The organism is Halarsenatibacter silvermanii, assembly GCF_900103135.1.
GTDB lineage: Bacteria > Bacillota > Halanaerobiia > Halanaerobiales > Halarsenatibacteraceae > Halarsenatibacter > Halarsenatibacter silvermanii.
Window position 1 is genome coordinate 1 of the sequence record NZ_FNGO01000008.1, and the last position, 57,671, is coordinate 57,671.

Here is a 57,671-nt window from a genome sequence, read left to right on the forward strand (position 1 = left end):
GAAGGTCCTTTAGGTTTCAGCGAGCATACTGTGCGGGGATTAAAGAAGATGAAATTAAAGACAGGATTATCTCTTTTAATAATGCTGGCTATGGCAGTAGGAAGGATTAAAGAAGGGCAGAAAAATAAAATTCGCAGTTTGGTAAAGGCTGCCTGAGAAAGAGCTGCCTGGAATCAGTAATTTAAAAATTAAAACCAACCTGGAGGGGAGAAGTATGTCTGATTTGCCGGCAAAAAGATAAAACTTTTTTCGGGATGGATAAAAAGAGCCTGGTACCGGCTCATTATATAAAACCTCTGTGCTGAAAAGCTGACTTAACAGATTTAAAAGTGAAAATTGGACCTATCGAAAAAAGCTTAATTTTAAAAAAAGTTGTAATTTTCCTGGCTTTCTGTTATTATAAAATCAAATTATCATATTCACTTAATAAATTTTTATAAAGAAAAAAAGGGCAAACCTATCGCAAGGTAGGGGCGCAAAGCTTAAGGTCTAAAGGTTTAATTCTTTAAGATTGCTGAGCTGCTAGAATATGTATTTTTAATGGTTTCCAGCAATTATTGCTGGAAGTTTTAGTTATTTTGATGAAGAGTGAATGGCTCAAAAAAATTTAAGAATAAATAGTAATAAGCATAAACCGCGGGAAGGAGGCAAATCGGAGTTTTATCAGGACGGTGGGGAAATTTGAAAGCACCTAACTCAACTTTCATTGATCATTTAGGGGGATGAAGAAATAACAGGCAGCAGTTCAATATATTTCAGGAGGGGGAGAGCAATGTTATTCAAAAGCGAGAAGGTAGAAACAGAAGGTTTGAGTTTTTCGGTTAAGTTGATAGCCATATTTTTATTGATCAGCCTCATACCACTGGCCGTGGTGGCCTATTTAAGTTTGCGTAATGCTACCGAGGGTCTGGAAGATTCAGCTTTCGATCAGCTGGAAGCAATTCAGGAAATCAAGGTAGTAGAGATTGAGGATTTTTTCAATGAGAGGCTGGCCGATGTTCGGGTGCTGGCAGATTCTATGAATCCCCGTCAGAGCATAGAAGATCTGGGCGCCTGGTTTGATTTGGAAGGGCTGGACGGAGATAATTATCTTGATCATAGAGAAAGATTTGATGATTATTTTGCCAATTATATTCAACAATATGGTTATTATGATTTGTTTTTGATCCAGCCGGATGGAGATATAGTCTACACGGTGGAAGAGGAAAATGACGTCGGAACCAATTTGATCGACGGCAGATATAGTGATTCCAATTTAGCCGAAGCTTTTGAACAGGGGCAGGATGATGTGGCCATGGTCGATTATGAGATGTACGCTGCTTCTGATGAACCGGCCATGTTTGTGGCAGCTCCCATTGAAGATGATGATGAACTTTTGGGAGTGCTCGCTCTCCAGGTGGATGATGAGGCAATAAATGATATTATGGCAGTAGAAGAAGGCATGGGTGAAACTGGAGAAGTCTATCTGGTGGGTGAGGACAGGCTTATGCGTTCTGATTCTCGCTTTGAAGCAGGCACACTGCTGCAGAGAGAAGTTGATACTACAGCTGTAAGAGAAGCCATGCAGGGTGTGGAGGATCAACAAATCATAGAAGATTACAGAGGTATTAATGTATTGAGCTCTTATGAGCGTTTGGAACTGCCGGGTTTTACCTGGGCTGTTATTGCAGAAATAGATGAAGCTGAAGCTTTTGCCGTGGCGGATAACATGCGGAACACAGTATTCTGGATTGCGGGTATAGCAGCTATACTCATCATAATTGTAGCCTATATATTCGCCCAGAATTTAACCCAGCCTGTTGTCAGATGTGTAAACTTCGCCCAGGAGATTGCCAGAGGTAACTTAGCTTATGATAAACTACAGATCAAAAGAAAAGATGAGTTCGGGGTATTATGCAATTCGCTCAACGGTATGCGGGCGGATTTAAAAGAGACAGTAGGACAGATAGCCAATATAGCAGAAGATCTCTCCTCAAATAGTGAAGAGCTTTCTGCTACCAGTGAGGAGATGTCGGCCTCGGCTCAGGAGGTTACCTCCGCCATAGAGCAGGTAGCATCCGGGGCGGAAGAACAGACCGCTCAGATAAATGAGACTGAGGAGAACGTGAGAGGACTGAGCGAAGAGATACAGACCGTCAATGATCAGGCGGACAATATGGAAGAACAGGCGGATAACGTGCTGGATGAAGTGGATAAGGGCAGCGAAACTGTGGACGCGACCAGCGATAAGATAAATAAGGTAAATACCAATCAGAGAGAGATGGCCCAAAGCGTAAACGAACTGGGTGAGCTCTCCGATGAAATAGGAAATATAGTTGACATGATCAATAACATCTCCGAGCAGACCAATCTTTTGGCCCTCAATGCTGCTATCGAGGCAGCCAGAGCCGGCCAGGCAGGTCAGGGCTTCAGCGTTGTGGCCGATGAGATAAGAGAGCTGGCTGAAGAATCTTCAGAAGCTACTGATGAGATAAATGATCTGATCAAGGAGATTCAGGATAAAGTAGAGACAACCACAGATCGCATGGAAGATACAGAAGAAGTAGTGACAGAAAGCGTGGAAGCCATAGACACCACCGAAGAATATTTTATAGAGATTGAAGGAGCGGTAAATAAACTGGGTGAATTGATTGAGAATGTAGTGGAAAGTGCTGAAGGTATGGCCGCCAACAGCAGCGAGGTCAGCGCTGCCATGGAAGAGATAGCGGCTGTCAGCGAACAGTCTTCCAGCAATGCTCAGGAAGTCTCCGCTTCCAGCGAAGAGCAGGCTGCTTCCACCCAGGAGATAGTAGACGCATCCGAAGAGCTGGCAGAGATGGCTCAGGACCTGGCCGATCAGGCGGATAAATTCGAGCTTTAAAAACGAAACAGTCTCCGCCAGAAACAATACGGTTTAACAAAAAGCTGAATATAATGGGGAATATAATTGCAGGATGGCAGTGGTGTTCTTCACCACTGCCATCCTGTTTTTTGAAAAATTAAATGGAAGTGTAATCATAAAATTAACTAAAGATTCAAAGTGACAGGGCTCCAATAAAATTAATTTCTACTAATCATCCAAAATTCGCAGGTAAATTTAGTTTTATGCAGAAAATAATTATATGATGACTTGATAAGCAATAACGATAACTTATGTCCTTATGTTTTTGGATCTTCTTTTTATCAGTTGATAGATATCGTATATGCATGGCCAAAAAATAGTGTCCCCGGCTCAGGATGTGCCGGGCTGAGCGGGAGCTCAGGGACAAGCTTTTGCGAAGGGAGCGCAATTTTTTAACCTGAAAGCATCCGGAGGCTGGATCCAGTAAGATCTGCCTGATTTATTTTTTGAACCGGTCAGCGTCCATCAGCTACAATAGAAAACTGACAATGCATGATATCGGTAAGGCTTCCATACCCGAGGAGATTCTCTCCCATCACGAGCGCTGGCCTATGGAGTGATAACTGCCGGCAGACTCTATAAAAGTGCAGTGAGCAAAGAGAAGGCCCTAATGGAGATGATGAAAGAAGACTAAATCTTTCAGCAAAGGTGGGAATACAAAATTGGAAGCGAAAGTTAGAAAAGGTCACAGGGAAGCCTGCTTAATACCTGAAGGTTCAATAAACATCAGCAATTCTGAAAGGCTAAAGAGGAAATTCATGGGCGTTGTACATGAAGGTTTTGACAGAATAATTCTGGACTTTAAGAATGTAGATAACATAGACAGCGTCGGTGCAGGCAAGATTCTTTTTTTTAATTCAATTTTGCAGAAAAAAGACGGCAGGCTAATTATTACAAACATAAACTCTGATGAGGTTAAAAAAGCATTTGATTTGATTGAGCTTTCAAATGCCGTCAAAATAAAAGAATAAAAAATACGCTGCGGCAATATCAATGTCGGGAGGATATCATATTATGTCAGAAAAATTTTCTTTCTTTAGAAGATTAACGGTCAAAGCCAAACTTTCCCTGGCTGTTATACTGGTGGTTTTGCTGCTGGCAGCAGGTTTGAGTTTTTATGCCATAAACCAATCCGAGGATATGATATTGGGCCAGGAAGAGGAAGCACTGTACAGTGTGGGGGATTTTGTGGAGGCGAAGATGGAAGATAGGCTGAATGCTGCTCGAACGAGCGTTTTGAGCATAGCTCACAACACCGATATTCAGAGGCTTTTTTCCGAGAGGGATAGAGATGAATTAAGAGATAGGCTTCTGCCCGCCTATGAGCAGATTTCGGATGAAGTGGCCCAGTTTCAACTTCATGAACCTGACTCAACTTCTTTTTTAAGGCTGCATGCACCGGATGAATACGGTGACAGCCTAAGAGATTTTAGAAATACAGTAAATCAGGCCAACGAAAATGAAGAGATAGTCATGGGACTGGAAGAGGGCCGGGGCGGCTTTGGTTTCCGGGTGGTTGTGCCGGTAAGTTACGAAGGCGAGCATCTGGGAACGGTCGAGTATGGCTCCAGCTTCGGTCAGGAGTTTGCCGAGGAGATGCAGGAAGAACTCGGCGGCGATTACTTCATATACATATTTGAAGACGCTGCCGGTGTGGCCTGGGATGCTGTAGAAGAAGGTAGACTTGGGGCCACAGCTGAAGACTTGTGGGAAGTAGAGGATGAACATATTTCCAGGGTGCGGGAAGGAGAAAGAGTTTTTACGCTGGCCGAGGATGAAAATGATCGGATACTGCTTTTGCCTTTCGAGGATTTTCAGGGGCAGGTCAGCGGTTACATCAAAGCCGTCCAGGATAGAGAAGATATTGTGGCTCAGAGTGCTGCCACCACCAGAAAAATGGGTTTGCTGGCGGCTGTAGGCACGCTTTTAGCTGCCGTAATTATATACCTTTTGGTGAGAAAGCAGCTTAAACCCCTGCAGAAGTTTGCCGACCTATTTTCTGATCTAGCGCTCGGTGATCTCACAGCCAGATTCCCTGTCAGGGATATTAACTGTTCGGAAATTATGGAATGCGGTGAAGAAGAATGCCCGGAATTTCAGCAGGAAGGTGTCCTCTGCTGGTTTACTGTGGGCAGTTTTGCCCCTGAATTCGGCGATGAGGTTCACTGTCCTAAAATCAGCTCGGGTGAGTATGAAAGCTGTGAAGAATGCATATGCTACAAAATGGTCAACACCGATGAAATTCAAACCATGGGCTCGTGGTTTAACAAATTGGGTGACACCATGCAGGATATCATAAAAGATGTTAAATCCACCACTGAAAATCTCTCTGCTTCCAGCCAGGAATTGTCCGCCAACAGCGAGGAAATATCCGCCTCGGCCGACGAAGTCAGCACCGCCATTGAGCAGGTAGCTTCCGGTGCGGAGGAGCAGGCAGCCCAGATAGATGAAACCGAGGATCATGTAGATGATCTAAGCCATCGAATCGATACTGTAAATGAAAAAGCCTCTTCTATGGAAATGGAAGCAGATAGAGCCATTAATGAGGTGGACAAAGGCAGTGAAGCTGTGGATGTGACCAGTGATCGCATCGAACAGGTAGAAAAAAATCAGATAGACGCCATGGAGAAAATAGAAGAGCTGGGTGAGCTTTCTGATGAGATCGGCAATATAGTTGCCATGATCAACAATATTGCCGAACAGACCAATCTGCTGGCTTTGAATGCTGCCATTGAAGCAGCCAGAGCAGGTCAGGCCGGCCAGGGATTTAGCGTGGTAGCTGATGAGATACGTGAACTGGCCGAAGAATCCTCAGAAGCCACTGAAGAGATAAATGAGCTGATCAAGGAGATTCAGACAAAGGTTGATAGCACAACAGAGATGATGGATGATTCGGGAGAGGTTGTGAAAGAAAGTGTTTCGGCAGTGGAAACAACCGAGGAAACATATAAGGAAATTGAAGAAGCTGTCTCCAGCGTGGTGAATTTGATAAATGAGGTCGCTGAGAGCGCTGAAAGCATGGCTGATAACAGCAGTAGAGTGAGAGAGGCCATGCGCGAAATAGCAGAAGTGAGCGAAGAATCTTCCAGCAATACCGAAGAAGTAGCCGCTTCCAGCCAGGAACAGAGTGCTTCTACCCAGGAACTCACAAAACTGTCAGAAGATCTGGCTGAGATGGCCCAGGAGCTGTCAAACAGGGTTGATCATTTCAAAGTATGAAATCTTAAGATCTTAAGACAGAAAAAGTCTTCAGGATAGCACAGGAATTAAAAAGACTTATTTAAACGAAGGTATACAGGAGGGGGTCGGTAGGTTGAGAGTTCAACCTACCGACCCCCTCCATTTTTCTCCCTTTTTCCTGCTGTACTGGCTAGAAATATTAGCCTCGAAAAGATGTTAACAGCCGGTCTTGTCCGGATATTCGGATTGTGATAAAATTCTTAGTATCAAATTTATAGGGGGAGCTGAAAAAAGATGACAGAAGAGATGGAGGGATTAGAACCTGAAATGATCAAAGATTCCAGTATATCTTTCAGGGGAAAGCTGGGGGAGTATACCACAAGAATTGACAGGAATGGTCATCAGCTGGTGTATAAGCTCGATGAATCCAGAGATGATCCCGGCCAAAAACAGCTCGATGTTCGTCAGCGCTTTAAGAACTGCAGTGAGAGACTGACTGCTCTGGAGAAAAGCGATATAATAAGCTGGAAAAATAGAGTGGCGGGTAAAGCAAATACCTATCAGGGGCTTTTTGTACAGCTGGCTCAAAGAGCTTATTACCGGGAAAATAGCAGTTTTAATTTGATCAGGGGTGTGAAAGTTTTAGATAAAAAACCTGACAGTGTAAATTTTATTTTTACATTTGACGTGCCGGGAGATTTTATTGTTCTCCACAGAAAAAAGAGGGAAGGCAGCTGGAAAAATGATAATTTTATTCTGTCCGATATAACTGCAGATAAAGGGACTTTCAGCCTGATAAAATTAACACCGGAAACAGAGTATATGGTGCGGATTATTCAGCCCCGTACTCCCATACAAACCCGGGAAGAAAGAAACCTTGGTATTGTGGGTAATCAGCCCGTTCCCACTCATATAATGGGGGAGAGCGGAGATTACTGTTTTCAAACTGCTGTTTGAGATCATACCATGATGAATAAAGAAAATTTAATTTCGTAAAGATGGCTGCCGGGAGAAAACCCCGGAAGGTTGACATATGTTCAATTAGTTATTATAATTATATGTGGATAAAATCTTCACCATTATTATGTTTTGGATAATTTCATTGCTTCTGAGATAAAATGCGTATATATATTTTCACTTCAATTTCCGCTCTTCTGCGAGCGGAATTTTTTACGTCTTCGCTCGGTCTTTTCTCCGGGATGGCCATCCAAATTTTTCATCCATAAAAAGAGAAAATATCTTCATGCTATCGTGCGAATATGAATATAGAGACAAAAAATATCTGAAGGAGGGAATGGTCTATGGAGTTTCAACCTTTTGTAGTTGGTATTTTTCATCTGGGAATATTATCTTTCTTTTTAATACTTGGTAAAATTATCCGGGTTAAACTAGGAGGGTGTTGAAAAACCCCCCCATGATTTCCAGGCAAATATCGTCACAATTCTTATCATAATAACTAGGGTTTACCAGATACTTCAGTATTTGCTTCTGCCTTCTGCGGCCATAGGTGGATTGATAGCTATGGCGGTAAGCCCCCTTCGTTTAGATACTTCAGTATTTGCTTCTGCCTTCTGCGGCCATAGGTGGATTGATAGCTATGGCGGTAAGCCCCTATACGCTGGGGGGGATTATCGACTTTCCTGAGCTGATAGTACAGATATATGATAACTTTCAGGAGATATCAATATTTCTGCTGAATTTCGTTTTCGCAGGTATGTTTATCGGCAGAAAGATACCCAGCTTGAAAAAGTCCTTTAAAGAAGCGGGCCCGCAAATTTTGCTGGGACAGATGCTCTCCTGGGGGCAGATTCTTATGCCTTCACTGCTGGTAGCCTTTTTGCTCTCCCGCTTTTACGACCTGCCGGAAGCCTTTGGCACCCTGGTAGCTGTAGGCTTTGATGGGGGAGCTACTGTTGCCGTAGGATACACTTCAACCTTTCAGGAGCTGGGCTGGTATCCGGAAGGAATTCAGCTGGCCATAGCTGCCGGAGTTGTCGGCGTACTGGGAGGTTGCATGATCGGTGTAAGCCTGATCAACTGGCTGGTCCGCAGAGGATATATTCAGGAGGCAGATGATCCCAATGACCTGCCGGACAATGTTAGAAGGGGGCTTCTCGATGAGGAAAATTTTGAGAGAGCCGGCACTATTACCGTAGTACCTCAATCTGTCGAACCTATAGCTCTGCACCTCTGTCTATTCGGTATGGCTATGCTGGGAGGCTGGGTATTTGTCTCGCTGCTGGAAACTCTGCCGGGCTTTTTGGGCACCTTCTTCAGCTTCGCTCCGCTGTTCCCTTTTGCCATGATAAGCGGTATGATTCTGCAGATTCTGCTGAATAAGTTCAATTACGGTTACCTGGTGGACAGAGGCCTGGCCGAAAGACTCTCCGGCCTGGGGCTGGAGTTCTGCATACTGTCTGTTTTTGGCTCGCTCAACCTGCCTTTGATTCTTCAGTCCTCGATACCGCTGGGAGTTATCATAATTTCCGGTATCGTCTGGAGTCTGGCCACCGCAATTTATGTGGCGCCCCGCATAATGCCCGATCACTGGGCGGAGAGAATGCTGGTTGATTACGGGCAGTCCATGGGCAACGTTCCCGTAGGTATGATGCTTTTGAGAGTTGTAGATCCTCAGTTCAAAACTCCTGCTCTGGAAACATTCTCTTACAAGCACACTTTTCACGCTCCGGTATTTTTCAGCATTCTGGCCTTTTTACCCATACTGGCCAGTATGGTCGGCATCGAGGTGGTGGCTTTGATAAGCTTTGTTGCCATAGTGCTGTGTTATCTGCTGGCCAGATTGCTGGGTTATTGGCAAAGCTCGGAAAAACTTAAAGACGTGCTGGAAAATAAATAGAGCCAGAGGTGAGAATGACTCGCTCCTTGATTTTAACCCGGGGTTGTGATAAGTTAAAAAAAATTGATAATGGTTTACCTTTAGAAGCTATATCGTCTATCATCGGTCATACGTGAGGTGTTTTAAACTGGATATAGAGAAGATCAGGTCCCGGCTGCAGAACAGATCGCCTGAACCTCTGGGAATAAAGGAGAGTTATTCAGTTTTGCTTCCTCTTGTCCATCTAGAAGGGGAATGGCAGATACTTTTTCAGGTCAGGTCAAAGAAAATTTCTACGCAGCCGGGTGAAGTTTCTCTGCCGGGGGGAGGGATTGAGCCCGGGGAAAACGCCCGCGGGGCTGCCCTCAGGGAAACCCGGGAGGAGCTGGGCCTGAAGAGAGATAAAATCGATATGCTGGGAGAGCTGGATTATCTGATCACTCCCTATAATCTGATAATTTATGCTTTTCTGGGCAGAATTAGAGTGAGATCTCTGTCAGAACTCGATTATAATACTGCTGAAGTCGGCGATATCTTTGCTGTGCCGGTGGAATATTTCCGTGATAATCCTCCCGAAGAATATCAGATCAGAGTTGAGAGCGAACCAACAGGAGATTTTCCCTATGAATTGATCCCGGGCGGAAAAGATTATGACTGGCGCCAGGGAAATTATTCCGTATATTTTTACAGTTACGAAGAGTTTGTAATCTGGGGGTTTACCGCCCGCCTTATCAGGGCTTTTCTGAAGCTTAAATACTGGAAGCAGTGATAATATGGTATTATTGACGGCTGAGGGATACAGTAAAATTAAAAATGTGACAATCTGCGGAAAGAATTTGCCGGAATTTTTGCCGGGACGGTCTGCGGCAGGATTGATAGGCTTCTTTACGATTTTTATGCTGGTTGTGATTATGCTTCCGGGAAGTTTGGCTGCGGCAGAAGAGATAACCCTTTTACGCACGGCCGAACGGGAGACAGGCGAGCTGGCCTTGCTCGATTATCGGGAGGAGGTGCATTATCTCTGGCCCGGCGATATGCTCGGCGGCTACGAGCTTGTTGAAGTCAAAGAAGACCATATCACTCTGCAGAGTGCGGACAGACACTACAGACTTTTTGAGGATAAAAGTCTGCCCCGGGCGAAATCAGTGCTGGAAAAAAGATTTTACGGTCAATCGACGTATTTTGCCATCGATTTAATCGCAAGAGAAAATCTCGAACCCGGCGACAGGGGTAGAGAGGTTGTTTTTCTGCAGCACATTCTCTATCAGACCGATTTTTTAGATTCACATCCCGGAGGATATTTTGACGGGGAGACGGAAGCAGCCGTAAAAGAATTTCAGGAAGAATTTGATCTGGAAGGCGAAGGAAAGGTAACCGCTTCCACCTGGGCCCGCCTTAAGCTCAGCGATATACCCGGATTGAGCGGCAGCAGGCCGGGACTTAAACCCGAGGTTAAACCGATAGAGATTTCCAGCGATGAGGAAGTGCCCGAGGGTGAAATTGCTGCCCCTGCCCTAAAGGAGTTTGATACTGTTTCGGAAGAAGAATTTGAGCTTTTTACCAGGATTATTAACGGAGAAGCCCGGGGCGAACCCTTCCAGGGTAAAGTGGCCGTGGGAGCTGTGGTGGTTAATCGGGTTAACAGTTCCCGCTTTCCCCGCACAATAACTCAGGTCATCTACGATCAGGCTCAATTCTCTCCCATTCAGGATGGGTCTTACCGGCTGCCTCCTTCTCAGGAATCCCGGGAGGCCGCCCGGGAAGCTATCAAGGGCAGCGATCCCACCGACGAAGCTCTTTATTTTTATAATCCCAGGATAGCAACTGATTACGACTGGGTTGAAAATAAAGAGAGGGTAACAACTATAGGCGGACACGAGTTTCTGCGCTGAAGCTGACTTTGTCCGCGCTTTTTCTATCGTTTTTTAGTTAGCAGGGAAATTTCCTCTGACGAAATCAGCCTGCCCAGCAGATAGGCGAGGGGGATTGTTATGGCCACGCTGGCGCCCCCCTGCAGCAGATCACCGGGAATGCCGCCTAAAGCCGCTTCAAAACCGACCATAAAACCTCCAGCTACAAAGTAGCCGAAAACCATCCAGAGGGCAGCCAGTGACAATCCCAGAATGACCCGGGGGACAGGCTTTTTATGCCTGTGAAAGATCCGATGGCCTATTCTCCCGGCGATATAGCCTTCCATCCCCTTGACGACGAGCGTCCAGGGGGCCCAAAAAGCGTATCCCAGCAGGATATCGGCCATAGCTGAACCTATAGCTCCGGCTGCGAGCCCTCCCCAGGGCCCTAAAAGCAAAGCGGCGGCAAATATCATTGTATCGCCGATGTTGATATATCCCTGAGTTCCGATCATCGGTATGGTTATAGCCATGGTGGCCATCGCCGTCAGGGCTATAAAAATTCCGTAGAGGGTGATCTTCTGTATTCCCTCGTTCGGCATTTAAATCTCTCCCTCCCGGGCTTCGTATATTTGTGTGCCAGTTTTTCCCTTTAAAGCGGCATCCGCATTTTCCAGAGATGTTATCAGCGATTTTTTATTCGGGCCGCTTTCAGCAAATTCTACAGCTGCTTTGACTTTCGGCAGCATGCTTCCCTCGGCGAAATGGCCTTCATCTGCATATCTTTTGGCTTCCTCCGTGGTCATTTCATCGAGCCATTTTTCTTCTTCGGTGCCAAAATTTAAAGCCACTTTTTCCACTTCGGTCAGTATTATCAGGTAGTCGGCCTCGAGTTCTTCCGCCAGTTTTTCGCTGGCATGATCTTTATCTATTACAGCCGGCACTCCTGCCAGTCCATTTTCTTTTCGAACCACGGGAATTCCACCGCCTCCACAGGCTATCACTATTTTGCCGGAGGCCACAAGCTCTCTGATCATGTCCTTTTCTGCTATGTCGACGGGAAGAGGGCTGGGAACCACCCGACGATAGCCGCGGCCGGAGTCTTCGACCATACTGTAACCTTTTTCCTTTTCGAGCCTGTCGGCTTCTTCCCGGCTGTAAAATGCTCCTATAGGTTTTGTGGGCGAGTCAAAGGCCGGATCGTCTTCGTCCACAATCACCTGGGTTATAAGCGAAGCGACATTGGTATCAATATTTTCCTCGCGCAGCTTTTGCTGTATGGCATTCTGAAGGTGATAGCCAATATAACCCTGACTCATCGCTCCGCATTCCGGAAAGGGCATGGAAGCGACATCTTCTTCCGTGCGGGATGATGATTCAAAGGCGAGATTGATCATACCCACCTGAGGGCCGTTGCCGTGAGCCAGTACGATTTCGTGACCTTTTTTGATCAACTGTACAATTTTTTCAGCTGTGGATTTAACAGCCGCCTGCTGTTCTTCCGGGGTTTCTCCCAGGGCGTTACCTCCCAGTGCAACTACCATTCTTGCCATCTTTAAAAGACCTCCCTGTTTTTAAAAATAATCGATTTTATTTTCGATCTTGAGTTGAGCTGTCGAAATCAGCATTCAGGACTCGAATTTTAGATAGAATGAATTGATAGTGTGCATCATAAGTATTATAACTACAAAGGTAGTTAGGTAAAATTATATAATTGACAGTCTGCAGCTGTCAAGTGGTCAATCATGATGAAAATATCGTTTCAGGCGAAGGAGTTGTGTTAAAAGTGTAGAATTGCTTAATGAGAAACGCTTAATTAATCTCTTTTAATTTTTTAAGTAACACTTAATATTATTATAGCTCATCTGTCTGCAGAATTAAACCCCGCCGAATATGAGCTGAAAATAAGGATTTTAATCTGCTGCTTGAACTTATTTTTGATATTGTTATCCACATATGGTAATATGTCTGCTGCCGGCCGGTTTAATTAATAATACAGGCCTGGGGAAGGAGGTTTGCTTATCATGGTTGAAGAAATCGAAAATGAACTCACCGAGCAATTTTTTGCAGCCGTGCTTTCTCTGGAAAATATGGATGAGTGCTATCAGTTTTTTCGGGATAATGCCACTGTCAGCGAGGTAAGATCGCTGGCCCGCAGGCTGGAAGTAGCCCGCCTTCTCAATGAAGGATCTACTTATGATGAAATCGTGGAGGAAACAGGTGTCAGCAGTGCCACGGTGGGGAGAGTAAAGAAAGTTCTGGAATATGGTGAGGGAGGGCTGGAAAAGGCTATCGACAGACTATAAATATCGCTCCGATGGTAATTTAGGCAATTTAACTCTGGATTTTGAATTCAGCTGAGATACAGTGTCAGCAGGGAGGTATGTTTTTTGAACCTCATTATAGCAGAAAATTATGGTGAAATGAGCCAGAAGGCCGCCGGTATTATTGAAGGCATGATAAATTTCAATCCGCGGACTTTGCTGGGGCTGCCGACCGGCAGCACTCCTATAGGCATGTATGACAGGCTGATTGAAGCTTATAGACAGGGAAGAGTCAGTTTTTCTGAGGTCACGACCTTTAATCTGGATGAATACGCGGGCATTCCGGCCGATCATCAGGGCAGTTTGCGCACCTATATGGAAAACAATTTTTTTCAGGGAGTCGATCTTCTGCCCGAAAACAGGCATATTCCAGAGGGAGACAGCGATGATTTGGAGGAGGAATGTCAGAGATACGAAGATAAGATTACCAGGGCCGGCGGAATCGACCTGCAGATTCTGGGCATCGGTGCCAACGGTCATATAGCTTTCAATGAGCCCGGGGAGGAATTTCCTCTTAAAACCGGAGTGGTCGAGTTAAGCGAGCATACCCGCAGAGTTAACCGCAGTAATTTTTTTGATGAGGAAAAGATGCCCCGGAAGGCTATCACCATGGGGCTGGGAACTATACTATCAGCAGAGAAAATTCTGCTCATGGCCAACGGGGAATCGAAAGCCAGAGCTGTTGAACTGATGCTTGAGGAAAAAATTCGCACCGGGATCCCTGCTTCCTTCCTGCATTTACACGATAATGTTACTGTTATTCTGGATCGAGAAGCAGCCAAAAATATTTAATATAATTCACAGGAGTTGAGTTAGGTGTCACAGGTTTCATCGTCTATACTGGAATCCTTCAAGGGTTATAAATACAGACTTTTATTTCTGCTCGCCGGTGGTTATCTGGTTTCCAATTTGAACATACAGGGTATTCAGGCTTTGATGCCGTTCATCCAGTCAGAATTTGGCATCAGCAGAACTATGGCAGGTCTTTACACCACGGTTCTCTTTACAGCAGCAACGATGATAGCCATCTTCAGCGGCAACCTGGTCGATAAAATTGGAGCCCGGCGGGGGGTTTTGATAGGAATATTCAGCATCGGCCTTTTAATTTTGGTTCACGTCCCGGCTCCCTTTTATGGATTTTTGCTGATTCTGGCTTTTCCGATGGGGATCGGTTTTAGCATAATCACCCCCTCGATAAATAAGGCTTTGATGTTAAAGGTCAGAGCTGAGAAGAGAGCCGTATCGATGGGCATTATGCATTCAGGTGGAGGCATAGGCGGGGTCGCAGGTGCCTCCCTTTTGCCGATTTTGGCCAGCAATTTTTCCTGGAGGGTTTCCCTCCTCTTTTCGGGAACTGTGGCATTGCTGGTGGGGATGGTTGTATTCAAATATCTCGACATGGGAGATGACAGTCCGGCCGAAGATGAAACTGCTGCAGGAGGAGGATTGTTCGTAAATATAAGGGGAATCATCTCCAATAAAGGCCTGATAATAACCTGTTTGCTGGGTTTTTCCTTCGGCCTTACTTTTGGAGCTGTTCCCGCTCATTATACTCTTTTTCTAACTCTGGATCTTGATTATACTGCCGTTGTCGCCGGGCTGGCTCTGGGACTAATGCAGTTTGGAGGACTGTTCGGCAGAATTTTCTGGGGCTGGATAAGCGATAATCTTCTGCAGGGAAACCGCCCCCGAACTTTTATGATGATGGTTTTTTCAACCGCCTCCCTGATGTTATTCAATGCTTTTGCCGGCAGTATACTGAAAAGCTATACCGCCGTAGTGATGATTTCTTCGCTGCTATTGGGTGCTACGGTGGTAGGCTGGTCAGGAATTTTCTTTACGGTGATCGGGGAAAAAGCCGGACCCGATAAAGTCGGCCTGGCCTCGGGGGTTTCGCTGGTTTTTGCCCGCACCGGCATTGTGATAGGGCCGCCTCTTTTTGGGATGCTGGGAGATTATTTCGACCATTATCATTTTAGCTGGTTTTTATTCGCTATGCTGGTATCTTCCATAGGCATGACCTATTATATTTTCAACAAAAGACTGGCAGACGTGTGAAGTAATTATCGGACTGGAGGACTGCAAAGTGAAACTGGATCTGCGCACAATGACTTTAACTGCATTTTCGGCTGCTCTTGGTTTTGTACTTATGATGTTTGAATTTGCGCTGCCTTTTTTTCCGCCCTTTCTCAGGCTGGATTTCAGCGATCTACCCGCCCTTTTGCTGGGCTTTATGCTGGGACCGGCTGCCGGCCTTATGGTTGTGGGATTTAGAAATCTGCTCCATCTGACCATCACTGCCACCATGGGCGTGGGAGAGCTGGCCAACTTTTTAATAAGCGGCAGTTTTGTGCTGACAGCCAGCCTTTTATATTCTCGCTGGCGAAAAGCCCCTCTGGTCTTAGGAGTCGGAGGCTTTGTCATGGTCGGAGCCGCTGTTGTGGTGAATTTGTATATAATTATTCCTCTTTATGAGGCAGTGCTCGAACTGCCGCTGGAAGAGACTGTTCAAACAGCCGGCGAGATCAATCCTGCTGTAGATGATTTAAAGACTTACCTGCTGCTGGTCATAGCTCCCTTTAATGTGATCAAAGCGACGGCGGTATCGGCGATTTTTCTGCCGGTATATAAAAGAGTTCAGCGCATCTCAATGTTCGATAAGTGGGTTGTAAAATAACTCGACAAAATAATGATAAAGGAGGAATTAACATGAGTGGTGCAGATTTTACAGTTGCCAATCTGACAGATGAGGAGATGGAAAAGCTCAAAAGCCTGGAGGAGGAATTTTCAGGAGATAGGGACCGAAAAATCGCTCTTGTAGCCTACGAAAGCGAAGAAGAATTTTCTCTGGCCGATCTTTCGCCGGAGGATGAAGAATATATTCGCAGGATAGAGGAAGAGATAGCGGATAAAAGAGGCGGCGATGTTGCCCTCATAGTTTATGAGAGCAGTTCTTGATAGGCTGAGAATAATCTCAAAAGTTTCCCTTTGAAGGTTAAAGAATCTCCGGGAGCAATTATTTCAGCAAAAAACAGAGTGAATTTTATCGGCATGAGAGAAGACGGGCAGGCTTTCTAAAGAAGAGCATTAATTAGAAGAGCATTAATTTTGATTTCAATTCCGGATTTTCAGATTATAATAATGAGTGGGCCTGCCCACACTTCCATATTCCCGGCTGACTTTTACTTTTTTTTCTTCTTCCAGAAATTTCAGATATCGCTGAACGGTAACCCGGGCCAGCTCAGAAGCCTCCGCTATCTGACGGGCTGTGACTCCGTCCTCGCTTTCTTTCATGAAATTTTCGATGCGTTCGAGTGTGCGGCTGCTCAAGCCTTTCGGCAGTTTTCTGATAAATCGATTCTTATCATCCTCTTCTTTCTGGTCCCGTGAATGCGGTTTTTTGTTTTCTTCGTCTGTTTTTTCGACATCGTTAGCTCCAATATCGCCATTAATCAATCTATCCACGTCACTCTGTTTGAGGTCCGAATCTTCGGTCAGCTTATATTTCATTTTTTTGTATTTTTGCAGACTCTTTTTCAGCCTGCTGCGAGAAAAAGGTTTGATGATGTAATCAACCGCCCCCAGCTTCAGGGCTTCATCGATGACTTCGGAATTTTTGGCCGCGCTCACGATTATGACATCTATCTCGTTTTTATTATCCTCTCTGATCTGCCTGAGGAGATCTAAACCATTCTGGCTGGGCAGATATATATCCAGGAGAATCAGATCCGCCGAAGCAAGATCAAAATCTTCCCGGGAAAAAGATTGGCTGTTTACATTTATTTCTTCGACAACTTCGAATCCCGACACCTCTTCGGTATAATTCTTGTGTATATAAGAGACCATGGGATCATCTTCAATAATTATGACTTTGATAGTATCCGGCACCTGTCATATCACCCCGTATGATTATTTTTTGGGCAATTTCACAATGAACTCCGCGCCTTCTTCTGGAATAGAACTTACTTCGATAGACCCGGAGTGTATCTCCACATTCTCCTTCACCAGCTTCAAACCGATCCCCTCACCATCTTCTTTGCTGGAAAATCCCCTGAAAAAAATCAAATCCTGATTTTCCCGGGAGATGCCGACACCGTTGTCCTTCACCCGGAGTTTGATTTCATCCTGCTGATCGAAGATTTCCAGGTAGATCTTACCTTTCTGGCCTTCGTCTTTGAGGATACTGTCGAATGCATTCTCGATCAGATTTCCGATTATGGTCAGAAGGCTATTTTTTAGTTCTGTGTTCAAAGACTCACTCAAGCTGCTGTTTTTATTAATATCAAAAATTATATTGAGCTCCTGCGCTTTGCTGTGTTTGCGGAGCAAAAGCCCCGCTATTTCATCTTCCCTGACATTATGCAGCAAAAACCTGGTTATTTTGCTGCAGGTGCTGGAAGCGCTGGTTATAAACTCCTGAACTTTTTCGTATTCTTCCAGCTGAATTAATCCGTGGATTGTATGGAGCTTGTTGTTGAATTCGTGATTTTGACTCCGCAGAGCCTCTATAAATTTTTTTGTTCCTGCCAGCTTACGGGCCAGCTTTTTTTCCTTGCTCTTTTTGCTGAAGCAGGCGACAGCTCCGATTATCTCCTCTTCGATACGTATAGGTATGGTGCTGACAAGCAATCTGGTGTTGTTTATAATCCTCTCGCGATTGAAATTTGTATTTCCCTCTTCGAGCGCTGCAGAAAGCCCAACATCGGTATCAAAAACCCTGTCAAGTCGGATGCCGTCTTCGATATTATCCAGAGCAAGTATATCTCTGGCTGCCCTGTTGCAGGAGGTAATGGTCCGGTCTTTATCCACCGCAACTATTCCATCATTGAGTGTATTCAAAATCGCATTTCTTTCTTCCAGCTTTTTGGCAATCTCATCTGGTTCGAGCCCAAAAAGACTGGCTTTGATATTGTTGCCCAGATAGATAGCTCCGGACGTACCTATCACCAATCCCAGAAAAAGAATAGCGCCCAGGCTGAGCAGGCTTTCAAATATTTCCTCTTGAGTCTGCGTTTCCAGCCTGCCGACCGAAACAGCTCCTACCTGCTTTTCTTCTCCATTTTCTTCACGATAGATCGGCACAAAAGCTCTTCGTGATTGTCCTAAAGTTCCCTCGGCAGAAGAAACATATCTTTCTCCCTCTGCCAGAACCCTTCTTTCATCTCCCCCCACAAAAGGGTCCCCGATTCTGGCCTCGATGGGATGAGAATATCTTATTCCCTCCATATCCATAACTACAATAAAATTGGCTTTGCTTTCCTTTCTTATATCCTCCACCTGTGATTGAATGAATTCTCTGCCTTCATCCATGCCAATATTTCGAGATATTCCCGGTCTGGTAGCAATAGAAGCCGCCAGGTCGAGAGTATACTGTTCTATATGCTCAATTTCATTTCTGTAAATCTGATTTATTGCCACAAACCCCACTACCAGAAGAATCAAGACCACCAGCAGGGTCACCAGGATTATAATTTTGGTATTGAGCTTGGGGGACCAGTCCAGGTTCATTTCCACAATCTCTCCTGAATAGCGATGATTTTTATATGATGAACTAAAGCGAACAAAAGGTTTATTTCATCGAGCACTAAAATTATAGCATTCACGATTAACAAAATCAACAAAAAGAAATAAATGAGCAATATGAACAAAATATTAACGTTATAACCGCTTTGCTTTATACTTATAGGCGCATGATGAAAGAGCAAGCACAGTATTTTATATTTTTAGACGAAAAAATATAAAAAAATGTTTTGAGTCTCATCGCCGCCGGCAGTCGAATCTATTTTTTTTGGCAATCATGTTATATTTTTCATTTATCAATGTGCATTATTTAAAACTAATTTCAGAAAGTTTGGGTGATGTGGAATATGAAATACAGTTTTTATCCGGGCTGCACACTAAAGTCAAAAGCTCAAAAGCTGGAAAAATCTGCTCTGGCTGCGGCTGAAGAACTGGGAATTGAGCTGCGAGAGCTCGATGAATGGCAGTGCTGTGGCGGTGTTTACCCTCTGGCCGGGGATGAGCTAATAACAAAACTGGCGGCTGTTAGGGGGCTGGTTTCCGCCCGTGAGAGAGGAGAAAAGCTGGTGACACTCTGCACCGCCTGTCACCATGTTTTAAAACGGGTCAACCACGCTCTGGCAGAAGACGGAGAAAAAAGGAAAACTGTCAACGATTATCTCGAGCTTTCACAACCCTACGAAGGCGAAACAGAAGTCATTCATTACCTGGAACTGCTGGCTGAAGAAATCGGCTTTTCCGAACTGGAAAACATGATAGGCTCCGGCCTTGGTGGGCGCAAAATCGCTGCTCATTACGGCTGTATGCTGTTAAGACCGGCTGAAATTATGGAATTTGATGATCCTGAAAACCCGGAGATTTTGGAAAAATTTATCGAGGCTCTAGGAGGGCAGGCGGTAAGCCTCAGTCGCAGCAATGAATGCTGCGGCGGCTATCATGCCCTGCAGAATGAAGAGCTTACTTCAGAAATGAGCTCGGAAATTTTAAGATCGGCCAAAAATCAGGGGGCTGAAGAAATAGTTACAGCCTGCCCGCTCTGCAAATATAACTTTACTCAGGCGATGAACGAAGAGGATAAAAACAGTTTACAGGCGGTCTACATCTGCGAAATTCTGGAAGAGGCGCTGGGGATAACTTCCCGTGTTAGCCTATAGGGGGTAACAAAGCTGTGGATAGAGATAGAATTGATCTGGAGGAAAACAGCGGGGACCGACAGGATCTGCTGAGAAGAATTAGCGGAGAAGATTTTGTGGATTGTATACAGTGCGGCAAATGCTCGGCGGGCTGTCCGGCCAGCGGCACCATGGATTTACTGCCTCATGAAGTGATAAGAAATATACAGCTGGGCAGAAGCTGCAGAATTATGGAAAGCGAAACGATCTGGAACTGTGCCTCATGTTTTACCTGCGGGGAGCGATGTCCCCGGGAGGTAGATGCATCTCGCATTATAGAGGCCTGCCGTATGCTTTTGATCAGAACCTCAGATCTGGAAGAAGAACGCATTGATTTAAATTTACTGCCCGATAAATTCGATGAAGAAATTCCTCAACAGGCACTGGTAAGCTTATTTAGAAAATACGTAAAATAATTATCGTGGTTGGGTGCCTGCAAAACAATTTTCTGGCAGCAGTCTGTAAAAGCTGTTAGGCCAGAGATGGCAAGGAGTGATAGTTTTGGCAAGAATAGGTGTTTTTATATGCTGGTGTGGAGCCAATATAGCTGATTCGGTCGACATCGACCGCGCTGTAAGAGCAGCTGATGATATGGAAGGGGTCGTTCTGGCTCGCGATTATGAATATATGTGTTCCGATCAGGGACAGCAGTTAATAGCTGATGCCATAGAGGAGCATAATCTGGAAAGGGTGGTAGTAGCTTCCTGTTCTCCCCGCATGCACGAGGAGACTTTCAGGGCAGTTGCCGAAGAGGCGGGCTTAAATCCCTATCTCGTGGAGATTGCCAATATCAGGGAGCATTGTTCCTGGGTTCATGATGAGAGTGATGAAGCCACTGACAAAGCGATAAGCCTGATAAAGGCAGCGGTGGCCCGGGCTGATCTGGGAGAGAAGCTTTATCCGGATGAAATAGGAATGACGCGAAGAGCTTTGATAATTGGAGGAGGAATTGCAGGAATTCAGGCTGCTCTCGACATAGCAGAAGCTGGCTATAAAGTGGATATTGTTGAACGTTCGCCCAGCATAGGCGGCAGGATGGCTATGCTGGAGAAGACCTTTCCCACTCTCGATTGTTCTGCCTGCATTCTGACCCCTAAAATGGTGGAGGCATCTTCTCATGAAAATATTGAGCTTTTGACCTACAGCGAAGTCGAAGATGTTAGCGGTTATATAGGAAACTTTAAAGTTGACGTAAAACGGCGGGCGAGAAGCGTTGCAGAAGAAGACTGTAATGGCTGCGGCAGCTGTCTGCAAAAATGTCCCGTGGATGATATACCGCATGAGTTTGATGGAGGTCTGGGAACCCGATCGGCCATTTATACTCCTTATCCGCAGGCGGTGCCGGGTACACCGGTTATAGATAGGGAAAACTGTCAGAAGTTTGCCGATGGCAGCTGCGGCATCTGTCAGCAGATTTGCCCGGTCGATGCAGTTGAATATGAGCAGAAGGACAAAATTGAAACCAGAGAATACGGGGCGGTATTGGTGGCCACCGGTTATGATCTTATAGATCTCGATGATTTTGGAGAGTATCAGTATCAGAATAGCTCGGATGTTGTGACCTCGCTGGAGTTTGAGAGATTGATAAATCCTTCGGGGCCAACAGAGGGGAAACTCAAGCGGCTTTCGAACGGTGAGACTCCAGAAAAAATCGTTTTCGTTCAGTGTGTGGGTTCTCGGGATGAGACCGAGCGCGGAAATTCTCATTGTTCTAAAGTTTGCTGTATGTATACTGCCAAGCACGCGATGCTGGTGAAAGAAAAATATCCTGATGCGGAGGCTTATGTTTTCTATATTGATATCAGAACCGCCGGCAAAGATTTTGACGAATTTCACAGACGGGCAGTAGAGGAGTACGGGGTGAAATATATAAAAGGACAGGTTGGAAAAGTATTTCCGGAAGGAGAAAAGCTGCAGGTCAGAGGGGTGGATTCCCTGAGCGGTGAAACCATCGAGATAGACGCTGATATGGTGGTGCTGGTTGCAGGCATGATTAACAACGGGGAAAGCGGTTCTCTCACTCAAAAACTCGGAATCAACACAGGCAGCAGCGGTTTTTATAGCGAAGCTCATTCCAAGCTGCGGCCGGTTGAGACAGAAGTGGCCGGCGTTTATCTGGCCGGGGCCTGCCAGGGGCCAAAAGATATTCCGGAAACTGTGGCCCAGGCCAGCGGTGCAGCTGCCAAAATTCAGGGGCTTTTCAGCAATGATAAGCTGGCCAGCGATCCTGTGGTGGCCGAGGTGGATAAATCGCGCTGCAGTGGCTGCTTTTTCTGTGCGGAAATGTGTCCCTATGATGCCATAGACAAAGAGGATATATGTAAAGACTGGAGGGGCGAAGAACTAACCAGAACTGTCGCGGAAGTGAATGAAGCCCTCTGTCAGGGCTGCGGCGGCTGTACTGCCTCCTGTCGATCGGAAGCGATTGATCTTAAAGGATATAAAAACGAAGGGATTGCTGCGGAGGTAGATGCTATATGTCAGTGAAAACCGGAAGCGATCAAAACAAAAAGAGTACTTGTGATGATTTTGAACCGCAGATAGTTGCCTTTTGCTGCAAATGGTGCAGTTATGCCGGGGCTGATCTGGCCGGAACGAGCCGGCTTAAATATCCCTCCAATATCAGGATAATCAAAGTTCCCTGTTCCTGTCGGGTAAAACCGGAATTCATTTTAAGAGCGTTTCAGCGGGGGTCGGATGGGGTTATTGTGGCCGGCTGTCACCCCGGAGATTGTCATTATATGACGGGTAATTATTACACTCGCCGCAGGCTTTCCCTGCTGAGAAACCAGCTGGATTTCGCCGGTATAAATCCGGAAAGATTCGAGCTGAAGTGGATATCAGCTTCGGAGGGCCGAAGGTTTGCCCGGGTTATGTCAGACTTTACCGAAAAAGTAAGTGATCTCGGTAAAAACAGAAAGTTGAGGGATTTTAGATGGAAAAATTGACGGCTGCTCTGCGCAAAAAAGCCAAAAAAGCCCTGCAAAGTGGAGAGGTGGATGCTGTCATAGGCTGGAAGAAGGGAGTTTTTTCCTGGCAGTCACCACCAAAAATATTCGAGAATTCAAAAGAACTGGATGAGCTTATCGTTGATGAGTTCTGTGCGACCAATTTGAGTAAATATCTAACCCGAGAATTTCTGCAGAATAAGAAAGTGGGTATTCCTCTCAGAGGTTGTGATTCTCTGGCCTTCAATCAGCTCTCTCAGGATGGCCAGATCGACAGAGAAAAACTCCTGCTTTGGGGTATCTCCTGTTCCGGAATTTTGGATCCTCAAAAGCTGAAAAAGCAGGGTTTGAGATCGGATTTTCAAAAGGCAGCAGACTCTGAAAACCTGCTTCTGAGTAAATGTCAGAGGTGCCCTCAGCAGAAGCCTTTGGGCTGTGATGAAATGCTGTGCGGTGAAGAGGATTTCGACGGTGAAGATAAGGACGAGGAAGGATTCGAAGATGTAGAAGAGCTGGAGGAATGGAGCCGGGAAAAACGCTATAATTTCTGGCAGGAACAGCTTTCCAGCTGTATAAAATGTTTTGCCTGTAGAAATGTCTGTCCGGCCTGCAGCTGCCTGGAATGTATTTTTGACGATCCGGATTCGCCTCACCTCAGCAAAGCCAAGCATCCCAGCGATGATATGTTCTTTCACCTGCTGAGAAGCTATCATGTGGCCGGGAGATGTGTGGACTGTGGTGAATGTGAGAGAGTCTGTCCTGCGAATATCCCTCTGCAGCTTCTCAACCGCAAGCTTACCAGGGATATAAATGTGCTCTTCGGCAGTCACCGGGCGGGAGTCGATGAAGATAAACCGTCTCCACTTTTGAGCTTTGAAACCGACGACAGCGTTAGCTTTGAACCAGAGGAGGATTGACTCTATGAAAAAGATCAAGCTTGATAAAATAAATAAAATATGCCGCCGGCTATCAGAACTTTATTCTCTTTATGTTCCGGCTGAAGAAAATGAGACCAGCGGTTTTTTTAAATGGGATGAGGAAACAGATATAAATCTGAGTCTGCTGCGGACAGCCAAACCTCCCAAAGATATAGTATTTCCTCAGAAGGAAAATCTGGTCAGCTTTGAAAAAAATGATGATCTAAAAATAGAAGTTGCGGAAAAAGACCCGGAGAAAACGGCGGTTTTAGGCATCAGGACCTGTGATTTAACCGCATTTGAGCTCATGGACAGAGTATTTTTACAGGAACCCGAAGACAGGTTTTATTCTCTCAGACGGGATAACACTGTCATGATAGCACTCGGCTGTCTTGATTCTGCCCAGACTTGCTTTTGCAGGGGGTTTGACATTCAACCTGAAAAAATGCCTGAAGCTGCCGATGTTATGATCTGGAAACTGGGAGATAATCTGCTCTGGCAGACAGGCTCGCCGGAGGGCGAGAAACTTACCGCAGAGCTTTCCGATCTTCTGGAAGATGCTGCTGAAGAAGATCGAGAAAAGCTGACCGAAAAGCAAAAACAGGCTGTAGAAAGGCACGAAGATAGCCCTCTCTCTGAACTGGAACCCGAAGAAATCACAGACAGGATAGAAGAGGTTTTTGAGCTTTCTATCTGGGATGAGATTCACCGGCGCTGTCTTCAGTGCGGCATCTGCACCTATATCTGCCCCACCTGTCACTGCTACGATATTCAGGATTATAAGACCAGCGACGGTGGAGAAAGATACAGATGCTGGGATTCCTGTCAGTTTTCCGCCTTTACCAGAATGGCCCACGGCAATCCCCGGCCTACTCCCCGGGAGAGAGTCAGGCAGAGATTCATGCATAAGCTGGTATATTACAGCCGTGAACACGGAGAAGCTTCCTGTGTGGGCTGCGGCCGCTGCGTTGAAAACTGTCCGGTGGAGCTTGACATAGTAGAAGTTATCCGCAGGCTTGGGGGTGAAAACGATGAATGAGAAACTGCACAAAGATCCTCATGTGCCGAAAAAGGCGGTGGTTAAGGATATAAAAGGGGAAAATCCCGATACCTGCCGCCTAAAAGTGACCTCGCCCGCCGGAGAAAAACCCTTTGGATTTCAGCCGGGCCAGTGTGCAATGCTATCCATTCCTCCCCGGGGAGAGGCTATCTTTTCGATTTCCTCATCTCCTTCTGCAGGTGATTATCTGGAATTAACCATAAAAAAAGTGGGGAGGGTGACAGAATACCTGCATGAGCTGCAAACAGGAGATGAACTGGGGATTAGAGGTCCCTATGGAAACAGCTTTCCGACAGAGGAGCTGGAAAATAACGATCTGCTCCTTGCCGGCGGCGGTATCGGTCTGGCCCCGCTGCGATCACTGGTAAACACCTGTCTTTCGGAAAGAGAAAAGTACGGCCGAATAGATATCGTTTATGGGGCATGTTCACCGGAAGAATTTATTCATGTAGAAGATCTTCAGAATAACTGGCCTGAATATGATGATCTAGATGTTCATCTGACGGTTGATGAGGAATGTCCTGGCTGGGACGGCCGGGTGGGTTTTGTACCCGATTGCGTCCAGGATCTGGAAATAACTCAGCAGATGAAAGCTGTTATCTGTGGGCCGCCCATCATGATCAAGATAACTGCAGATAAGCTTATGAACGCCGGTCTGGAGGCCGCCGACATCATCACAACTCTGGAGATGAAGATGAAATGCGGCATCGGAAAATGTGGACGCTGTAATATTGGCGATAAGTATGTCTGCCGCGATGGTCCGGTTTTTGATTACAGCGAATTGAGTGCGCTGCCGGATGAATTCTAGCAGATCCATTAACAAATATTAAATTCCTGTTGGAAGTAAGTTTTTCAAAGGAGGCATAAACAGTGGCAGAACAGGAAATGGTTAACGTTTACATTCAGGAACAGAAGCATGAAGTGCCTGCAGTCCTGACGATAATCGGGGCTGTAGAATATGCAGGATATGAACTCACTAGAGGGTGCGGCTGCCGCTCGGGATTCTGCGGTGCCTGTGCTACCGTTTATCGGATAAAGGGAGATAAAAACCTCAGGGTAGCTCTGGCCTGCCAGAAAAAAGTTGAGGAAGGCATGTATCTATCTCAGCTGCCCTTCTTCCCGGGAGATAGACCGGAGTATAATCTGGAAGAGCTCGATCCATCGGTTGATACGTTCGCTGAACTTTATCCGGAAATTTATAAATGTCTGGGCTGTAATTCCTGCACGTCTGCCTGTCCTCAGGAGATTGACGTCATGCAGTATATTGCTCTTGCTCAGCGCGGAGAGATCGAAAAGTGTGCCGAAAAGTCTTTTGATTGTATCATGTGCGGCCTGTGTGCTTCGCGCTGCCCGGCCGATATAACCCATTATAATGTCGGGGTTCTGGCCCGCAGACTCACCGGCAAATATCTTTTGCCCGAGTCAGAACATCTTGAGAAAAGACTGGAAGAGCTGGAAGAGGGCGAGCTCACAAAAGAGCTCGATGAACTCATGGAGCTGGAGACTGAAGAACTGAAAGAACGCTATAATTCCAGAGAAATCAAATAAGTCATATTTATTTCTGTAATGAGGCAAAGGAGGAATAAAGGTGTATACCGATGACATGCGGGAGCTCATAAAAAAAGTTGAAAAAACCCGTCCGGAAAGAATCGGCCAGGAATACCCCAGAATGAAACCGGAGGAAAGAGATGAAGTGCTCAACAAATATCATCCCGATTACAGCGATGAGGGTTTCAAAGATATCGAGCTGGGAGTCAATAAAGGAGACAAAGCTCCGATAGAGCTGGCTGAAGAACTTGAATCTCATAGTTTTGTAGACCTGGAAGCGGTCAAACAAAAAGAAATTGAAGAAGAATACGATGTTTTGATTATCGGCGGAGGAGGAGCAGGAGCAGCTGCTGCTCTGGAGGCAGAAGAACAGGGAGCAGATGTTCTGCTGGCAACCAAGCTTCGTTTTGGCGATGCTAACACTATGATGGCTCAGGGAGGCATACAGGCCGCCGATAAACCGGATGACAGTCCGGCCCGTCATTTTCTGGACGTGATCGGGGGCGGACATTACGAGAACGTTCGTGAACTGGTTCGAGCTCTGGTCGAAGATGCCCCCGGGGTGATCGACTGGCTGGAAGATTACGGTGTGATGCTTGATAAGCTCGAAGATGGAGAGATGATGACCACTCATGGCGGAGGAACCAGCCGGGAAAGGATGCATGCGGCCCGGGATTACACCGGAGCAGCTATAATGCGGGCCTTAAGGGATGAAGTCCGCAGCCGCGATATTGACATAAAGGAGTTTAATCCGGCCGTGGAAATTATGCTCGATGATGAGGATAGAGCCTCCGGAGCGGTGCTTTATAACCTGGAAACTAAAACTTATTCTCTGATTGCAGCCAGCACAGTCGTTATAGCTGCCGGTGGATCGGGCCGACTCCATTTTCAGGGCTTTCCCACTTCCAATCATTACGGCGCCACGGGCGATGGACTGGTGATGGGTTATAGAGCGGGAGCTGAGCTGATCTTTCCCGATACTCTGCAATATCATCCCACCGGGGCAGTATTCCCTCCCCAGATATACGGTTCACTGGTTACAGAAAAAGTAAGAGGGCTGGGAGCGACACCTATCAATGCTGAGGGAGAACAGTTTGTCTATCCGCTGGAGACCAGAGATGTAGAAGCTGCAGCACTTATAAGAGAATGTCAGGAGAAAATTATGGGGATAGAAACTCCCATCGGCAAAGTTGGTGTATGGCTCGATACACCTCTTATAGAAGAGATCCATGGCAGCGGCACCATCAAGGATAGACTTCCTGCCATGTTCCGTCAGTTTAAAAAATTCGGCATAAATATGAGTGAAGAGCCTATACTGGTTTATCCCACCCTGCATTATCAAAACGGGGGTCTGCTTATAGATGAATGGGGACAGTCAACAGTTGAAGATCTGTATGTAGCTGGAGAATCAGCCGGAGGCATCCATGGAAGCAATAGACTGATGGGGAATTCCCTGCTGGACATCCTGGTTTTTGGAAGGCGGGCGGGAAGCCATGCCGGCGAAAAAAGCATCAGCCTGCAAAAACGCGCCTATAAGCTGGATCATGTTAAGAATTTCCAGCAGACCATAAAAGAAAAGGGATTAAATCCTGAGGGTAAAACCTCTCCTATGCTGCTGCCTGAATACAGCCACGGGAGAGAATAACAGCTGTCTTTTGGAAAGGGGGGTGATATGCCATAAAAACTGTTTGAACGGTGAATACTGATACCGGTCCTGTGAAAATAATAGCTTTATCATCTGATCCAACCCGTACGACAAAAAATTACAGCAGGAGGGTTAACTTTGACTGAAGAGAAAAGGCAAAATAACAGCAATAATGATAATGAAGCAGAACAGGTCAATTATAAGAGGTTGCTGGTTGCTATAGCAGCAGGTGTTATAATCTGGCTGATGCCCACGCCTGAAGGGGTCACTCCGGAAGCCTGGCAGCTTTTCTCTATCTTTGTGGCCACAATTTTAGGCTTCATTTTGCGTCCTTTCCCCATGGGAGTTATAGCTTTTTTGGGAATAACCACTACAGTTATAACCAACACTTTAACAATAGATGAGGCTTTGAGCGGATTTGCCAACAGCACTATCTGGCTCATCGTAATTGCATTCTTTCTGGCGCGTGGTTTTATTAAAACCGGACTGGGTCGACGGATTTCCTATGTTTTCATCAAGAGGTTCGGTAAAAAGACGCTGGGGCTTTCTTATGCCCTGAACTTCAGCAACCTCGTTCTGGGTCCGACAATCCCCAGCAACACTTCCAGGGCTGGAGGAATAGTCTTTCCGATTGTGCGTTCCATATGTGACACTTTCGATTCAAATCCCGACGATGGCACCGAAAGAAAAGTAGGATCTTTCCTGATGAAATCAGTTTTCCAGGGAGATCTGGCAGTTTGTGCCATGTTCATGACAGCGATGGCAGCCAATCCCTTGATCGTGGAATTTGCTTCGGATGTGGCGGGCATTCAGATAACCTGGACGAGATGGTTCACTGCAGCGCTGGTTCCAGGCCTGGCCACTCTTTTGATAGTGCCCTATGTAATCTATAAGATTTATCCTCCCGAAGTAAAAGAGACACCCGAGGCTTCGGATATGGCGTCTGAAGAGCTGGATAAAATGGGCGCCTTAAAGACATCGGAAAAGTTCATGATGCTGACATTTATAGTAGTTCTGGTTCTCTGGATATTTGGCGAACAGCTGGGTGTGGGAGGAACGGCCGGTGGACTTATAGGTCTCTGCCTTCTGCTTCTCACCCGTGTTTTGAGCTGGGAAGATATAAAATCTGAAAAGGGAGCCTGGAATACACTTGTCTGGTTTGCCGCACTTGTCATGATGGCAGGTTATCTAAACGAACTGGGACTGGTCGACTGGTTCACTGAATTTATGGGAGAAGTTGTGGCAGGCTGGCCGGGTATGATGGCCTTTTTGGTTCTGGCAGTTGTTTATTATTACAGCCATTACTTCTTTGCCAGTATGACAGCACACATTACAGCCATGTACGGAGCCTTTTTAGGAGTATCGATAGCCGCAGGAGCTCCTCCGATGCTGGCTGCCCTTGTACTGGCATTCTTCAGCAATCTCTTTGCTTCTACAACTCATTATGGAACCGGCACCGCCCCGATTTATTTCGGAGCCGGATTTGTTCCCCAGAAGACCTGGTGGAAGACCGGCTTTATGATATCCGTAATCCATATAATTTTATGGGTGACTATCGGTGGTGCCTGGTGGAAATTACTGGGACTCTGGTAAAGCATAGTCTGTAAACAATAAGTCAATAAAATCCACTCCGGAGAAAGCAAAGTTCGTCCGGGATTGGCAGCAAAAATGTTGATCCCGGGCGGAAGTTCCGGGGGGAGAGCTGTCAAAATACTTGCGGAAAGAGGAGGCATAAAAGATGAGAAAAATAGAGGCGGAAAATATTATCAGTGAAGTTAAGCAGGCCTGCATCGAAGCCGCCTGTGATCTGCCCGAAGATGTCGAGGCTGCTCTGCATGATGCGAAAGAAAAAGAAGAATCCGAGTTCGGACGTTACAGCCTGGATAACATCATCGAGAATTTTGAGCTGGCCCGGGAAGAGATGGTGCCTATGTGTCAGGACACCGGATTGGTCGTTGTTTATGCGACTATAGGAGAAGAGGTGCAAATCGAAGGGGGAACTCTGGTAGAGAGTATAAACCAGGGAGTTAGCAGTGCTTACCGTGATCATCCACTGCGAAAATCAGTGGTCGAGGACCCTGTTTTTGACAGAGAAAATACTGAAGATAACACCCCGGCCATTATCTATCCCCGGATAGTTGAGGGAGATGATTTCAAACTGGAAATACTGCCCAAAGGCGCAGGTAGTGAAAACATGGGTGATATAGCCATGCTCAAGCCCGCCGATGGCGTTGAAGGGGTGAAGGAATTTGTTATTGATACGGTAGTAAGTGCCGGAGGCAATCCCTGCCCGCCAGTTGTGGTAGGCGTCGGTATAGGAGGCACCATGGAAAAATCTACTATGCTGGCTAAAGAAGCTTTATCCCGGGAAATCGATTCCTCTAACCCTGATTCCCGTTATCAGGAACTTGAAGAGGAGATTCTGGAGGAAATCAACAAATCAGGAGTGGGTCCTCAGGGGCTGGGAGGAAGAAATACCGCTCTTTCTGTCAATATCGAAACCCATCCCACTCATATAGCAACACTCCCGGTAGCTGTCAATCTGAACTGTCATGCCGCCCGTCACAAAATAGTCAAATTATAATCACCAGTCAGAGGAGGAATTAATATGTCCAGCGTTAAAGAAGTAGAAATCCCCCTGACCCAGCAGGATATAAATGAGCTCGAAGCTGGAGATCAGGTAAATCTTTCGGGAACAATTTATACAGCCAGAGATGCTGCTCACGACCGACTGCTCGATGATCTTGATTCAGATGATATGCCCATGGAGCTGGAAGGTTCGGTAATATACTATGTTGGACCCTGCCCGGCCAGAGACCATCAGGTAATCGGCTCCTGCGGACCTACAACCAGTTATAGAATGGATCCTTTCACGCCCGGACTGATCGAAGAAGGTTTGAAAGGAATGATAGGTAAAGGGCCCAGAAGTGAAAAGGTCATAGAAAGCATGCAGGACAGAGCGGTTTACTTTGCAGCCATCGGTGGGGCCGCTGCTGTTATTGCCGATTCGGTGACTGAAGCGGAAGTTATAGCTTATCCCGATCTGGGAACCGAAGCGGTCAGAAGATTAGAAGTCGAACAATTTCCCTGTGTAGTGGCTATTGATGCCCGGGGTAATAATCTCTATGAGACCGGAGTTGAAGAATACAGAGAAGAGTAAAACTTCAACCGGCTATCCCGGCAGGTATATATTTCCCTGCGGTCCCTTTGCTGATTTAGGTCCGCAGGGATTATAAGTCTTTGTATTAAAAATATTTTGATCCAGTGCAGGAGGGATAATCTTGAAATTTGAAATAGGTTATGGCAGGGAATCACTATCATTCAATCTGGACTCACATAACCTGGCTGGCGAACTGACCCCCAAAAAATTTGATGTTTCTCTGACTGAAAAACAGGAGATAGAACAGGCGCTCGCCGGTCCGGTCGATTCAGATAAACTTTCAGAAATTGTCAGTCCTGGCGAAGAGGTTGTCATCATCACAAGCGATATCACGCGTCCACTTCCGAGCTATAAAATTCTCCCGACGGTTCTCAGAGAACTCGATCGGGGAGGAGTAAAAGATGAGGATATCCAGATTGTCTTTGCCACGGGGATTCATCGCGGACATTCTCAAAATGAACAGCAGGAACTCGTGGGCAAAAACATTTACGAAAGGGTGGAGTGCATCGATAAAGATGAAGATGGCTGTGTAAACATCGGTGAAACAGAAGCCGGGACGCCGGTAGATATTTTTGAACCGGTGGTCAGAGCTGACAGAGTAATCTGCCTGGGCAACGTTGAATACCACTATTTTGCCGGCTACAGCGGCGGGGCTAAAGCTGTAATGCCCGGGGTATCTACAGCTGATGCTATAGAGAACAATCACAGTATGATGGTATCAGAAAAATCAGCATCAGGCAGGATGGAAGATAATCCGGTAAGAGAAGATATCGAAGAGATCAAAGATTTTCTTCATATAGATTTTATCGTCAATGTTGTCCTGGACGAAGAAAAAAGAATAGTCAAAGCCGCGGCCGGAGATCCTGTAAATGCTCACCGCGTATGCTGTGATTATCTGGACAGACATTACCGGATTAAAATTTCTGATCCTGCTGATACAGTCGTGGTATCTCCCGGGGGACATCCAAAAGATTTGAATCTTTATCAGGCTCAGAAGGCACTGGATAATGCCAGCAGAGCTGTCAAAGAGGGAGGAACTATAATTCTAGCTGCTTCCTGCTCAGAAGGTCTGGGAGAGGAGACATTCGCTAATTGGATGGAGGAGTCCGACTCTCCTGAAGAAATCATCGAGAAAATTCAACAGGATTTTCAGCTCGGCGGCCATAAAGCAGCGGCCATAGCAATGGTTCTGGAAAGATGTGAGGTTATTCTGGTTTCAGATATGGGAGATGATTACACAGAGAGTATATTCTTTACTGCTGCTGAGAGCATTTCTGAAGCTTTAGAGATGGCGTACAAAAAGGCTGAAGCCGAAGAGTCGGAAGTTTTGATAATGCCGTCCGGAGGCTCAACTCTTCCGGTGATTGACGGAGAAGAAGATTGATTTTGAGCCCCGAAATAATTACGCTTTTAATACTGCTCTCAGCCAGCATTCTTTTCTTTACGGAGGTTATCCCCATACCGGTGACGGCCATGGCTGTTCCAGTCGCCTTAAGTCTTACAGGAATACTGGAATCTGAAGCTGCTTTTTCTTACTGGGGAAACCAGTGGGTTATGCTGTTTCTGGCCATGTTCATAGTGGGAGAAGGAGTATTCAGAACCGGTTTTGCCGGCTATATAGGTGAACGTATTTTGAGACTGGCCGGAGGCAGCTCGACCAGGTTTTTGATCCTGATAATGTTTGTTATCGGTATCATGTCGGCCTTTTTAAACAATACTGGAACAACAGCTGTTTTTCTGCCGATAGTGATTTCCATGAGCCACAAAAAGGGAATGAGTCCGCGAACGGTACTGATGCCGGTGGCATATGCGGCTTCGCTGGGCGGCACGATGACAGTTATAGGCACTCCCCCCAATGCTATTATCAACAGCACCCTGGAGACCTATTCGCTCGAAGCTTTTGGTTTTTTCGAATTTGCCCGTGTTGGAGGTGTGATGTTTGTAGCCGGGATTATCTTCCTGACTCTGGGAAAAAAATTTCTTCCTGAGGATGAGGAGTTTGAAGCTGACCCGGAAAGCCTCAACATCGACCGAGGGGAGATTCGTCATGATAAGATGAAAAGATCGATGGCTATATTGTTATTGGTCCTCGTGGCCATGATCACCGGTTTTATTTCTCTACTCACTGCAGCCATGCTGGGAGCGGTGCTGACCATAATTTCAGGTTGTATAACGGTCGATGAGGCCTTTTCGGCCGTAAACTGGACTACGATATTTTTATTCGCCGGCATGCTTCCTCTGGGTACGGCCATGGAAAAGACTGGCAGCGCCCTAATGATAGCGGAAGGAATAACCAGTTATGCCTCACATCCGCTTTTGATATTTGCGGCTATATTTCTGATCACAGTTTTTTTGACCAACTTCATGTCCAATACAGCAACTTCGGCCCTTATGGCTCCTATAGGCATCGAAGTAGCGATGGCCGCCGGCATGAATCCGCATCCTTTGTTGCTGGGAGTGGCGATGGCTTCTTCATGCTGCTTTTTGACTCCAGTGGCCACGCCGCCAAATGCGCTGGTTTTGGGTCCGGCTGATTACAGCTTTATTGATTATTTGAAAACCGGATGGATGCTGCAGATTATGGTGTTCATACTGGCGATGATATTTATACCGCTCTTTTTCCCTTTTTAATGAGCACCTAAAAAAACTGGTTCTTCTTCAGAAACGTTGATGAAATTGCCATATATACTGGAAATTTTTTGCATCCCGGATCGGGTTCTCTGGCCAAAAACTGAACTCAAGCAGAACCAGCTTTTAAAACTTTGCGGGCCCTATTCAGGGCCCTTTTTCTCTTTCTCTTCGAAAGAATAATGTTATTTTGCAGGTAAAAGGCGATGGATATTTAATATATGAAAAGAAGACAAAATAAGTTATTAAACCAGACTCCCGGCATTTTACATAGGATGATATTTTAACAAGTCAAATTGAGATACCATCACCAATATTACAGGGGGGAAGAGGACATGGAAGTATATGTTGATGGAGAAAAGTGGAATGAAGATGTTTCAGGAGAAAATCTGCTGGATATTCTGGGCGATATAAAATGCTGTCTCGATGAACTAATAATCGGCAGCCTGGAGGTCGACGGCGAAGAATATGACTGTAACTTGCCCGGTGATAATCCGGCCGCTTCCGATATTCAGGTGATAGAGATTGAAACCAAAAAGCCGGTCGATATTGCCGAAAAGACATTTATGGATGTACAGTGCTATCTGCCGAGGGTCATAAGTGGATTTAAGTCCTCTTTAGAATCTTTAAATGAGGGTGAAGAGAAGACAGGTTTTGATGAGCTGCATGAATCCGTAAAAGGACTTGAATGGTGTCTCGAGGTTATGGACAATTTAACACAATTAACCCGGGAAAGCGAGCTGGAAAATAAGTATCTGGAGATGAAAAAAGATTTGAATATCTATATCAATAAAATAACCAGAGAGGCAGGACAGCCCGGAACTGAAGAGGTAATAGAAGTACTGGATGAAGAACTTCTGGAGGCGCTGGAGGAACTGGAAGAACTGATTAGAAAGCTTGCCTGTCATTATTCAGGTCTGTGGGGCTGACAAACTGAGTTTGATTGGAGAGTGAATTTTAATGGAGGCAGAGGTCCTGATCGTCGACGATGAAAAAAAAGTACGCAAGATCACCAGCAGCTACCTGGAAGAGGCAGGGTTTACCGTCAGAGGGGCTTCCCGGGGAGATGAAGCTCTGGAGCTGGTTTATGAAGAGGAGCCGGATTTGTTGATCCTGGATTTGATGCTGCCCGGCATGTCGGGCGAGGAAGTCGCTGAAGAGATACGAAGATTTTCGGATCTGCCCATAATAATGCTGACCGCCCGCTCTTCAGAGGAAGAAAGGATTGAAGGTTTTGCCAGGGGGGCGGATGATTATGTGGTAAAGCCTTTCAGCCCCCGGGAACTGGTCGCCAGAGTCAAAGCCAATCTCAAACGCTATAGGGAGTTTTACAGCGATAAAAGTATATATATCGGCGATTTCGGGATCGAAGTTTTGCCTGAGGCTGGTAAAGTCAAAGTTGATGGTGAAGATGCTGGCTTCACGGCAGTGGAATATCAGCTATTTAAGGTGCTGCTGGAGCACAAAGGCCAGGTATTGAGCCGGGATCAGCTGGTGAGGAAGGCCCGGGGCATCGATTATGAAGGTTTTGATAGAACTGTCGATGTCCACATCAAAAATATCCGCGGAAAACTTGATTTGAGCAAAGACGAATTAATCGAGACAGTTTATGGCATGGGTTATCGCTTCGAGGATGAAATTGATTATGAGAAGTCTTAAGTTTAGATTCTTCCTCGGTGCTCTGGCCATTATAGTGTTAACTCTGATCGGTTCAGTGCTGGTTTTTAATATAAGCTTAAGCCGTTATTTCTCCGATTATCAGCTCAGAGAAACTGCCCGACAGCTTGAAGATTTTGAACAGCACCTTGAATCGGTATACCAGGAAACCGGGGATTTCAGCCGGGTCAGGGAAGAGATAAGGGACTATACCGCTTATTATAATTTGATCTATCATCCAGCCCCGGGACCGGCTGGACAGGACGATCGGGGCGGAATGATGAGAGATGACAGGGGCCCACCTCACCATGAATATCAAGATCACGGACCTCATCATGACCATGAGGACAGACAAAAAAGAAGAGAGAACATGATGCATGATATGCCGGAAGAAGGCTTTGAAATTTATGTAGATAACAATTATATGGGGCTTATAACCTGGCCCCAGCACGATGATCGCTCGGCACTGGCAGCTGAGATTGATGAAAGGACGGAGGAATTTGTTTCAGATGTTTATAGATTTATGATTCCTCTCACCGCCGGGCTCATCATTGTCGCCGCTCTGCTCACTTATTATCTCGGATCCAGGCTTGCCGGGCCTTTGAACAGACTGGTGGCGGCCGTCAGCAAATTGCGGGAAGAAAATTACGATGTTGAAATTTCGGTCGCTCGGACCTCTGAGCTAAAAGCATTGTCTGAAGAGATCAATCAGCTGGGAAACAGGCTCAAATACCTGGAAAGGGTTCGCCGGGAGTCAGCCTCCGATTTCAGTCATGAGCTCAGAACTCCTGTAAATAATCTTCTCAATTATGTTACCGCTCTTGAGGACGGGATATTAGAACCAGATGAGGAGACAATTGCCGAACTCAAAGAGGAAACCCGGCGGCTGGTTGAGTTGAGCGGCCGGATCAAAGACCTGGCCGCAGCGGAGAAAAAAATTCACGATATGAATATGAGCAGTACAAATCTACAGGATATGGTGAATGAAATCGACCGGGTCTTTCGCTCCCGGGCAGAGGAAAAAGGACTGGATTTTAAGAGCTCATTCTCTCTTCATAAAGAGGTGATAAAGACCGATCCGGAAGCGCTGAGGAGTATAATTCAGAACCTGCTGTCAAATGCTATTAAATATACTGATGAGGGCGGTGAAGTTGAATTTTTGGTTCGGAGCATACCTCAGGACGAACTGTTAATCGCAGTGACTGATACGGGAATGGGCATAGATGAAGAGGATCAGGAGATGATTTTTGAGAGATTTTATCGCACCGATGATTCGCGCTCCCGGGATACGGGAGGATCTGGAATCGGTCTGGCGATAACAAAAGAGCTGGTTGAGGCTTTAAATGGAGAGATAGACCTGGAGAGCTCAGAAGGAGGAAGCACATTTACGGTTAAGATTCCCCTGCAAAAATCCCGACAAAAATAAAGCACTCACCTCCGACAGGTTTAAAGATTACCGCATTATCTTTCCGCCGTAAGCTTTTCAAAACTGTCGCAGGTGAGTATTTTTCTTCTAAAAAACTGAATTTAGATTTGGCCAGGCTGAATCTTTCGGTGATGATCATAGGCACCATACTTTTTTTCAAAAGACCGATCACAGCCCGCTATAAAGGGTATATTTCTCTCCCTTTTTACGGTCGAGATATTCTCTGACCTGTCTTTCCGAAGACATCCATTTGCCGCAGATCTGCCTGCCCGAAAGATCTCCATATTTTAGCTTCTCCTCGATTTCTTCCCGCGACATGTCGAGAACACTGGACATCATTCTAATATCATAATATTTCATACCCATACTGCTCACCTCCTTTCAAGTGCTGATAATGTGAATACAATAACAAATAATATTAATATCTCTATCTTCAGATATACGATCTCAGTCAGTATTAGCCGTAATATTTGAATTGATTCGTTTCTACTGTGAATTTTGAGAAGATAAAAACGGGGGGTACTAAAGGTCTATTCTTATCCTGCGCGGAATTTTGAGGGAAAAATGCTCCTCTGAAAGCCATAATTAATCCATTACAGCAGCAGACAGGTCCGAAATGGGGAAAGTTATTATGAGAATGAAGAGTGCAACTTTACTGACATGGCAGCATTGAAATTGATTTATTGCATTTTTCAATTGTCTGTATATACATTTTAGCATATTAATCTGTATAAGTAAATTAATTTTGCTACAGAATTTAAGATTCAGTATATTAATTATTATCGTTAAAAGTTGACTAAAGTATACTGATGATATATCATGTTAAAAAGCTAATTATCAATTTAAATCGGGAAAGGAAGATAATGATGTCAAGAGCAGATAATTTGAAATCAGCAGAAAGAGTTTCTTTAAAATACGGCAGAGAGAGTTTGAACATAAATTTAGATAATTCTGCCGGGAGTGAAAAAATTGAGTGGAAAGATATAAGTCCTCCTGAAAGTTCGCCGGTGAAGGATGTTGATGGTGAGATAAGAGAAAAGCTTCGCAATCCAGCAGGCACACAGGCTTTAAATGAAATGACCGAGCCGGGCGACAAAATTGTCATAGTGGTCAGCGATTTTACCAGGCTGGTCTACCGCACCTCTTATTTTCTGCCCTTTATTGTCGAGGAGCTCAACAGGGGGGGAGCATCCGACGGAGACATTGAAATATTGATAGCCAGCGGCATGCACAGACCTGCTTCTGAGGAGGAAAAACGCGAAATAGTCGGTGAGGAAATATACAGCAGGATAGCTGTCGAAAATCATGATTGTAAAGCAGGAGATCTGGTTCATCTGGGAGAAAGCAGCCGGGGAACTATGATAAAAGTTAACAGAAAGGCATTTGAAGCTGACCTATTAATTTTGACCGGGGGTATTAATTATCATATAATAGCTGGATTCGGAGGGGGCAGAAAGAGCATAGCCCCGGGTATCAGCGGTTACAATACGATACAACAAAATCACAGCCTGGCCCTGCAGAATAAAGACAGGGTTTTTCCCGGCAAACTCGATGAAAATCCTGTAGCTCTCGATATGAAAGATATAGCCGAAAAACTCGCTCCTGATTTCATCTTTAATACGGTTGTCGATGGCAGCAAGAATTTTCTGGGCTTTTATGCAGGGGAGCTGAATGAAGCTTTCAGGAGAGGGACAGAGAAAGCTGTCGATAGCTTCGGAATATCTCTCAAAAGTCCCTTTGATCTGGTGCTCTGCAGCACCGGCGGCCATCCCAAAGACGGGCAGCTTTATCAATCGGTGAAAGCACTTTTTAATGCAGGTCTGGCCTGTAGAAAGGGCGGTCATATTGTGCTGGTCAGCAGCTGCAGCGAAGGCATCGGGCCGCCTGAATTTAAAGAGTGGTTCGATGCTGGCGGCCCCGATGAAATAGAGGATAAGCTCCGCAAAAATTTTACAATGACCGGTTATGTTGCCCTCAGGACTTCGCAAATAAACAGTCAAAACAGCGTGCATCTGATCAGTGAACTCGATCCAGAAGATGTTCAGGGCATGGGAATGAAACCGGTGCAGGAGCCGGAGAATATCATCGATAGAATTCTGGCAGATGGAAAGAAAAGAGATGATGCCGATATCAAAAAAGCCTGTGTCATGCCGCAGGCAGCGATGACCTTTCCGGTCAGGTGATTTCAGCCAACCTGCAGGTTTCTGGCCGGGAGCGGATACATAATTTAAACAGGGGGAGATTAAAATTACTTTAGCCATTGTCCTTATTTACATAGTCATGCTTTTTGCAGTTGCCATTTATTCCACCCGGATAAGCGAGGGAGAGGGTGTTATCGAGGATTATTTTCTGGCCTCAAGAGGATTTCCCTCCTATATAGTGGCCGTTATGCTAGCAGGTATCGCCGTGGGCGGAGCTTCAACGATCGGAGTAGCTGAGAGTGCATTTAGAGCGGGGATTTCAGCCGGAATGTATAATGCGGCCTGGGGGGCGGGAGCTATAGTGGTGGGTTTTACGGCCGCCGCCCGGCTGCGCGAGCTGACCGTTACCACCATCCCAGAGATTTTCGGCAATTATTATGATGATGCGGGCAGAATAATAGCGGTAATAGGTCAGGTGATAATCCAGGTAGTAATAACCTCCCTGCAGTATGTTGCGGGAGGTGCGATTTTATCCGCGCTGCTGCCGGAACTCTTTACCGTCACCTCGGGAACTATATTCACCGCTGTAGTGCTGGGCCTGGTAGCGCTGATAGGAGGTTACTGGGGAGCAGGCCTGACAAATCTGGTTAACGTGATAGTCATTTATTTTGGAGTTACCATCGGAGCCATCATGAGTATTAGAGATTTTGGAGGCTTTACAGAACTCATGGCTGAGCTGCCAGGCGGCACGCCCTGGTTCGATCCAGTAGCAGGTGTGGGAATGGCGATGGTCATAGCCTGGTTTGTGGTCATGATCACCCAGTCCCATTCCGTTCAGGGAGTAGTTCAGATAGCTTTTGCCGCCCGGGATGAGTCCTCTGCCCGCCGCGGATTTCTGCTGGGAGGGCTGATCATTTTGCCGGTTGGTTTCATCTGTGCACTTTTCGGAATCGTGGCCGCAATACAATTTCCGGGACTGGAAGATCCCGCCACTGCTCTGCCCCGGGTTGTTATGCAGCTTTCGCCGGCGGTGGCCGGATTTACTCTGGCCGGCCTCTGGGCTTCCAGCATCTCCACGACCGTGGGGCTGCTTTTGGGAACATCGACACTGGTGGTGAGTGATATCTGGGAAAATTATATACAGAGAGATATTTCTCAGCGCAGGGAGGAGTTGATATCTAAAATAGTAGTCGTCCTGATAACAATTTTAACCCTGCTGCTGGCAATAACTATAGAGGGAATTCTGGATGCGCTCCTTTTAGGCTTAACTCTGACCACGGCTTACACGGTCGTTGTGCTCTTCACTCTTTTTGCTCCATCTCTCTGCAAAAAAAGAGCAGCTTTTTGGACCATAGGAACAGGAATATTATTTCTGCTGTCCTGGTTTGTCTTTCCGGCCATCAGGATAGTTCCCCATCCCATATTTCTGGCCTGGCCTATTGCTCTTGTGACTTTCCTGACGGTTTCATTTGTAGATGATACGCCGGCCAGTATACCCGAAAATTTAAAGAAGTAAATAGTACAGGAGGTTAAATAATACAGGAGGTTAATATGAATGGATTACTGCAGTACGGCGGAGAAAATGCAAAATTTACTGGGAGATAAATGGGTTATAACAGACGAGGAGATTGTAACGGGATATGCCCGGGAGAGCACCAGTGAATCCTATGGGCTGGTCTGCCCGGGGCCTGAAGGAGAATGTATCCTGGTCAAGCCTGAAAGTTCCGAAGAGGTGGCGGAGATAATGCAATACGCCTGTGAAGAAGGAATTGCGGTCATCCCAAAGGGAGCGGGTACCAGTCTATCCGCCAATGCTATTCCGGAAGGGCCCGGTCTGATACTATCTCTGGAAAGAATGAACGACATTGTGGAGATAGACCGGGATAATATGATGATCACCTGCCAGGCAGGAGTTACTCTCGGCCAGCTGCTGGAAGAGCTGGCAGGAAGCGATATTTATTTCCCGCTTCATCCGGGAGATGAGGGGGCTCAGGTAGGAGGAATGGCTGCGATGAATGCCGGAGGAGTCAGGGCTGTCAGGCACGGTGTTATGCAGGATCAGGTTGTAGGTTTAGAAGCTGTACTCCCTACCGGAGAGATCGAGAGTTTTGGGGGCAGCGAAAAAAAGCTATTGAAGGATAACAGCGGTTACAACCTTAAAGATCTCCTGATCGGCAGTGAAGGTACTCTGGCAGTAATAACTGAAGTCACTCTGAAACTATATCCCGAACCTGATTTTAACGGAACCCTGATTGTCTCTTTTGCCAGCAGGCTGGAAGCTTTTGAAGCTGAGACCGAAATTAGAAAAATGGGAATCATTCCTATGGCTGTCGAATACGTGGAAAAAAAGCAGATCGAGATGGCTGCCCGGGACATCGGCAAAAGCTGGCCGGCTTCTGAAGGAGAAGCCTATCTTATGATAATGCTGGCTGAGGATTCCGAGGATGATTTTTATCGCAAAGCGGCAGATATCCAGAAGCTGGAGGATGAATTTGAGATCAATGGAATATCCGTAGCTGACACCACCCGCGAAGAAAAGGAAATTCTGGAGATAAGAAGTCATATTCTGCCGGCTATTCAGGAAGAAATCGTAGACAGCCCCGATGTGACAGTTCCACCCGCCAATCTGCCCGATTATCTTCAGATTCTTGAGGAATTTGAGAACGAGTATAATACCGAGCTGCCTGTGGTGGCCCATGCCGGTGACGGCAATCTTCATGTTCTCATTTTGAAAGAAGAGGGAGGAAAACCGGCATATTTTGGGGAATTAAAGAAAAAAATATACAGGAAAGCCGTGGATCTGGGGGGGACTATCACGGGCGAGCATGGGGTAGGACGGCTCAGGCTGGATTATCTTCCTCTGCAGATATCCTCCCGTCAGCTGGAAATCATGTGGGGGATAAAACAGGTTTTCGATCCGGAGAATATCCTCAATCCAGGCAAGAAAATTAAGGAGTTTAACATCAACAAAGGTTGATAAAAGGAGGTGCGGTCATCTGTGGAATATACTCAGGTTGAAAGAGGCAGGATTTACGCTCTCAGGCTGGAAGAAGGGGATGAGCTCCCCGAAACAATTGAAGAGCTGGCCAAAATGGAAAATATAAGTTCGGCTCTGGTTTTATTTCTGGGCGGAGCTGAAAAAGGGAGCCAGGTGGTAGCTGGACCTGAATCGATAGAAGATAGTAAAATTGAGCCAGAGGTGAAAAAACTCCCTGAAATCAGCGAGGCCGCCGGATTTGGCACTATTTTTCCTGACGAAGATGATGAGCCAGTCCTCCATCTTCACGCTGCTTTCGGTCATGGAGAGGAAACCATTACCGGCTGTACCCGCAGGGGCGTTCCCATCTGGCTTACCGGAGAAGTTATAATTATGGAACTTTTAAACCATTCCGCTTCCCGGCAGCCGGACGAGGAAAGCGGTTTTGACCTGCTGAATATACATTGAAATTATCTTTTATCAGCAAACCACCCCTTGACATAAGAGGCCATTAATATTACAATGTTCGAGGTCGGATAAACTCAGGACATTTTCTCCCTCTGCCTGCTGCAGAGGGCGAGTTTATTCCGATTCTACAAAATATATATATAAAATATAGGGGTGTTGTTTCATGCGTAGGATCATGTCCGAAAGATTTTCTGCTCGTTTTTTGAGGCTTTTTCTGGGGATATTTCTAATCAGCTGCGGAATCTTTATGTTTATAAATTCTCAGCTTGGTTCGGATCCCATAACTGTTCTGGTAAATGGACTGGCTTCCACCACTGGACTTACAGTGGGGCAGACCAGCTTTGTAATCAACGGCTTTATAATTTTGTTCCTGCTTTTGGTTTCAGGTAAGAAGTTTGGCCCGGGAACTTTTCTGCACGCAATTTTTGTCGGGGTTTTTCTCGATCTGCTGTTTATGTTTCCGGGGGCAATAAGCCCAAATTTTATTCTTCTCAGGGCATTAATGCTGGTTGCCGCAGTTTTGTTGATCGGAAGCGGCATTGCCATATACATTTCAGCAGAAATGGGGGAAGGAGCCCTGGAGGCTCTGCTGATGTTTTTTAGAGAAAAAACCGATTTCTCTTTTAAATCCATAAAAGTCACCCTTGATGTGATTTTTGGAGGTATAGGAGTGCTGCTCGGTGCCACCTTTGGCATAGGAACTGTTCTGGGAGCGCTGGCCATTGGGCCTGTTGCCCAGGCGATGCTCTGTGTCGTAAATGATTATAGAAACCATCACGGCCGTTGAAATTTACGGCCGTTTTTTTGAGTTTTTAAGCGTTATTTGCTCTAAATCGCTCTTAAACGCCTCAAAAACTTGCGAAGTTGGTATAAGTATTTTATAATTTTCTCAGAGAAGTATACAAGGGGGTATGAATTTATGGCGAAAAAAATCATCATCGAAGCTGGCGGTTTAGAGGCGGAAGCTGAGCTTTATGAGAATGAGATGGCAGAAAAAATCTGGAAAGAACTGCCGATTTTTGGCCAGGCCAGAACCTGGGGAGATGAAATATACTTTCCTGTCAGCCTGGAAGCAGGCGAAGGCGAAACCAAAGCAGAAGTAGAGATAGGAGAACTCGGCTACTGGAACCAGGGCAATGCTTTCTGCATCTTCTTTGGGCCAACCCCTTCCAGCACCGGTGAAAAGCCCAGACCTGCCAGTCCTGTGACTGTTTTTGGTCGGCTCAAAACCGATCCCGAGAGATTTAAATCAGTCTCCGTAAATGAGGATGTCGAGGTAAAGAGAGCCTGATTTTGCAGGCAATTGGTTCCGTCCTATTCCGTCCTATCAGCCCGGGGAGCAGATTTTGTGGGGCCAGTTCACTCAATATTTATAATAAGGTGAGGATGTGATCCCATGGAGGTTTATATTAACGGGGAAAAGCAGCCGGAAGATCGATTTTCTCAACTCTCCGGTCAGGAGATTATCGGAAGGATCAGAGAAAACTGGCCGGATTCATTGATTGAAAAAATTTTACTGGAAGAAGAGGAAGTACCGCTGATTTATTTTCAGGAAAAACTGGAAAAAGACGAGCAGTTTCGAAAAGAAGGGGAAGTCGAGTTTGTTCTCTGTGAAAAGCAGGAGCTGATGGAGCGTGAAATAGAGAGAATAGAGGATTACCTTCCCCGGCTGGAAGCAACCATCGAGGAGATGGTCGATTTTTTATCCGGCGAGAAAAAAGAGAAGGCGAGAAGCCGTTATCGTTCGGCCCTGGAAGGTCTAGAATGGATGCAGAGTAAGCTTGTAAAGGTTATGAGAGTCAAAGAAGATAAAGAACAAAAGCTGAAATTTCAGGATGAGAGAAGAGAATATCATCGGGCCATAAAATCGGCGCTGGTGGCCTATCAGCAGGGCAGGGATGGCCGGCTGTCTCAGCTGTTCTCCGAAGAAATATTATTTTATCTCAAAAATATGATCGCAATAGTAAAAGAAGAGGAGAGCTAAAGATGGCGATACTGGCTTTGGGAGAAATACTCATAGATTTTGTTCCTCAGCAGCGGGGGGTTGGTCTGGATTTTGTTGAAGATTTCAAAAAAAGATTCGGGGGAGCGCCGGCCAATGCTGCCGTGGGTCTTGGGCGGCTTGAGGAGGACGTTTATTTTCTCGGCCAGGTCGGAGAGGATGCCTTTGGCCTATTTCTCAGGGAGACCCTGGAGAATAACGGGGTAAAGACTGATTTTCTTGAGATGACAGGAGAAGCTCCCACGACTCTGGCTTTTGTCTCGCTTGAGGAATCCGGAGAGCGGGATTTTATTTTTTACCGTCAGCCCGGGGCCGACGCTTTACTATCCGAAGATGTTTTGAGTGAGAAAGTATTCGATCCCACTAAAGTTTTGCTGACAGGCTCAGTTTCTCTGAGCAGTGGCCCCGCTGCCGAAACCACGGAAAAGGCACTGGCAGAAGCTAAAAAAAGAGGCATAATAACCTGTTTTGACGTCAACTACAGGCATTTTCTCTGGCCGGGCGAAGAAATTTTTGCAGATAAAATCCATTCGCTGCTCGAGCATATAGATGTGCTGAAGATGAATCTCGAGGAATTAGTGCTGCTGAACGGGAGGGGAGGAGAAGCTGACCTGGAAGATGGGCTGCTTTCCGCTCAGGCTGCGGAGGTTGAAAAAGCTGCCGATGCCCTGTTGAAAAATGGTCCGGAGCTTGTAGTGATCACTTCTGGCAGCGAGGGCTGTTTTTATAAAACCGGCAAAGCAAGCGGTTATGTCGCGGTTGATTCCGAGGTCGAGGCTCTGGATACCACCGGGGCTGGAGATGCTTTTATGGCCGTTCTCGTTAGTTTTATAAATGATAGAGCCGTTGATTTTCCCGAAGGGCTGACCGAGGAGTTTTTGCAGGAGATTATGGCCTTTGCCAACAGAGCGGGAGCTTTGACTGTGGAAGAGTATGGTGCTATCAGAGGACTTCCTTCTCGTCGACAGCTTTTCTCGCAGGAATAAAAAATACCTGCCGGTTAAATATTACAGATAAAAGGGGTTAGGTGTAGATGTCCACTTTAGTTCAAAAATATGGAGGTAGTTCGCTGGCAAATCGCAAAAAAATAGAAAAAGTTGCGGATAGAGTTCAAAAAGCCTGGGATGAATGGGAGAGGGTTGTAGTTATTGTTTCTGCCATGGGAGATACCACAGATGAACTCATAAATCTCGCCCATGAGATAGCTGATGATCCTGATCCCAGGGAGATGGATATGCTGCTCAATACCGGGGAGCAGATTTCTATTTCTCTTCTTACCATGGCCCTGCAGAAAAGAGATATACCCGCTGTATCTCTCACCGGATCTCAGCTGGGAGTTGCCACGACTGATCGTCATCAAAAAGCCCGCATAAAAGACATAGATCAGGACAGAGTACAGGAAGAACTCGACCGTGGCAGGGTGGTGGTTGCCGCGGGTTTTCAGGGTGTAACTGAGGACAATGAATATACGACTTTAGGAAGGGGCGGCAGCGATACGACAGCTGTAGCTCTGGCGGCCAAACTGGAAGCGCGCTGCGAAATATACACCGATGTAGCCGGCATTCACACCTGTGATCCGGGTCTTGTAGAGAGGGCCAGGTGTCTGGAAAAAATCTCTTATGAGGAAATGATGGAGATGGCCAGTCTGGGAGCAGAGGTTATTCATCCCAGAGCAGTTGAACTGGCCTGTAAGTATGAAGTCCCGCTTTATGTAGGGGATGCATTTTCTCAGGATGAAGGCACGGATATAGGCGAGGAAACCGAATATCTGGAAGAGAGTGTTATAACCGGTATGGCGGTTAATCTGGATGATATTCAGATAAATCTCAGAGGTGTGAAAAAGAGAAAGGATATGCTTAGCAAAATCTTTGAAACCTTTGGAGAAGCCGGCATTAATATCGATATGATATCACAGCTGATGAATGGTGAAAATAAAATGCAGCTCAGTTTTACAGCTCCCGCCGAGGATTTTCAGGAGACAGAAAAGATTCTTAAAAGCCGGGAACAGAGCTGGAATGTAAAGAACTGGTGGATCAATGAGGATATCTGCAAGATGTCTGTCATAGGCCCTGGTATGCGTTCACAGCCCGGGGTTGCAGCCAGTGTTTTCAATTTGATGCAGCAGTATGATATCATGGTTCGTATGGTCACCACTTCGGAGATAAAAATTTCCTGGCTGATACCGACAGCTGATCATGAAAAGGCGGCGGAACTGGTAGCTCGAGAATTTGACCTGGCTGATTAACCTGGAAAGATAGGACGGGATATTTTATGATGAATCTGGCTGCTCTTCTGGCCAGTGGCATAACAGGTTCTGCCACCGGTTACATAACAAACGATGTGGCTGTCAAAATGCTTTTTCGCAGTTACGGACCCTTTGGAGGAGTGCTGGAATCTACCAGAGAAGAATTTATCCTCAATATGAGCAGGCTGGTTGAAGACGAGATAATTAATTACAGGACGCTGGCCGATGAACTGGAGAAAACTGAGGTTCAGGAGGAGATCGACAGCCTTATCGAGGAGATAATAGCAGGACAGCTGCCCGCTCAATTCAGCGGCCGGAGCTGGGCTGATGTGCCCGGCTGGGAAAAAAGCCGCCGGGGTTTGAGTGAACTGCTTATCGACCGGCGTTTGATTCGCTCTCTGGCTGAAGATCTTCTGGAGACCACAGATCTATCCGGGCTATTTAGCAGGGAGCAGCTGGCGAATATGAGTGAAAGCCTGTTACGAGAAATCAGGCATCTGCTGGCCGATGATGAAGTTTGCTCGCAGGTCTCCGGTTTTCTGGATCTGCTGCTGCAGATTCTGTATGATGAGAAAGCTCCAGAAGAACTGGAGGAGGAGAAAATTCGCCGAATCCAGCAGGCTCTGGCGGGGCGCAAAGGCAGGTTGAGGGAGCTTTTGGCCGGTTTTATCGAAGATTCGGGTCTGAAGGCAGAATGGGAAGCAAGAATTGAAAATATGCTGAAAACTCCTCTGGGACAGTGGGAGAGCCGATTTTTCCAGAAAGAATCCTTTTCGGACGAGAGAAATTCTATAGCCCGTCTTCTCCAGAATTTTAACAATTTTCTTGCCCGAGAAGAACCCCGTAAAATACTGCGGGAGCTGGTTCAGGCTTTTATATCCTCTCTTCAGAGGATAGATCTGACACTGCCGGAGATTATAGGTGAAGGCTGGCAGGACCGGATCAGACCGCTGATCGAAAAAAACCTTCCTCCCCTTATCGAGACCGTTCTCTGGTGGCTGGATGAAAACAGAACAGAGCTGGAAGAGATTATCGATGAAACCATCGACGAGGTTTTAGAGACCGGGAGCGGTTTGAAAAATTCCCTCAAAAATATATTGTTCCGGGCCCTGGAAGGTAAACTTGCCCGCCGGTATGGAGTGGTCGATGATTTTGTTGAAAAATTGAATACTGAAAGGGAAAGAGACAAACTGGCTGAAGAGATATCAATGAAAATCACGGAACTTCTGGAAGCAAAGACTCTGGGCTGGCTCGTCAGCCGGCTGAAAAACCAGGGTGAATTCAACTGGGATTATCTTTTTGACAGGATCAATGAAGTGCTTTCTGACATACAGAAGCTTTTTGCTGACGGCGATGCAGCTGAATTAGAACTCGTCCCTTCCCGGTTAATTGACAGCCAAAATCTTCTGAATAGTTTCCCAGAAAAAACATCCGTAGTGCTCGCCGATTCGCTGCTCAATCTGCTGCTCATCCCTTCCAGCGCTCCGCGCATAGCCGGTTTTTTAAAGAGACTTCTGACCGGGATCCTGAATTCCGAAGCTGCAGAAGAAATTTTGACAGAGATTGCCGATTTTTCCGGCTCGTTTCAGATATCTGACAGAAATATAAATATTCTCGTCGAGAAAGTTGATTCACTGCTCTCCGGTGTCGGCGAAGGGTTTACGGGTTTCAGCTCCGGGGATTCTCGTCTTTTCCAGCAGTTTTATACGGCCTTCAGCCCGGCTGCTGTCAGCTGGATGGATAAAATTTTAAAAACACAGGAAGATGAAAAGATAGGTGCTTTGATTTCCAGAATCACCGATATTCCCGGGTATGAGACCAGGCTGAGGAATTTTTCTCTCAATATACTGGAGGAGAATCTGGCGGTTCTGCTTGAGGATAGAGTCAGCAGGGCTGTTTCGGATAATCTTTTAAGCCTGTCTGCCGAAAAGATGAAAGAAATAGTTGAGGATTTTATAGGACGGGAATTAAAGCCGATAACCTATTTTGGAGGCGGCCTGGGATTTTTGGCCGGAGTTTCTCTGGAACTTTTTGGCGGAAACCTGCTGCCCGGCGCGGAAATTTTAGGAGGGTTTTTCTGGCCTGCTTTGACATACGGTATGGTAGGATTTCTGACCAATGTCATCGCAATAAATATGATTTTCCGGCCTCATAATCCTGTGCACATTCTGGAAAAAAAACTGCCGTTCACTCCCGGTCTCATTCCGCGCAATCAGGACAGGTTTGCCGAAGCCCTGGGTAATTTCGTTGAGAAAGATCTGCTGGAACCGGCAAGAATCAGCAGATTAATAAAAAACAGCAGGAGTGAACTGGAAAGAGCTCTTGAAAGAAATCTGCTCAGCAACGATTTTCGCCGGCTTAGGCTGGTTTTAAGGACCAGCAGCGATAATTTCGCCCGCAGATTGAACGAGCTGGTTCGGGTTCTGATGGTGGACAACTCTGCCGGTTTTTCAGAAAAATTATCGGAGTTTATGAGAGAAAACGTCGACACTGCCGGAGCTGTCTCTTATGGAGTTGAAGCGCTTTTGCCGCTGCTGGAGGAACATAAGATAGAGTTTGTTCCTTCCTTTGCTAAAATTTTGCAGAGATCGGCGGCGGAGGAAAAACCCCTATCGGAAATTTTTGGACAGGAACTGCAGCCGGATTTTTCTGCTGGTTTTTCCAGGTTTTCTGAAAAAGATGTTGACCACATCAAAAAGAAGCTGATTTCTTCAGCCTCCAGTTTCGATATTTCCGGCATGGCAGCGGATTTTCTGAGCGACAGAGAGGATATTGACCTGGAGAATTTGATTTCGCCCGGATACAGGAAAGATATCGAGAAATTCATCGAAGATAAAGCCTGTGAGTTTTTGCATCGACGGGATTTGGCAAAGATAAACAGCGGAATTAACTGCGATTTTTTCCGGGATCTCTATTCAGGAAAAGGCGAGAAAGTCATCGGCGATCTGCTGGAAGCCAACTTCGATGATTTTTTGAATATATTTGTGCAGAGATCACTGTCTTTCATCTCTGAAAACAGAGATGAGATAAAAAGAAAATCTCTGGAAATGGTTCGTCAGCAGCTCAAAGAACGGGAAGAAAAGCAGGGTATTTTGAGCGGAATATTTTTGCGGGGGGCTTATCAGCTCACCGATGGAGAAGCGACGGTGGAAGAAGTAATAGATGTGCTGATCGATCAAAAACTGCCCGCATATCTGCAGCGGCGCAGGGAGGATATCGGCAGCCGTTTAAAACCTGTGCTAAATCGGACGGCCCGGAATATCTCCGATGACCTTCTGAGCAGGACGGGTTCTGAAGGCTGGGCTGAAATCATGGGAATAGCTGCAGCCCGACCCGGGGTGGAAAAAAACTTCAAAAATTTCAGCAGGAGTCTTTTTGACCGACTCTGGAAAATCGAATTCCCGCTTGAAATCCTCGCCGGTTTTCTGGGGGGAGATAAAGCGGAGCTGCGGGATACTTTCCTGGAGAGAAGGAATGAAAAGATAGAGGCCGATGCCCGAGATTCAGCGGTTCGGAAAATTCTCAGACTCGGTGAGATTGGCCTGGAAGAAATTTTTAATCAATTTTCTCCTGCCGATTTTCTGGAATTTATAACGGGCCATAAAAGTCCCGGTCATGATTATTTCCGAAAAGTTTTGCAGACTCGTGAAGATGAACTTCGCGAGAGAATTTCTGAAATTTTCCAAGCTGCCGGGAATCTTTATAAAGAGAAAAACAGGGGCGAAAATAAAGGTGAAGGCAGGAGCAACTGTCTTTTTGATGAAGAAATCTTTAAGAAGGATATGAACTGGTGGCTGCGGAGACTGGAAAAAAATGAGGCTTTTTGGGAGAGGACTTCAGCAAGTCTTGACAGTTTTTTAGAAAGAGTCTCTGCCAGACTGCCCCGGCATTTTGAAGAGGCGACGCTGGAATATCTGGTTTTAAATTTATCAAGAGGCACCCTTGATGGTCTGGAGGTTAGATTTCAAAGCCTGATGGATTCGCTGGCCATCAAGGATATCACGATTGACAGGGTGCAGAACATGGATTCAGAGGCAGTTGAGAGCCTTTTCAAATCTTTTGCCGGTCGGTATCTTAACAGGCTCAAAATTTATGGTTTCAGCGGTTCCTTTTTCGGCCTGCTTGCGGAAATGATATCAAGATTGGCGGCTTTAAGCTAGATTAATTCCGGGCGGTCGGAAACCAAAAATTACAGGAGGGGAGAAGTTCATGGCTGATAAGCTTTGCTGGCTGGGACATGCTTTTTTCGAAATAGAAACTTCGGCAGGTCAGAATATTTTAATCGATCCTTTCTGGGAGGATAATCCGGCAGCTGGATCGCGACCTGATCACGGAGACATAATTTTGATCACCCATGATCACTTCGATCATTGTGATAATCTGGCAGAATTTTTGGCAGCTGATGGCATTATTGTAGGTCAGCCGGAAGTGCTGAACAAAATCAGGGCAGGCAGCGGAGAAAGTCTTCAGGAAGAAAATTTTGTGCTGGCGGGAAGCGGCATGAATATCGGAGGAACAGTTAACGTTAAGGATGTGGACATCACCATGGTTCAGGCTTTTCATTCCTCGGATGCTGGCTCGCCGGCGGGCTATATCATCCAAACGCCCGAAGGCAAAACATTTTATCATGCTGGAGACACCGGAATATTTGGCGGAATGGATGTGCTGGGAGATATCTATGATATTGATATAGCCATGCTGCCGATAGGCAGCGTATTCACCATGGATCCCAAACAGGCTGCCCATGCCGTCAAACTTTTACAGCCTGAGACAGCGGTGCCCATGCATTACGGCACTTTTGAAGTGCTGGTACAGTCAGCCGACGAATTTTGCCGACTGGTGGCACGAAAAATGCAAGATGTCGAAGTTATGGCCATCGAACCGGGGGAAACAATTGAGTGCTGAAGCGCCCATCTCAACCATAATAGAGCAGAGATCCTGCCCAGATAATCGCAGTGATACCCGCCATGATAAAAAGCGAGTGCATGCTGAATTTGAGAAGAAGCAGGCTGAAAACAAGCGGTGATAAGGACATTCCTATGTATTTAAGGGTATTAAAAAGCGAAATAACTGAGCCCTTCAGATTTTGTGGAGGAAGTCTGGTAACCCTGTTGTAGATTGTGGGATTTAAAATCCCCATCCCGGCACCAAATATTACCATACTGATCAGAACAAGATAACTGCCCTGCGGCCAGAAGGGGAGCAGGATAAAAGCCAGGGCAATGAGGCAAAAACCAAAAAATGTTCTTGATTTCCAGCTCATTATATCGGCGAAAACCCCGGCTCTGCTGGCCAGCAAAGCGGCGATAAAACCCTGCATGGAAAGAGATATTCCCGAAAAAATTTCCCCCAGATCATGATACTGGTGAAGCATGACAGGAAGAAAAGTCACCAGGGTATAGAGGAAAAAATATACAGCAAAGGACTGCAGAAGAATTATCACAATATCCGTGCGTTTTAAGGCGGCGCCCAGCGATTTGATATGAACCTTCAATCCATTCAGAGAGGTCTTTTGCAGCTGCGGTGATGTCTCCGGCAGTTTAAAAAAGAATATAGCTCCGAGAATCAGGGAAAGACCGTAAACCATAAAGACAAGTCTCCAATCTACCGAGGCGAGCAGACCGCCCAGAGACGGAATTATCACAGCTCCTATCGAAATAGTTCCTGTCAAAAATCCCATGGCTCTAATTCTGTTTTTTCCTGCAAAACAATCGCTGATTATGGTCATGGCCACAGGTATCAGACCTGCCACACCGATTCCCTGAAAAAAACGCCAGATCAGCAGCACGGGAAAAGAAGCGGCCATGGTGCTGCCCAGACCGGCCAGACCGTCCAGCAGCAGACAGAAAAGTGCCACTTTTCTGCGGCCGGCTGAGTCGATAAAATAACCGATCAAGGGGAGGCTTATGGCTGCGGAGATGGTGTAAATGCTCAGAACCAGACCTATTTGTTCTTCCGGGGTGCCGAATGCCTCGCTTATAGCTGGCAGGGCGGGAGCTACAAGACCGCCCCCCATAACCCCAAAAGCTCCCATGGTAAGAACGATCAAAAAAATAAATCTGGATATTTCGCTTTTCTGCTGATAGTTTTTCTGTTCGCATTCGCTCATTCTTGTCCGCTCCTGTAAAAATTTTATCCTGTTTTTATAAAGCTGACACTGAATAATATAATTATAGATAATTTTTTGCAGTCCTGCCTGATTTCAATTCTAAAATAAAATTCAGCGAGGAGGCTGAAAAAATGACAGAAGAAAATACGGATTATATGCAGATTATTGAAAATCGACGCTCGGTTAACTTTTTCGATTCGAGCCGGGAGCTAGAAGATGGACTTCTCACAAAAATAATCAACAGATCGGTGCTGGCCCCCTCCAGCTTTAATCTGCAGCCCTGGAAATTGCTTGCTGTGAAAAGCCAGGAAAAAAGAGAGGAGATTTACAATTCGGGAGCCTGTGAACAGCAAAAAGTTATTGATGCACCGGTGCTGCTTATAGTGACAGGTGATATGACGGGATACAGGCGTTATAATCCCATGTGGGATGAAAAGAAAAATCTCGGTAAGCTCGACGAAGAAAAGCTGGAGAAAATTATCGAACAGTGCGAGCAGGGAATATATCCTGATGAGGCCAAAAAGATAGGTTTTGCGGTCCGCAACAGCTCTCTTCTGGCCATGAATATCATGAACACAGCTAAATATTACGGAGTTGATACCCATCCCATGATTGGTTTTTCGGAGACTAAAATAAAGGAGATGTTTGATCTCGATGAAAATGTAGTTGTAACCATGCTGATTTCTATGGGATATTTTGATGAAGAACAGGAATTAGATCCCCGGGAGACTAGACTCAAATATGAGGATATAGTAGAAGAATTTTAATAAATAGGGATCTTCTCGGAAACAGATGGTGAAATTTCCATATATGCTGTATACCCAGAGCTGCTTATAACCTCAATATTAAACCAGCTGATATGGAGAATATCTATATATATTAGCTAAAAATTTATCGTGATAACTGAAGAGCATCAATATTGGTTTGAGTTAATTAATTTACTTGACGCAAATGCAAAAATATGATTTAATATATTTTAAATATTTATCAGGATAGAAGAAATTTCATATTTTAGCTAGATAAAGAAATTCTTCTATCCCCTCTTGACACTTCGGATGGGGGAGAGGGGGTGAAAAAATGCTGGTGGATAATCTTATCTGTCGAATTAATGACAGGGGTAATATCCCGCTTCCGAATTCGTTGAAAGCTTCCGAAAATATGAAGCCGGGCAGGGTGATACTGCTGGAAATAGATGCCGACAAACTGACAGCGCACACTTCCATACCCTGTTATTTTTGTGGCAAACATAAAGAAGGTGATATTTTCAAAAACAGATTCATCTGTTCTGAGTGCCGAAGCGAAATAATCAAATCACTTAAATGAGGGTCTTCCTGTTTTCGCTGGTAAATAGGTGTGTAAAAATTATAGTTATACTGGAAGATATAAAGCTTCTTTTTCAATTATTTTTTCCTGATCTGAGAAGGTAAGAGAACCCCTTTTTATGCCTGCTTACAGGGGTTCTCTTTTCTATTATCAAACAGGGGGATTTCATATGTGTCCTGTTGATATTGAGCCGCCTGACATTACCGATTATGATATGTTCCGATCTCCCGGGCCAGAGATATTAAAAAAACTGCGGGAAAGCCCGGGGAGGGGCTGGTATGTCGGAGGCGCCGTCAGAGATGTAATTCTGGGAAGAAGACCTGAGGACTGGGACTTTTTGCTGACGGGGATCGATAAAGCGACCTTAAAGAAAGGTTTTCCCGGGGGAGAGGTGGTCGGCAGTAATTTTCCGGTTTTTCTCTGGCAGGGGGTTGAAATCACCTGGACAGGGGAAAGCTCACCGGAGAAGAATCTGATGAGCAGGGATTTCACCATCAACTCTCTTACCGCTTCTCTGGCTGATAAAAAGATAAGAGATCCTCAGGGAGGACTCCAGGATTTAAAAGAGAGAATTCTACAGCCCCTGCCGCGGTCCATTTCAGCTGATCCACTTCGGGTGTATCGAGCTTTTAGGTTCAAAGCCGAGATTTCCGATCTCAGCTTTTCTCCTCTTCTAAAGAAAAAGCTTAAATTGCTCTCGCCCGGGGAAATAGAACATTTATTTCCGGAAAGGGTAACAGAAGAATTCAAAAAGATACTCAATTCCCCCCGGCCTGCCGCTTTTATAATGGGGCTTAAAAGATTTGATCTTTTAAACCGTCATTTTTCCTGGTTGAAATCACCAGAAAAATCGCTCGACCGTTTGAAAATAGCGAAAAAAGCTGGCTTTAGATACAGCGAGGAAACTGATAAAATTTTATTTGTGGCCCTGGCCTTTGAAAGCGCAAAGAAAAATGAGATGGACCGGGCCCGCTCCCTTCTGACTCTGCCTGAAAAATGGATAAAAGCAGCAGAACAGGCTGTCGAGGTAATTCCTATTATCAGAAACTGGCAGAAAGTTCCCGCGGAGAGACTCGTTGAAACACTGGAGATTTTTGATAAAGAAATTTTAGATCTCCAGGAAGCACTGGTTCTGGCTGCAGGCGAAGATGTACGAATCGGGGTTGCGTCTTTATTTCAAAAAGCTCGCAGCAGGTATGATAATATTTTTGAAATCATGAAGAAATTAAAAAATGAGATCAGCGGTGATGATCTTCCTGAAAAAATAAAGGGCACTCCTGCCGCCGGAGAAGAACTCAGGAAAAGAAAAAAAGATTGGCTGGAAACTGAAAGAGATAAACATTCATAGAGTGCTTTATCGGAGGAATTAAAAAGGGCTGTAAATCAAGCTATTTTTATGATATAATTCGAAATTGATATGGAAATCGTCATTTTTTCATCTGCTGAAGTTAAAGTGCAGTTTAACCCTTGATTTTTTATGCTAAATTATGTTATTTTTATAACGAACTTCGATTCTGGTGCTTTTGTTATTATTCTGGAGATATTATCTCATCAACTGGCAGGGGGGAAATTTTATGCTGGATACGCTGGAGGAAAAAGGTTTGCCGCTGGCTATAATAGTTATTACAGCCGTCTGTTTTGTCTTCGTCTCTGGGGCTGTCGGACAGGCTGAGGATATTCAGGCCGAAGAGGAATGGATAACCGGACTTACCGGCAGTCTTGATGTAGATCAGGTCGAACTGGTAGAGAGTCTCGAAGATTTCAGCAGGCCTTTGATCTATCTGGAGAATTATCTATATTATATTCTGCCTGAAATTGAAGAGCCGGGAGTTTACAGTCTCGCTTCCGATTCTCAGCCGGAGGGGCTTTTTTCGGTGGAGGATATCGAACAGCTGGAGCTGCAGTTTGACGAACAGCCGGAGGACTGGAATGAGGGCGATGAGTGGACCTGGACCTTCCGGGATGATGATAGATTTGTCGAGATAGAACTGACATCTGAAGTCATCGATTACGTAAAAGAGCCCGGCCGGCCGATGCTGAGCAGGATCATATTTTCGCTGGACTATGCTGCTCCTCATTTCAACTTTCAGGGTACTGTCAGAGTCAGGGATGATTTTGACGATGTTGACGTGATAGTCGAGCTCGATCATGCTGATTATGATCTGGAAAATATATCTGCCAATCTAAATTTTGATCTGCTGAACAGGGTTGAAAATGAGCTGGCTTTTGAGGGGAGTTTACAGCTGCCCGGTATAGAAGGGGAAGGCGAGCATCACTTCATCTTCACTGAGCGTCCCCGGGAATTACCCAGAACTCAGCCGATTTATCTGGATGAGTATATATTCAGGGGGTATATGTCAACCGGCAACTTTGCTCTCGAAGGTGATATGTGGATCTGTACGGAATCGATAGTATTGAACGGTTATACAGTCTTAAATTAGTTCCACGGCTATCTGTTATTATCTCTGGTTAAGGAGGGCTAGTATGTCACAGGAACCTGAACTGGTAATTACAGATGCACCTCATCTGATAACCGATGGAGATAGTACCGACCTGGTTATGATCGATGTTATTATAGCCTTGATTCCCGCCACCCTGGCCAGTGTTTATCTTTTTGGTCTGAATTCTGTCCGCATAATACTCGCTTCGGTGATCACCGCCATGCTAATCGAAGCGGTGGTTTTACAGCGCTGGAGCAGTTTGCGAGATTTTTTCGATGATGGCAGCGCGGCTGTCACCGGTCTGCTGCTGGCTCTCACTCTACCCCCGGACGTTTCCCCTTTTCTGGCTGCGGTGGGAGCGGCGCTGGCAATTATTCTGGGCAAGATGATGCTCGGAGGCCTGGGCAATAATCTCTTTAACCCGGCGCTGGTAGGCCGGGGTATCATGCTTGCACTCTGGCCGGCTTCGATGACGACATTTACCGATCCGGTGGATGGAGCTACAGCTGCTACTGCTCTGGCCGGAGGGGATTACAGCTACTGGGAGATGTTCTTGGGCAGCATTCCCGGCAGCCTGGGAGAAACTTCCGCATTGTTGCTGTTTCTGGGAGGGGTTTATCTGTTTTTCAGAGGCAGAATTGGCTGGAAGATTCCTTTGAGCTATATAGTCACGGTGGGAATTTTTACCCCGCTCATGGGCGGCGATGTAATTCTGCATTTATTTTCGGGTGGACTGATTATGGGAGCAATTTATATGGCCACGGATATGGTGACTTCTCCGGTATCCAGCAGAGGTAAGCTGGTATTCGGATTTGGCTGCGGATTTTTGACAATCATCATAAGAATGTATGCCACCCTGCCTGAAGGGGTAACCTATGCTATATTAATTATGAATGCCCTGGTTCCTCTGCTCGATAAATTATTAAGGCGCAGGGCATTTGGGGAGGTTGAGACAGAATGAAAACCGAAAACTATGATCTCTCCCTGGGCGTGTTTATACTGGCTATTACTCTAGTGGTGGCCGTACTGGTTCTGGCCTACGCGCACAGTATAGCTGATCAACTTATCGTAGAAGAGGATGTATCCCCTGAGATGAGGGAAAACCTGGTGGGAATTTACGATGATGAGGCCACCTTTTCCGAATTTGAGTATGAAGATAACCTGTTTTTCGTTGTGCGGGAGGCTGGAGATGTCACCGGAATGGCTCATGTAGC

At 45.9% G+C, this 57,671-nt stretch carries 52 protein-coding genes, 1 pseudogene and 1 riboswitch (1 of these 54 running past the window's edge); of the genes and pseudogenes, 47 read left to right on the top strand and 6 right to left on the bottom strand.

All coding sequences use genetic code 11. The annotated features are described in order from the left end of the window. The 8 genes and pseudogenes from BLT15_RS13815 to BLT15_RS05500 all read left to right on the top strand — a co-directional run. Window positions 1-156 (top strand): annotated as a pseudogene (locus tag BLT15_RS13815) (DDE transposase); the annotation flags it as partial. A 284-nt stretch (window positions 157-440) separates the two neighbouring features. Continuing rightward, window positions 441-527: riboswitch (cyclic di-GMP riboswitch) on the top strand. Window positions 528-772: 245 nt separating this feature from the next. Continuing rightward, window positions 773-2,860, top strand: coding sequence for a methyl-accepting chemotaxis protein (locus tag BLT15_RS05470; protein ID WP_089759474.1), 2,088 nt, complete (start codon window positions 773-775; stop codon window positions 2,858-2,860). 683 nt (window positions 2,861-3,543) lie between these two features. After that, on the top strand, window positions 3,544-3,852 hold the full coding sequence (locus BLT15_RS05475; RefSeq protein WP_089759476.1) for an STAS domain-containing protein: 309 nt from the start codon (window positions 3,544-3,546) through the stop codon (window positions 3,850-3,852). Between the two features lie 43 nt (window positions 3,853-3,895). After that, window positions 3,896-6,100 (top strand): methyl-accepting chemotaxis protein, encoded by a 2,205-nt coding sequence (locus tag BLT15_RS05480; RefSeq protein WP_159429832.1) that lies wholly within the window; start codon window positions 3,896-3,898, stop codon window positions 6,098-6,100. Window positions 6,101-6,355: 255 nt separating this feature from the next. After that, the gene (locus BLT15_RS05485) at window positions 6,356-7,018 is read left to right on the top strand and encodes a hypothetical protein (protein WP_089759480.1); all 663 of its coding nucleotides are present in this window, start codon (window positions 6,356-6,358) and stop codon (window positions 7,016-7,018) included. A 601-nt stretch (window positions 7,019-7,619) separates the two neighbouring features. Then, on the top strand, window positions 7,620-8,918 hold the full coding sequence (locus tag BLT15_RS05490) for a sodium/glutamate symporter (protein WP_143423024.1): 1,299 nt from the start codon (window positions 7,620-7,622) through the stop codon (window positions 8,916-8,918). Between the two features lie 112 nt (window positions 8,919-9,030). After that, the gene (locus BLT15_RS05495; RefSeq protein WP_159429833.1) at window positions 9,031-9,666 is read left to right on the top strand and encodes an NUDIX hydrolase; all 636 of its coding nucleotides are present in this window, start codon (window positions 9,031-9,033) and stop codon (window positions 9,664-9,666) included. 46 nt (window positions 9,667-9,712) lie between these two features. Beyond that, a complete protein-coding gene (locus BLT15_RS05500) occupies window positions 9,713-10,789 on the top strand; it encodes a cell wall hydrolase (protein WP_234985519.1) in 1,077 nt (358 codons plus the stop codon). A gap of 23 nt (window positions 10,790-10,812) precedes the next feature. Here BLT15_RS05500 and BLT15_RS05505 read toward each other — a convergent pair whose 3' ends face one another. Together BLT15_RS05505 and arcC are read right to left on the bottom strand one after the other, a co-directional pair. After that, window positions 10,813-11,349: an ECF transporter S component gene (locus tag BLT15_RS05505; RefSeq protein ID WP_089759488.1), complete on the bottom strand. Its 537-nt coding sequence runs from the start codon at window positions 11,347-11,349 to the stop codon at window positions 10,813-10,815. Continuing rightward, window positions 11,350-12,300, bottom strand: a complete 951-nt coding sequence (arcC, locus tag BLT15_RS05510; protein ID WP_089759491.1) for a carbamate kinase — start codon at window positions 12,298-12,300, stop codon at window positions 11,350-11,352. Window positions 12,301-12,771: 471 nt separating this feature from the next. Here arcC and BLT15_RS05515 point away from each other — a divergent pair, with 471 nt between their 5' ends. From BLT15_RS05515 to BLT15_RS05535, 5 genes are all read left to right on the top strand, one after another. Next, window positions 12,772-13,053, top strand: a complete 282-nt coding sequence (locus BLT15_RS05515; protein ID WP_200769700.1) for a YerC/YecD family TrpR-related protein — start codon at window positions 12,772-12,774, stop codon at window positions 13,051-13,053. An 84-nt stretch (window positions 13,054-13,137) separates the two neighbouring features. Then, on the top strand, window positions 13,138-13,863 hold the full coding sequence (nagB, locus tag BLT15_RS05520) for a glucosamine-6-phosphate deaminase (RefSeq protein WP_089759494.1): 726 nt from the start codon (window positions 13,138-13,140) through the stop codon (window positions 13,861-13,863). Window positions 13,864-13,887: 24 nt separating this feature from the next. Then, window positions 13,888-15,129: an MFS transporter gene (locus BLT15_RS05525; RefSeq protein WP_089759497.1), complete on the top strand. Its 1,242-nt coding sequence runs from the start codon at window positions 13,888-13,890 to the stop codon at window positions 15,127-15,129. 28 nt (window positions 15,130-15,157) lie between these two features. Next, window positions 15,158-15,748, top strand: a complete 591-nt coding sequence (locus BLT15_RS05530) for an ECF transporter S component (RefSeq protein WP_089759499.1) — start codon at window positions 15,158-15,160, stop codon at window positions 15,746-15,748. A 32-nt stretch (window positions 15,749-15,780) separates the two neighbouring features. Continuing rightward, complete coding sequence (locus BLT15_RS05535; RefSeq protein WP_089759500.1) at window positions 15,781-16,029, top strand: hypothetical protein; 249 nt, start codon at window positions 15,781-15,783, stop codon at window positions 16,027-16,029. Window positions 16,030-16,185: 156 nt separating this feature from the next. Here the strand turns inward: BLT15_RS05535 and BLT15_RS05540 are convergent, their stop codons facing one another. Beyond that, complete coding sequence (locus tag BLT15_RS05540) at window positions 16,186-16,959, bottom strand: response regulator (RefSeq protein ID WP_089759502.1); 774 nt, start codon at window positions 16,957-16,959, stop codon at window positions 16,186-16,188. A 21-nt stretch (window positions 16,960-16,980) separates the two neighbouring features. Continuing rightward, window positions 16,981-18,579, bottom strand: coding sequence for an ATP-binding protein (locus BLT15_RS05545; RefSeq protein WP_089759504.1), 1,599 nt, complete (start codon window positions 18,577-18,579; stop codon window positions 16,981-16,983). Window positions 18,580-18,938: 359 nt separating this feature from the next. Between BLT15_RS05545 and BLT15_RS05550 the strand changes: the two genes are divergently transcribed. From BLT15_RS05550 to BLT15_RS05630, 17 genes are all read left to right on the top strand, one after another. Then, on the top strand, window positions 18,939-19,745 hold the full coding sequence (locus tag BLT15_RS05550; RefSeq protein ID WP_089759506.1) for a CoB--CoM heterodisulfide reductase iron-sulfur subunit B family protein: 807 nt from the start codon (window positions 18,939-18,941) through the stop codon (window positions 19,743-19,745). Between the two features lie 14 nt (window positions 19,746-19,759). After that, window positions 19,760-20,179: a 4Fe-4S dicluster domain-containing protein gene (locus BLT15_RS05555; protein WP_089759508.1), complete on the top strand. Its 420-nt coding sequence runs from the start codon at window positions 19,760-19,762 to the stop codon at window positions 20,177-20,179. A gap of 85 nt (window positions 20,180-20,264) precedes the next feature. Beyond that, complete coding sequence (locus BLT15_RS05560; protein ID WP_089759510.1) at window positions 20,265-22,250, top strand: CoB--CoM heterodisulfide reductase iron-sulfur subunit A family protein; 1,986 nt, start codon at window positions 20,265-20,267, stop codon at window positions 22,248-22,250. After that, window positions 22,241-22,711 (top strand): hydrogenase iron-sulfur subunit, encoded by a 471-nt coding sequence (locus BLT15_RS05565; RefSeq protein WP_089759513.1) that lies wholly within the window; start codon window positions 22,241-22,243, stop codon window positions 22,709-22,711. Before BLT15_RS05560 ends, BLT15_RS05565 begins: the two co-directional genes overlap by 10 nt. Continuing rightward, on the top strand, window positions 22,699-23,628 hold the full coding sequence (locus BLT15_RS05570; protein ID WP_089759515.1) for a 4Fe-4S dicluster domain-containing protein: 930 nt from the start codon (window positions 22,699-22,701) through the stop codon (window positions 23,626-23,628). Before BLT15_RS05565 ends, BLT15_RS05570 begins: the two co-directional genes overlap by 13 nt. A 4-nt stretch (window positions 23,629-23,632) precedes the next feature. Beyond that, the gene (locus BLT15_RS05575) at window positions 23,633-24,667 is read left to right on the top strand and encodes a 4Fe-4S dicluster domain-containing protein (protein WP_089759516.1); all 1,035 of its coding nucleotides are present in this window, start codon (window positions 23,633-23,635) and stop codon (window positions 24,665-24,667) included. Next, on the top strand, window positions 24,660-25,496 hold the full coding sequence (locus BLT15_RS05580) for an FAD/NAD(P)-binding protein (RefSeq protein WP_089759518.1): 837 nt from the start codon (window positions 24,660-24,662) through the stop codon (window positions 25,494-25,496). Before BLT15_RS05575 ends, BLT15_RS05580 begins: the two co-directional genes overlap by 8 nt. Before the next feature lie 62 nt (window positions 25,497-25,558). After that, a complete protein-coding gene (locus BLT15_RS05585; RefSeq protein ID WP_089759520.1) occupies window positions 25,559-26,236 on the top strand; it encodes a 4Fe-4S dicluster domain-containing protein in 678 nt (225 codons plus the stop codon). A 40-nt stretch (window positions 26,237-26,276) separates the two neighbouring features. Continuing rightward, on the top strand, window positions 26,277-27,881 hold the full coding sequence (locus BLT15_RS05590; protein WP_089759522.1) for an FAD-dependent oxidoreductase: 1,605 nt from the start codon (window positions 26,277-26,279) through the stop codon (window positions 27,879-27,881). A 207-nt stretch (window positions 27,882-28,088) separates the two neighbouring features. Then, window positions 28,089-29,474, top strand: coding sequence for an anion permease (locus BLT15_RS05595; protein ID WP_345788685.1), 1,386 nt, complete (start codon window positions 28,089-28,091; stop codon window positions 29,472-29,474). A gap of 145 nt (window positions 29,475-29,619) precedes the next feature. Beyond that, window positions 29,620-30,465, top strand: coding sequence for a fumarate hydratase (locus BLT15_RS05600; RefSeq protein ID WP_089759527.1), 846 nt, complete (start codon window positions 29,620-29,622; stop codon window positions 30,463-30,465). A gap of 24 nt (window positions 30,466-30,489) precedes the next feature. Beyond that, window positions 30,490-31,041: a Fe-S-containing hydro-lyase gene (locus tag BLT15_RS05605; RefSeq protein WP_089759529.1), complete on the top strand. Its 552-nt coding sequence runs from the start codon at window positions 30,490-30,492 to the stop codon at window positions 31,039-31,041. A 121-nt stretch (window positions 31,042-31,162) separates the two neighbouring features. Then, the gene (gene larAH6 / locus BLT15_RS05610; RefSeq protein ID WP_089759531.1) at window positions 31,163-32,425 is read left to right on the top strand and encodes a nickel-dependent malate racemase, LarAH6 family; all 1,263 of its coding nucleotides are present in this window, start codon (window positions 31,163-31,165) and stop codon (window positions 32,423-32,425) included. 2 nt (window positions 32,426-32,427) lie between these two features. Further along, complete coding sequence (locus BLT15_RS05615) at window positions 32,428-33,672, top strand: SLC13 family permease (RefSeq protein WP_089759696.1); 1,245 nt, start codon at window positions 32,428-32,430, stop codon at window positions 33,670-33,672. A 332-nt stretch (window positions 33,673-34,004) separates the two neighbouring features. Continuing rightward, window positions 34,005-34,598: a hypothetical protein gene (locus BLT15_RS05620; protein WP_089759533.1), complete on the top strand. Its 594-nt coding sequence runs from the start codon at window positions 34,005-34,007 to the stop codon at window positions 34,596-34,598. Between the two features lie 31 nt (window positions 34,599-34,629). After that, complete coding sequence (locus BLT15_RS05625) at window positions 34,630-35,328, top strand: response regulator transcription factor (protein WP_089759535.1); 699 nt, start codon at window positions 34,630-34,632, stop codon at window positions 35,326-35,328. Continuing rightward, on the top strand, window positions 35,315-36,751 hold the full coding sequence (locus BLT15_RS05630; RefSeq protein ID WP_159429835.1) for a sensor histidine kinase: 1,437 nt from the start codon (window positions 35,315-35,317) through the stop codon (window positions 36,749-36,751). Before BLT15_RS05625 ends, BLT15_RS05630 begins: the two co-directional genes overlap by 14 nt. 168 nt (window positions 36,752-36,919) lie before the next feature. On the opposite strand, the gene BLT15_RS05640 is transcribed toward BLT15_RS05630, so the two are convergent. Then, window positions 36,920-37,117, bottom strand: a complete 198-nt coding sequence (locus BLT15_RS05640; protein ID WP_089759543.1) for a hypothetical protein — start codon at window positions 37,115-37,117, stop codon at window positions 36,920-36,922. Window positions 37,118-37,617: 500 nt separating this feature from the next. On the opposite strand from BLT15_RS05640, the gene BLT15_RS05645 reads away from it, so the two are divergent. From BLT15_RS05645 to BLT15_RS05695, 11 genes are all read left to right on the top strand, one after another. Then, window positions 37,618-38,934, top strand: a complete 1,317-nt coding sequence (locus BLT15_RS05645) for a nickel-dependent lactate racemase family protein (protein WP_159429836.1) — start codon at window positions 37,618-37,620, stop codon at window positions 38,932-38,934. A gap of 97 nt (window positions 38,935-39,031) precedes the next feature. Next, window positions 39,032-40,408, top strand: a complete 1,377-nt coding sequence (locus BLT15_RS05650) for a sodium:solute symporter family protein (RefSeq protein ID WP_234985520.1) — start codon at window positions 39,032-39,034, stop codon at window positions 40,406-40,408. Between the two features lie 39 nt (window positions 40,409-40,447). Next, the gene (locus BLT15_RS05655; protein WP_089759551.1) at window positions 40,448-41,869 is read left to right on the top strand and encodes an FAD-binding oxidoreductase; all 1,422 of its coding nucleotides are present in this window, start codon (window positions 40,448-40,450) and stop codon (window positions 41,867-41,869) included. A gap of 21 nt (window positions 41,870-41,890) precedes the next feature. After that, window positions 41,891-42,337 carry a PPC domain-containing DNA-binding protein gene (locus tag BLT15_RS05660; protein WP_089759553.1) on the top strand — a complete coding sequence of 149 codons (447 nt, stop codon included), beginning with the start codon at window positions 41,891-41,893 and terminating at the stop codon, window positions 42,335-42,337. A gap of 163 nt (window positions 42,338-42,500) precedes the next feature. Beyond that, window positions 42,501-43,124, top strand: coding sequence for a YczE/YyaS/YitT family protein (locus BLT15_RS05665; RefSeq protein ID WP_089759555.1), 624 nt, complete (start codon window positions 42,501-42,503; stop codon window positions 43,122-43,124). Between the two features lie 132 nt (window positions 43,125-43,256). Further along, the gene (locus BLT15_RS05670; RefSeq protein ID WP_089759557.1) at window positions 43,257-43,628 is read left to right on the top strand and encodes a cyclophilin-like fold protein; all 372 of its coding nucleotides are present in this window, start codon (window positions 43,257-43,259) and stop codon (window positions 43,626-43,628) included. Window positions 43,629-43,733: 105 nt separating this feature from the next. Beyond that, window positions 43,734-44,321, top strand: coding sequence for a hypothetical protein (locus BLT15_RS05675; protein ID WP_089759559.1), 588 nt, complete (start codon window positions 43,734-43,736; stop codon window positions 44,319-44,321). A gap of 2 nt (window positions 44,322-44,323) precedes the next feature. Further along, window positions 44,324-45,325: a carbohydrate kinase family protein gene (locus tag BLT15_RS05680; protein ID WP_089759561.1), complete on the top strand. Its 1,002-nt coding sequence runs from the start codon at window positions 44,324-44,326 to the stop codon at window positions 45,323-45,325. Window positions 45,326-45,372: 47 nt separating this feature from the next. Continuing rightward, window positions 45,373-46,584: an aspartate kinase gene (locus BLT15_RS05685; RefSeq protein ID WP_089759563.1), complete on the top strand. Its 1,212-nt coding sequence runs from the start codon at window positions 45,373-45,375 to the stop codon at window positions 46,582-46,584. 26 nt (window positions 46,585-46,610) lie between these two features. Next, window positions 46,611-50,744 (top strand): DUF445 family protein, encoded by a 4,134-nt coding sequence (locus BLT15_RS05690; RefSeq protein WP_089759565.1) that lies wholly within the window; start codon window positions 46,611-46,613, stop codon window positions 50,742-50,744. A gap of 49 nt (window positions 50,745-50,793) precedes the next feature. Then, on the top strand, window positions 50,794-51,489 hold the full coding sequence (locus BLT15_RS05695; RefSeq protein ID WP_089759567.1) for a metal-dependent hydrolase: 696 nt from the start codon (window positions 50,794-50,796) through the stop codon (window positions 51,487-51,489). A 10-nt stretch (window positions 51,490-51,499) separates the two neighbouring features. Here BLT15_RS05695 and BLT15_RS05700 read toward each other — a convergent pair whose 3' ends face one another. After that, on the bottom strand, window positions 51,500-52,693 hold the full coding sequence (locus BLT15_RS05700) for an MFS transporter (RefSeq protein WP_089759569.1): 1,194 nt from the start codon (window positions 52,691-52,693) through the stop codon (window positions 51,500-51,502). A 131-nt stretch (window positions 52,694-52,824) separates the two neighbouring features. Here BLT15_RS05700 and BLT15_RS05705 point away from each other — a divergent pair, with 131 nt between their 5' ends. The 6 genes from BLT15_RS05705 to BLT15_RS05730 all read left to right on the top strand — a co-directional run. Next, entirely contained in the window at window positions 52,825-53,460 is a 636-nt protein-coding gene (locus BLT15_RS05705; RefSeq protein WP_200769701.1) for a nitroreductase family protein, read from the top strand. Window positions 53,461-53,770: 310 nt separating this feature from the next. Then, the gene (locus tag BLT15_RS05710; RefSeq protein WP_089759571.1) at window positions 53,771-54,016 is read left to right on the top strand and encodes a hypothetical protein; all 246 of its coding nucleotides are present in this window, start codon (window positions 53,771-53,773) and stop codon (window positions 54,014-54,016) included. Window positions 54,017-54,185: 169 nt separating this feature from the next. After that, the gene (locus BLT15_RS05715; protein ID WP_159429837.1) at window positions 54,186-55,364 is read left to right on the top strand and encodes a tRNA nucleotidyltransferase/poly(A) polymerase-related protein; all 1,179 of its coding nucleotides are present in this window, start codon (window positions 54,186-54,188) and stop codon (window positions 55,362-55,364) included. Between the two features lie 226 nt (window positions 55,365-55,590). Next, complete coding sequence (locus BLT15_RS05720; protein WP_089759574.1) at window positions 55,591-56,457, top strand: hypothetical protein; 867 nt, start codon at window positions 55,591-55,593, stop codon at window positions 56,455-56,457. A 43-nt stretch (window positions 56,458-56,500) separates the two neighbouring features. Next, the gene (locus BLT15_RS05725; RefSeq protein WP_089759576.1) at window positions 56,501-57,418 is read left to right on the top strand and encodes an RnfABCDGE type electron transport complex subunit D; all 918 of its coding nucleotides are present in this window, start codon (window positions 56,501-56,503) and stop codon (window positions 57,416-57,418) included. Continuing rightward, window positions 57,415-57,671, top strand: partial view of an RnfABCDGE type electron transport complex subunit G gene (locus tag BLT15_RS05730; protein WP_089759578.1) — the start only. 292 nt of this gene lie beyond the right edge of the window; only the first 257 of its 549 coding nucleotides appear in the window; it begins with the start codon at window positions 57,415-57,417; its stop codon lies off the right edge, out of view. Before BLT15_RS05725 ends, BLT15_RS05730 begins: the two co-directional genes overlap by 4 nt.

Coding starts and splice junctions, on each gene's coding strand:
- BLT15_RS05625 (WP_089759535.1), top strand. CDS start 34,630: ATGGAGGCAGAGGTCCTGATCGTCGACGATGAAAAAAAAGTACGCAAG.
- BLT15_RS05640 (WP_089759543.1), bottom strand. CDS start 37,117: ATGGGTATGAAATATTATGATATTAGAATGATGTCCAGTGTTCTCGAC.
- BLT15_RS05675 (WP_089759559.1), top strand. CDS start 43,734: ATGGAGGTTTATATTAACGGGGAAAAGCAGCCGGAAGATCGATTTTCT.
- BLT15_RS05665 (WP_089759555.1), top strand. CDS start 42,501: ATGCGTAGGATCATGTCCGAAAGATTTTCTGCTCGTTTTTTGAGGCTT.
- BLT15_RS05700 (WP_089759569.1), bottom strand. CDS start 52,693: ATGAGCGAATGCGAACAGAAAAACTATCAGCAGAAAAGCGAAATATCC.
- BLT15_RS05480 (WP_159429832.1), top strand. CDS start 3,896: ATGTCAGAAAAATTTTCTTTCTTTAGAAGATTAACGGTCAAAGCCAAA.
- BLT15_RS05630 (WP_159429835.1), top strand. CDS start 35,315: ATGAGAAGTCTTAAGTTTAGATTCTTCCTCGGTGCTCTGGCCATTATA.
- BLT15_RS05680 (WP_089759561.1), top strand. CDS start 44,324: ATGGCGATACTGGCTTTGGGAGAAATACTCATAGATTTTGTTCCTCAG.
- BLT15_RS05605 (WP_089759529.1), top strand. CDS start 30,490: ATGTCCAGCGTTAAAGAAGTAGAAATCCCCCTGACCCAGCAGGATATA.
- BLT15_RS05645 (WP_159429836.1), top strand. CDS start 37,618: ATGTCAAGAGCAGATAATTTGAAATCAGCAGAAAGAGTTTCTTTAAAA.
- BLT15_RS05505 (WP_089759488.1), bottom strand. CDS start 11,349: ATGCCGAACGAGGGAATACAGAAGATCACCCTCTACGGAATTTTTATA.
- BLT15_RS05550 (WP_089759506.1), top strand. CDS start 18,939: ATGAAATACAGTTTTTATCCGGGCTGCACACTAAAGTCAAAAGCTCAA.
- BLT15_RS05485 (WP_089759480.1), top strand. CDS start 6,356: ATGACAGAAGAGATGGAGGGATTAGAACCTGAAATGATCAAAGATTCC.
- BLT15_RS05650 (WP_234985520.1), top strand. CDS start 39,032: ATGCTTTTTGCAGTTGCCATTTATTCCACCCGGATAAGCGAGGGAGAG.
- BLT15_RS05515 (WP_200769700.1), top strand. CDS start 12,772: ATGGTTGAAGAAATCGAAAATGAACTCACCGAGCAATTTTTTGCAGCC.
- arcC (WP_089759491.1), bottom strand. CDS start 12,300: ATGGCAAGAATGGTAGTTGCACTGGGAGGTAACGCCCTGGGAGAAACC.
- BLT15_RS05470 (WP_089759474.1), top strand. CDS start 773: ATGTTATTCAAAAGCGAGAAGGTAGAAACAGAAGGTTTGAGTTTTTCG.
- BLT15_RS05620 (WP_089759533.1), top strand. CDS start 34,005: ATGGAAGTATATGTTGATGGAGAAAAGTGGAATGAAGATGTTTCAGGA.
- BLT15_RS05545 (WP_089759504.1), bottom strand. CDS start 18,579: ATGAACCTGGACTGGTCCCCCAAGCTCAATACCAAAATTATAATCCTG.
- BLT15_RS05565 (WP_089759513.1), top strand. CDS start 22,241: ATGTCAGTGAAAACCGGAAGCGATCAAAACAAAAAGAGTACTTGTGAT.
- BLT15_RS05715 (WP_159429837.1), top strand. CDS start 54,186: ATGTGTCCTGTTGATATTGAGCCGCCTGACATTACCGATTATGATATG.
- BLT15_RS05580 (WP_089759518.1), top strand. CDS start 24,660: ATGAATGAGAAACTGCACAAAGATCCTCATGTGCCGAAAAAGGCGGTG.
- BLT15_RS05570 (WP_089759515.1), top strand. CDS start 22,699: ATGGAAAAATTGACGGCTGCTCTGCGCAAAAAAGCCAAAAAAGCCCTG.
- BLT15_RS05575 (WP_089759516.1), top strand. CDS start 23,633: ATGAAAAAGATCAAGCTTGATAAAATAAATAAAATATGCCGCCGGCTA.
- BLT15_RS05690 (WP_089759565.1), top strand. CDS start 46,611: ATGATGAATCTGGCTGCTCTTCTGGCCAGTGGCATAACAGGTTCTGCC.
- BLT15_RS05720 (WP_089759574.1), top strand. CDS start 55,591: ATGCTGGATACGCTGGAGGAAAAAGGTTTGCCGCTGGCTATAATAGTT.
- BLT15_RS05535 (WP_089759500.1), top strand. CDS start 15,781: ATGAGTGGTGCAGATTTTACAGTTGCCAATCTGACAGATGAGGAGATG.
- BLT15_RS05685 (WP_089759563.1), top strand. CDS start 45,373: ATGTCCACTTTAGTTCAAAAATATGGAGGTAGTTCGCTGGCAAATCGC.
- BLT15_RS05695 (WP_089759567.1), top strand. CDS start 50,794: ATGGCTGATAAGCTTTGCTGGCTGGGACATGCTTTTTTCGAAATAGAA.
- BLT15_RS05670 (WP_089759557.1), top strand. CDS start 43,257: ATGGCGAAAAAAATCATCATCGAAGCTGGCGGTTTAGAGGCGGAAGCT.
- BLT15_RS05655 (WP_089759551.1), top strand. CDS start 40,448: ATGGATTACTGCAGTACGGCGGAGAAAATGCAAAATTTACTGGGAGAT.
- BLT15_RS05710 (WP_089759571.1), top strand. CDS start 53,771: ATGCTGGTGGATAATCTTATCTGTCGAATTAATGACAGGGGTAATATC.
- BLT15_RS05600 (WP_089759527.1), top strand. CDS start 29,620: ATGAGAAAAATAGAGGCGGAAAATATTATCAGTGAAGTTAAGCAGGCC.
- BLT15_RS05705 (WP_200769701.1), top strand. CDS start 52,825: ATGACAGAAGAAAATACGGATTATATGCAGATTATTGAAAATCGACGC.
- BLT15_RS05725 (WP_089759576.1), top strand. CDS start 56,501: ATGTCACAGGAACCTGAACTGGTAATTACAGATGCACCTCATCTGATA.